The organism is Alcaligenes sp. SORT26 (assembly GCF_017377875.1).
Lineage (GTDB): Bacteria > Pseudomonadota > Gammaproteobacteria > Burkholderiales > Burkholderiaceae_B > Alcaligenes > Alcaligenes parafaecalis.
Genome location: NZ_CP070975.1, coordinates 3727130 through 3783906 on the forward strand (window position 1 = coordinate 3727130; position 56777 = coordinate 3783906).

Sequence of the window (56777 nt, forward strand, 5' to 3'; positions counted from 1 at the left end):
ACGCAGGCGTTCGATAGGAGGCAGATCGCCATCAACAATCTGCTGTAGCTGCACGTGCATGCTATGGAGTACCGAATGGCAAATCGCTTGCCCGATAGCCTGCTTGGAGTCGAAAAACCGATACAGATAGGCACTGGATACGCCTATGGCTTTGGCCAGGCTGGCAACCGAGGTTTTGCGATAGCCATACAGACGGAAGTGCGTATGGGCCTGTTCAATAATCTGTTCGCGGCGATGATGTTCGGTCGGGCCGCGCTGGCCCAAGGTGCTGGCTGGCATGGAAGTTGAATGTTGAAGTAACGATAATGCAATACATTAACTTCCTTGGGGCTTGGGAGCAAGAAAATTGAGTGTCTGAAGCCAGGGGCTGGCTATTTGCGGGAGGGAAGGGCTGGGGTGCCGCGTCCTGGTAAGCTGCAAGGCGGTTGTCGATTGGGGTGCAGGGCGGTGAAAAGCCTGCTAGATTCCAGAACTATCTGGCTTTTGTGCTTTTTTATTGGAATATATGGGAGAGCGGAAGTGAGAAATTTGACTCGAATCATCGCTGCACTGGTGACGGGCCTATTGGTGGCGAGCCCCGTACATGCTCAGTTTTTTGGAAACTGGGAGTCTGATGGTCGGGGAGGTTATAGAGGGGTAGGTCGTAGTAGTGGAGAGGGCTGGGAGTCGGACGGCCGAGGTGGTTTCCGGGGAACGGGTCGGAACTCAGGTTCTGGTTGGGATTCCGACGGCCGTGGTGGTTACCGGGGGACAGGGCGTAATTCCGGGTCCGGTTGGGACTCGAATGGCAGCGGTGGTTTTCGCGGAACTGGGCGCAATAGTGGTTCTAGTTGGGATTCTGACGGCCGAGGAGGTCTCAGGGGGTCGGGAGCCAACTCGGGTGCCAGGTTGGAGTCCGATGGTCGCGGTGGATTCCGAGGGACTGATAGTCATTCGACCGCTCGTTGGGAGTCGGATGGGCGTGGTGGATACAGAGGTTCAGGCGCAAGTTCTGGGTCTCGCTTGGAGTCCAATGGTCGTGGCGGCTTTCGAGGGACAGGGAAAGAATCCGGGGCAGGTTGGGAGTCCAATGGCCACGGCGGGTTTCGGGGCACTGGCCGTAACTCTGGTTCCGGTTGGGAAACGAATGGTCGTGGTGGCTACCGAGGGACGGGTCGTAATTCTGGATCGGGCTGGGATGCTGATGGTCGAGGCGGTTTTAGAGGGACTGGTCGCAACTCGGGTTCCCGCTGGGAGTCGGATGGGCGTGGTGGCTATAGAGGATCGGGGTCTTATAACGGGCCAGCCTTGCCATTTTGATGTGTGCCCGGCGTTCAAGTCAGATAGTTCTGAGAGGGCATGAAAAAAAGCCTGACAGATCGAAATCTATCAGGCTTTCTGGAATCTTTTGGCGGAGCGGACGGGACTCGAACCCGCGACCCCCGGCGTGACAGGCCGGTATTCTAACCAACTGAACTACCGCTCCGCAGCGGTTGCCAAGCAAAAGCTTTGGCGTCCCCTAGGGGATTCGAACCCCTGTACCCACCGTGAAAGGGTGGTGTCCTAGGCCTCTAGACGAAGGGGACAGGACTTACAACTAAATCGTCGTTTTGGTGGAGGTAAGCGGGATCGAACCGCTGACCTCTTGCATGCCATGCAAGCGCTCTCCCAGCTGAGCTATACCCCCAATTTTCTTTACTTCGTTTTTTAACTGCGTCAAAAAACCAAAGTATCGAAATAAGTGTCAGGCTTGACGAGGCTTGCCACTTCAAACTGCTAAACCAGTCTGGGACTGATTTTTTAAATCTTTTGGCGGAGCGGACGGGGCTCGAACCCGCGACCCCCGGCGTGACAGGCCGGTATTCTAACCAACTGAACTACCGCTCCGCAGCGGTTGCCAAGCAAAAGCTTTGGCGTCCCCTAGGGGATTCGAACCCCTGTACCCACCGTGAAAGGGTGGTGTCCTAGGCCTCTAGACGAAGGGGACAGGACTTTACAGCTAATCTTCGTTTTTTGGTGGAGGTAAGCGGGATCGAACCGCTGACCTCTTGCATGCCATGCAAGCGCTCTCCCAGCTGAGCTATACCCCCATTTCGGTGTTCTTTTTGTTGACCACCAACGAAGAATTGAGATTATGGGGGTGTTTTGAACTTTGTGCAAGTGTTTTGAGAGGAAAACTCAAAATAAAGTGAAAAAAACTTCCTGAGGGGGCTCAGAGGGGCAAAGACGCCAGGACAGCAAGGCGATGTTCCTGGCTGGCAGGCGCTGTGAAAAGGGATCAGGGTCATCCCGACGGCTGCTTGTATCTTTTTGTTTTATACGGAGTTTTGTATCTTCTTTGTGTCACAAGGTTTCATTTATGGCTCAATAGAAGGAAATACTTTCAAGTGTTACCGTCGTTTTTTTGTCCCTGTTGATGTTGTCTTATTCTCGCCTTAGGCGCATAAATGCAGGGTTTATACGAAATTTGCGCTGCTCTGTAATCTAATGATGGTATGCTTCGTTGGGTAACATTTCACCTGCAATAATTACGTTTTGTAGGCCATTCTCTTAGCCTGCATTTTTTTATTTAATGGCGCTATGTCAGCAAAGCAGTGCATATCATCACCTCTGCCTGTTCCAGTGGATGCACAAAGACGAATCAGTTTAAGTGCCTTGCTGATTTGGGTGCTTTTGGTCTGGCTGTTGTTGATCTCGGCAACGGTTACTGTCATTTACAAGCAAAATCAGGCGGAAACTCGCCTGCAGGCCAGTAGCGGCCTATTGCGTCAGCTCTCTGATATCAGCTATTCCGTGGCCCTGGCCGCACCCTCCAGCTCCACTCCTGCCCGTTTGCGTCATTTGGATCAGCAGTTCCAGGGCGTGGTGCAGCTACTGAGAGACGGTGGTGTGGTTGATGGCGTGATGCTGCTGCCTTTGGACAAGCCTTTATTAGGCCTGGTGTCGCAGCTTAGTAATGAATGGCAGCGGCGCCTGATGCGCCTGGACTTTCCGGTCAGCTCGGAGCAAGTCCTGTTGCCCGCCGCCAGCCTGAATGCGGAAGACTCCCTATTTCGTCATAACACCCAGCAATTGCTGGATGCGTTCGATGCCTCGCGTGAAAGCACTCGTGCCCAGCACCGCTGGACGGTGTTCTTTATGCTGAGCCTGGACTTGATCGCGCTGTGTTTGTCCTACTTCATGTTGCGTGCCTGGGCGGCCGATCCCTTGCGGCAGTTGGTTGCCCAGGGCAGAGCCTTTACCAGTGGTCATTACCGGGCAAAAAGCACCAGCTCCGGCACGAGCGAAACGCGTTATTTATCCCAGATTCTGAATTACTGCGGCTTGCAGATTCAGCAACTGGATGCCCAGCACGCTATTCAGCAACGCAATTTATCTCAGCTCAATGCCATATGCCGCAGTTTGAGTCATAACCCTTTATTGGGAGTTTATTTATCCCGAGATGGTCGCTTTGATTTTGTTAATAAAAAGCTGGCTGAAACATTGGGATATAGCCGTGCGCAATTGCGGCAGGAGTTCACGGTTGACCAGGTTTTTCTGGAGCCTCGATTTCCCTCTTTAACTCAAGTGGTGCCGGATTCGCGTTCTGGCGGGAATAGTCTGCGCTATGAAACGCGAGCACTGCGTTATGACGGCAAATCGATTGATGTCGAGGTTTGCGCAATTCCCATTCAGCTTGAAGGCCGTATGGCGATGGTGTCCGTGGTGCAGGACATCACCACGCGGGTACGTAATGAAGTAACCGGGCGTCTGGCTGCCGTGGTGTACGAGAACACTTGTGAAGCCATTGTGGTGACGGATCGGTTTGGTCATGTTGTGGATGCCAATCCCGCTTTCAGCCGTATTACGGGCTATGAGCTGGATGAAGTTCGGGGCCGCACGCTGTCCATTTTGAATTCAGGTCGTCAGGACCGTGAGTTCTACCGCAAGATGTGGCGTGAAATCTCGGAAACGGGACGCTGGCAGGGGGATATCTGGAATCGTCGTAAAAACGGCGAAGACTTTGCTGAACGTCTGACTATCAGCACAGCCTGGAATCCAGATGGCACGGTGTATCGCCATATCGGTTTGTTCACCGACATTACCAGCCATAAAAAGCGTGAAGCGCAGATGTGGAAGCAGGCGCACTACGATCATTTGACGGGTTTGCCCAATCGTCAGATGTTCCAGGATCGTTTGCAGCAAGCGCGTGAGCAGTCTCGCCGCACCGGTTTGCCCTTTGCGCTGATCTTCATGGATCTGGATTTCTTCAAGGATGTGAACGACTCCCTGGGGCATGAGAAAGGCGATGTGCTTTTACAGGAAGTGGCCCAGCGTTTGCAGCGTTGCGTGCGGGTAACGGATACCGTGGCTCGTATTGGTGGGGATGAGTTCACCGTGATTTTGTCGGACATCAGTGATACCTCGATTGTGGAGCGTACCTGCCGCTGTTTGCTGGACACCATTGAAGAGCCGTTTCAGTTGGGCAAGAACTCGGTGTCAGTCTCTGCCAGTGTGGGCATTACCTTGTTCCCTGAGGATGGCGACGACGCCGGTCAGCTATTGAAGAATGCGGATATGGCCATGTACGCCGCCAAGGCCTGTGGTCGCAATCAATACTGCCGTTTCCTGCCCGCCATGAGTGAAGCGGTGGAAGCGCGCCTGCGCTTCTCTCAGGACTTGCAAAAAGCCTTGAGCGAACATCAGTTTCAGTTGTATTACCAGCCCATTGTTGATTTGCGCACGGGGCGCGTAACCCGTGCTGAAGCCTTGATTCGCTGGGAGCACCCGCAATTGGGCCTGGTGCCGCCTTCGGAGTTCATTCCTTTCTCTGAAGACTCGGGCTTGATTGTCTTGATTGGCGAGTGGGTGTTTGAGACAGCCGCCCAGGCGGCAGTGATGTTGCGCCACGAACTGGACCCCAGTTTTAGAGTCAGCCTGAATGTGTCACCAGCGCAATTCAAATTGAACGGTTCCTGTGCACGGGAATGGGTGGAATACCTGCAACACCAAGGCATTCCGGGCGATGCGCTAGTCGTGGAGATTACGGAGCGTTTGCTCTTGGACGACCAGGGCCAAGCCTTGCAACAGTTACGCTCCTTGCGTGAATACGGCATGAGTGTGGCGCTGGATGATTTTGGTACTGGCTACTCGTCCCTCTCGCATTTGAAGCGCTTCTCTATCAATGTGCTCAAAATTGACCAGTGTTATATCCGTAATCTGGCCTTGAGCAGTGAGGATCTGGTGCTGACCCAGGCCATGATTGTGATGGCACAAAAGCTGGGTTTACGGGTGGTAGCAGAAGGGGTCACCAGCCACGAGCAACTGGATTTGCTGAACAACGCGGGTTGCGACTATATGCAGGGCTATTTGTGCTCTACACCCATTCCAGCCGGCGAGTTCGTGGACTGGTGCAAGACCTGGAATCGGGATCATGCGGGTGGGTTTGTAGAGCGTCTGCATCCCAATACGCCGCAGGTTTTGCAGTAAGGCTGCGTCAGGCAGCCTCTACTGCGGTGCTTCTGCGCCCAAGGCGCTGTCTTGAATACCGTGATGCTTAGTGCTGACGGCGGGATCGCCAAGCAAAAATAATCAGAATCAGACTGGCCCAGATCAGGAAGGGCAGGTTGCCGTACTTCACGTAGGGAGTCAGGCCGGTAGTGCCTTGCACTTCCACATCCAGCACGCCCGGAGTCAAGGGCGGCAATACGGCACGAATACGGCCACGCGGATCAATGGCTGCTGTCATGCCGGTATTGGTGGCACGCAGCATGGGGCGGCCTGTTTCCAAAGCACGCATCCGCGAGATCTGCAGGTGCTGGCTCAAGGCCCAGGAGTCCCCAAACCAGCCAAGGTTGCTGATGTTGAGCAGTAAGGTAGCGCCTTCCTGATCAGGCGTACCTTGCACGGCCTGGATGATTTCTTCACCAAATACGTCTTCGTAACAGATATTGGGAGCAACGCGGCCTTCCGCCATCTGGAAGGGGGCTTGTGGCAGCGCACCACGATGGAAATCCCCCAGGGGGATGTTCATCATGTCTACGAACCACTGAAAACCTGTGGGGATGAATTCGCCAAACGGCACCAGATGGTGCTTGTCGTAATAGCTGGCCGTGCTGTTCAAAATATCTTGTGGCTGTGTGTCCGGGCTGATCAGCAAAGCGCTATTGGTATAGCTGAGCTTGCCATTTTCTGTGCCACGGTCCATGGGTACACCCAGCACCAGATTGGCTTGATGACGTTGAGCCAGTTCTGTCCAGCGTAGCCAGAAGCTGGTTTCCAGGCGGTTCTGCAAAACCGGGATTACGGTTTCGGGCAGCACAATCAGGCGGGGAGTGTCTTCTGGTGTCTTGGCGGGCAAATTAGCCAGCTCGTAGTACCGCTCTATGCCTTCAGCCATATTGGGGCCGAATTTGGCGCTTTGGTCGATATTGCCTTGTACCAAACGGGCAATAAAGGGCGCGCCATGGGCTTGTACCCAGGCAATATGTGGCAGGCTGATACCGATCAGGCCAAATACCATGGCAATACCAATCCCAATCGCGCTGGACGGGCTTTGGTTCTTGTCTTTGGATGCGGCAAATTGGGCGATGACGGCGGCACTGAAGGCGGATAGCCAGGCCAGACCATAGACGCCGACAACGGGTGCCCAACCGGTAAACATGCCTTCGGCGTGGGCGTAGCCTATGTTCAGCCAGGGAAAACCGGTCAACAAATTACCGCGTAGCCATTCGCTCAGCGCCCAGCAACTTGCCCAGCCTGCCGATAATAACAATCGTGGTAGCCAGGAATCACTATCGTCTTTAGGGCGCAGCTTTTGCCAGACGGCAGAGGCCAGCGCCGGAAAGACGGCCAGGGCAGCCGCCAGCAGCAAGACACCCAGGGCGGCCATCCAGGAGGGCATGCCACCATACTGGTGCATGCTGATGTACAGCCAATAAATCCCTACGCCAAAGTGACCCAGACCAAAGAGATAGCTGCGGCCGAAGGCCTGCCGTACCGAGCGCGAGGCCATGATCTGCGAACAGGCAATGGCCAGCAAGGTGATTTGATAAAAGGGCAGAATCCAGGATGGCAGCGGGCCAATGGAGAAGGACAGGGCATGCAAGCCCCCCAGGCCCAGCAATAAAGCGACGCTAAGCGCCTGGGGTAAAGGTTTGGAATCAGGCTTGTTCAAGATTAGGCTCGGCGGGGGTGGCTCGCTGAACGTGTAACCAAAGGGCTCGCTTGGCATCGGCGCGGACGACCGTGATGCTGATGCCATTGAGCTGGGCCACATCGCCCCGGCGAGGGATATGTCCCAATTCGGAGGCCAGCCAACCACCTACCGTATCGAAGTCGTCGTTAGGCAGATTGGTCTGGAAGGCTTCGTTGAAATCGGGGATTTCAGTCAGCGCCATGACACGCCAGCTATCAGGGCCAGCCTGAAAGATGGTTTGTTCGGCGTCTTCATCGTATTCGTCCTCGATGTCACCCACAATTTGTTCCAGCACGTCTTCCATGGTGACCAAGCCTGCGGTGCCACCGTGCTCGTCAATAACGACGGCCAAGTGATTACGGCTGCCACGGAACTCGTGCAGCAGGACGTTCAGGCGTTTGGTCTCGGGGATAAAGACGGCAGGACGGATCAGTGGACGCAAATCCAGTGTGGGATTGGCAATCGAGAGCAGCAAATCCTTGGCCAGCAAAATACCGATGATGTTGTCGCGTTCCGTCTCGTAGATAGGGAAGCGGCTATGGCCCGTCTCAATAATGATGGGCAGCATCTCGGTCAAAGGCTTGGCGATGTCCAGCATATCGATCTTGGATCGCGGCACCATGATATCGGCCACGGTCTTGCTGGCCATATCCAGCGTTCCGGCGATCATGGACAGGGATTCGTCGTCGATAACGTTGCGGGCATGGGCCGCAACCAGGACAGACTTAAGGTCTTCTCGGTCTTCGGGTTCGTGACGCCGATTGAAAAAAGCACTTAAGCGAGAGATGGGATTGTTTGAGCTGGCCTTGGAAGGGCGAGGCTCAGGGTCGGGAGCAGAGTCTGACATTGTCCGAAGGACGAGTTAAGGGAGAAACAAGCATAACCGAAAAATGATGACAAGGTATGGACCTGTCATCATTCAAAATGGGCGAAGGGGATGGAGTCTTCCCCCGGTTTTGTGATGATTGGGGGGCAGGCCCTGGCAAAGGGCAGGTTTACCGTTCCTGATAGGGATCGGGAATACGCAGGCTGGCCAGAATGGCAGTTTCCAGCGCTTCCATGTCCTGTGCTTCGTCTTCTTCGATGTGGTCATACCCCAAAGAATGCAGGCAGCCGTGAACAATCAGATGCGCGGCATGATGCAAAAAAGGCTTGCCCTGTTCCTGGGCTTCACGCTCCAGCACAGGCAGGCACAGCACGATATCGCCCTGGACGACGCCGTCTTCATCCTGGCCATATTCAAAGGTCAGGACGTTTGTTGCGTAGTCGCGCTCCCGGTAACTGAGGTTCAGGCTTTGGCCTTCCTCGGCATCTACAATGCGCAAGGTCGCGGCCAAGGCAGTGAAGCGGTCTTCGGGGTGAATACGTTCCACGGCCATATCAATGCTTCGCTGCATCCAGCGGCGAATGCGTGAACGGCTCAGTTCGGGGCAGGGAACAGCGTATTGAACGCTCAAGGATAAATCAGGCATCACCCGCGGCCTCGTAAGCGTCCACAATCCGCGCGACCAAGGGGTGGCGCACCACATCGCGGCTGCTGAAACGCGAGCAGGAAATGCCCTGCACGTTTTCCAGCACCTTGACCGCATGCGTCAAACCACTGCGCTGGCCCTTGGGCAAGTCCACCTGGGTGGGGTCGCCGGTAATCACGGCCTTGCTGCCAAAACCGATGCGGGTCAGGAACATTTTCATTTGCTCTGGTGTGGTGTTCTGGGCTTCGTCCAGAATCACAAAAGCATGGTTTAGCGTGCGGCCACGCATATAGGCCAGAGGCGCGATTTCGATAATCTGTTTTTCAAACAGGCGCTGCACTTTTTCTACACCCATCAGATCGTAGAGAGCGTCGTATAGCGGGCGCAGATACGGGTCTACCTTCTGGGCCAGATCGCCGGGCAAAAAGCCCAGGCGCTCGCCCGCCTCTACAGCAGGCCGAGTCAGAACCAGACGGTGGACAGATTCGCGCTCTAGCGCATCAATTGCGCAGGCTACCGCCAACCAGGTCTTGCCGGTGCCGGCCGGGCCTATGCCAAAGTTGATGTCATTAGCCAGAATATTGCGCAGGTAATCGCGCTGGCCGGGCGTACGGGGACGCAGATCGCGCTTGGCGGTGCGCAGACTGATGTCTTCCTGGCCAACCGGAGGGGGCTCGGGCAGGGGTTCAGCTTTCTTGGCGGGTTCGTGGCTGCGGCTGGCACCCAGTTCCACCAGACCCAGTTGAATATCGTCGATATTCAAGGACCGGTGTACGGCACGTGAATGAAACCAGTCAATCGCCTTGGCGGCCTCGTCCGCGCGCTCGCCTTCAATCGAAACATGACTGCCACGCCGACGCAGGGTGACGTTGTACGCCATGGCAATCTGCTTGATGTTTTCGTCCAGGGGGCCACACAGATTGGCCAGATGGGTATTGTCCCCGTCCAGGCGCAAAGCAGTGGGCATGCGGCGGCGTTGGCTAGTCATAGATCAGGCTCCTGCAACCCGGTCATGGGTCACGATTTCTCCGCGCAGAGTGTTGGTCAGTACTTGAGTCACATGCACATCCACAATTTGTCCGATCAGGCGAGGGTCGCCGGGGAAGTTGATGATGCGGTTGTTTTCGGTACGGCCTTTCAGTTCCGAATCGTCCTTGCGCGAGGTGCCCTCAACCAGAATGCGTTGCACGCTGCCGATCATGGCCTGGCTGATCGCCTGGGCCTGCTCGTTGATCTGAGCTTGCAGACGGTGCAGGCGGTCCAGCTTCTCTTCTTTGGTGGAGTTATCTTCCAGGTCGGCGGCCGGCGTGCCGGGGCGACGCGAATACACAAAAGAGAAAGACTGATCGAAATTCACATCACGAATCAGCTTCAGTGTCTTCTGGAAATCTTCTTCCGTTTCACCGGGGAAGCCAACAATAAAGTCCGAGGACAAGACGATGTCGGGACGCGCTTCGCGCAAGCGGCGCACGATGGATTTGAACTCCAGCGCAGTGTAGCCGCGTTTCATTGCAGACAGAATACGGTCGCTGCCAGCCTGTACGGGCAGGTGCAGGAAGGGCACCAGCTTGGGCAGATTGCCGTGGGCGGCGATCAGGCGCGAGGTCATTTCCTTGGGGTGCGAGGTGGTGTAGCGAATGCGCTCGATGCCAGGAATCTCGTGTACGTATTCCAGCAGCATGGCAAAGTCGGCAATCTCGCCCACGACGTCGGTAGGGCCACGGTAGGCGTTCACGTTCTGGCCCAGCAGCGTCACTTCACGCACACCCTGGTCGGCCAAGTCAGCCACTTCCATCAGCACATCGTCAAAAGGACGGGAGACTTCAGGACCACGGGTGTAGGGCACCACACAGAAGCTACAGTATTTGCTGCAGCCTTCCATGATGGACACAAAGGCCGAATAGCCTTCCACGCGTGCGGGGGGCAGAGCGTCGAACTTTTCGATTTCCGGAAAGCTGATATCCACTTGCGAGCGGCCACTGTTGCGGCGCTTGACGATCAGCTCGGGCAGGCGGTGCAAGGTCTGGGGGCCGAACACCACATCCACATAGGGTGCGCGACGAATAATGGTGTCGCCTTCCTGACTGGCCACACAGCCGCCCACGCCAATCACCAGATCGGGATTGAGCGCTTTCAGGTGCTGAACCCGACCCAGATCCGAAAACACCTTTTCTTGCGCTTTCTCGCGCACCGAACAGGTATTGAACAGGATGATGTCTGCTTCTTCGGGGTTGGTGGTCAACTCCACGGGACGATCCTGATTCAGGATGTCGGCCATTTTTTCGGAGTCGTACTCGTTCATCTGGCAGCCAAAGGTGCGAATGAAGAGCTTGCGGGCAGGCTTGGAGGCAGCGTCCGCGCTGACGGGGGTAGAGATTGTGGTGTCGGTCATAGAAGGAGCCGTGACGGGTGTATATCCCGCGGGCCATTGAAAATGATGAATCGAGCATTATAACGCCCAGCCTCCCATGAGCCACAAGCAAGCAGGGCTCATGGGGGAGGACTTGTTGCAGACAGGCCGCCCTTTGGATGAAGAGGACTGGAAACAGTCTCGCCAGGGTATCGGGCTGGATCGGATCTTCAGACAGGTTCTGCTTGCGTCCTGTTTTTGTGGATTATATGATTCGTATATGGATCATATAAGGATTGAGAAATGGGTATCGTGAATATTGATGACGAGCTGCACGACCAGCTACGCAAGGCGAGCACGGTTTCGTGTCGTTCCATCAATGCGCAGGCGGCTTTCTGGATACGTATGGGGCTGCTGTGCGAACTGAATCCGACCTTGAGCTTTAACGAAATTGTCGCCCGTGAAATGAAGGCGGCCGGTTTGGGTGAGCCTGCTGTGCCTCTGGATCAGACGGAGCCAGCATGATCAAGACGGCAGATGAACTTGCCTTGATGGCCGAGTCGGGGCGTTTGCTGGCCCAAGTGTTTACGCGTCTGGACCAATTGAACCTGATTGGCATGAACACCATGCAGATCAACGATCTGGTCGAAAGCTATATCGTCCAGGATCTGCAAGCCCGGCCTGCTAGTAAAGGGCAGTATGGCTATGCCTATGTTCTGAACTCCTCGCCCAATCAAGTGGTGTGCCACGGCATGCCATCCACTGCGGATGTGCTGAAAGAGGGCGATATCGTGAATTTCGATATCACTCTGGAGAAGAAAGGCTTTATTGCAGACTCTAGCAAAACCTACACGGTAGGGCAGGTGACTGCTGCTGCGCAAAAACTGGTCGATGCCTGCTATATGGCGATGTGGAAGGGCATACAGGCAGTACGCCCTGGCGCGACACTAGGAGACGTAGGGTTCGCCATTTCGCAGTACGCACGCAAGAACGGCTACTCGGTTGTTCGAGATTACTGCGGACACGGCATCGGGCGGGAAATGCACGAAGCACCCGAGGTGCTGCACTGGGGGACGCCGCGTACGGGCTTGCGACTGAAAGAGGGCATGACTTTCACGATTGAACCCATGCTGAATCAAGGCGGCCATGCGGTGCAAACGGGGAAAGACGGCTGGACCGTACGTACATGTGATGGTTTGCTGTCGGCACAGTTTGAGCACACGGTGGCTGTGACAGAAAGTGGTGTGCGCGTATTGACGCTGCGGCCGGATGAAACCATCCCGCATTAATTGAGTAGTCTGCCGCTATTTCGTTCCCCCCACTGTCGGTGTGTAGTGTCTTATCTGATCCTTGCTGCTTGTGATCTGAACATGACTGCGGCAAGTTATATCAGCCCACGGAAATGAGCTTCGCTGTAGACATCGCCGCGGTCGCTACAGTATTGAGGTTCCGCCATATCGCCATCGCAGTATCGCCCGCTGTATAGCCGTCGTACCGAAGTACTCCTTCAGATAAATATAGGGTGGCAGCAGTAAACCTCTTTTTGTTTTATTGAGGGCCGGGGCAGGTCGGCGGGCGAGTCAGGTTGTTCGCCGCGGGCGGAGGGTGGATGCGGGGTGCAAGGGTCGTGCTGTTTGAGGAGCACGCTTGCGGTTTGTCCGGGGGACAAACCGCGCTCCGAGTTCACGACCCGCCCGCATCTGGCCTCTGACAAGGGGACCCGTGCGCAGCACGGGCGAATAACCCGCCAAGCCGACCTGCCCCGGCCCTCAATAAAACAAACGCCTGCCACCCTATTCCCCGCATTCCAGCAGCCTCAGAAACAAAAAAGCCCGACATCACAACAATGTCGGGCTTTTCTTGAATAGCGACTAAAGAAGCAACTTAACCTTCTACAACCTCGCCGCCTTCATCCTTCTTGACAGGCTTGACCAGATCTTCACGTTTCACGCCCAACCACATGGAAATAGCGGCCGCCACGAACACGGAAGAGTAGATACCAAACCAGATACCGATGGTCAGCGCCAGCGAGAAGTTATGCAGGGTTGGGCCACCGAAGAAGAAAATCGACAGCACCATCATCTGGGTAGAACCGTGAGTGATGATGGTACGCGAGATGTTCTGGGTGATGGACAGGTCAATGATCTCGGATACCGACATCTTGCGCTGCTTGCGGAAGTTCTCACGGATACGGTCCATGACCACAACCGATTCGTTCACCGAGTAGCCCAGTACCGCCAGAACACCGGCCAGCACCGACAGCGAGAACTCCCACTGGAAGAAGGCGAAAAAGCCCAGAATGATGACCACGTCGTGCAAGTTGGCAATGGCACACGCCAGCGCCAGCTTCCATTCAAAGCGGAAGCCCAGGTACAGCAAGATACCCGCGACCACAAAGGCCAGGGCCATCAGGCCGTTATGCAATAGCTCCTGCCCGACTTGAGGGCCAACAAACTCCACACGGCGCAGTTCCACGTCCGAGTGCTGCTGTTTCAAGGCCTGGATAACTTGCTCGCTTTGCTGAGTCGAGTCCTGACCGTCCAGCACGGGCAGACGGATCATGATGTCTTGAGAAGTACCGAAGTTCTGAACCTGAAAATCGCTATAGCCCAGCGATTGAATCGAACCGCGTACATCCTCGACTTGCACCGTTTGCTGATAGTGCACTTCCATGACCGTACCACCGGTAAATTCGATGGACAGATGAAAGCCGCGCAAGATAATGAAAACAACCGCTGCGATAAACGTCAGAAAACTGATCAGGTTCAGCACCAACGCATGGCGCATGAACGGGATAGTGCGGTGAATACGAAAAAATTCCATGATGCTTTATGCCTGTAGTTGGGCCTGGCCGGTTCGCACCGGCCTTGGCGCTTTACTTCTTGTCCTGTGGCTTCCAGACCTGGCCGATCGAAATTCCCTGCAGGCGACGACGGTTGCCATACCAGAGATTGACCAGGGCACGAACCCCAACCACCGAAGAGAACATGGAGGTCAGAATACCGATCACGTGTACCACCGCAAAACCACGGATGGGACCGGAACCGAAGGCCAGCAAAGCAACACCCACAATCAGACTGGTCAAGTTGGAGTCGAAAATGGTGGCCCAGGCGCGATCAAAACCCAGGTGAATGGCTTGCTGCGGTGAAGCACCATTGCGTAGCTCTTCACGGATACGCTCGTTGATCAGCACGTTGGCGTCAATGGCCATACCCAGGGTCAGCGCAATCGCCGCAATACCGGGCAAGGTCAAGGTTGCCTGCAGCATGGACAGTACGGCCAGCAGCAAGAGCACGTTGAAGGTCAGGCCAATGGTGGAGAACAGGCCAATCAGGTGGTAGTACAGCATGATGAAGATGGCGATCGCAATAAAGCCGTACAGCGTGGCGTTAAAGCCCTGGCGAATATTGTCGGCACCCAGGCTTGGGCCAATGGTGCGCTCTTCGATAATGCTCATGGGGGCGGCCAGCGAACCGGCACGCAACAGCAGGGAAATATCGGCGGCTTCCTGAGCATTCATGCTGCCGCTGATCTGTACCTGGCCGTTAGGAATTTCGCTGCGGATTACCGGAGCCGTCACCACTTCACCCACGCCGTTTTCAAACAGCACAATGGCCATGCGCTTGTTGATGTTGTTGCGGGTAATGTCGCGGAAAATGCGCGAGCCCTTGTTGTCCAGCGTCAGGTTGACGGTGGGCTGCTGGGTTTGCGAATCACGACCGGGCTGGGCATCTTGCAGGTTTTCACCCGTCAGGATGACCTGACGGCGCAGCAGCAAAGGAGCACCGCCACGTTCGGTGTAACGCTCCAGACCAAAGGGCACGGTGCCCGAGTTCAGAGCGGCAACAGCAGCAGGGGAGTCTTCCACCATGCGCAGTTCCAGCGTGGCGGTACGGCCCAGAATTTCCTTGGCCTTGGCCACATCCTGCACACCGGGCAACTGCACCACGATACGGTCTGACCCTTGCTGTTGAATCACAGGCTCGGCTACGCCCAGCTCGTTGATTCGGTTATGCAAGGTGGTGATGTTTTGTTTAAGCGCGTTGGACTGTACCTGAATGGTGGCTGCTTCCGTCAAACGAGCGCTCAAACCGTTGTCGCCGACAGGAGTGAAGGCCAGATCAGGCATGGCGCGGCGCATTTCGGATTGAGCGCTGTCGCGTTCGTCTGCCGACGCAAAGCTCATGCGCAGAGAGTGACCATCACGCTCGATGTTGCCAACGGGCACTTTGGCCTCGCGCAGCACGCTGCGGGCATCAGCCACCATGGAGTCGTAGCGGGCTTGAAGTGCGCCCTGCATGTCCACTTGCAGCAGGAAGTGCACGCCACCGCGCAAGTCCAGACCCAGGTGCATGGGGTGGGCGCCCAGTGCGGTCAGCCAGGCAGGCGACGCGGACACCAGGTTCAGCGCGACGGTGTAGTCGGGAGCGGCTGCGGTGGAGTCCTTGTTCAGTTCACGCTCGATCAGGTCTTTGGCCTTGAGCTGAACATCGGTGGACTCAAAACGAAAACGCGCGGTGGCGCTGGGTCCGTTTTGCTCAAAATATGAGCCCGTCGTAGGAATATTGTTTTTCTTGAGCAGCTCTTCAACATGGCTGATCAGGTTGGTTTCAAGCCGGACCGTGGATTTGGCGCTGGAAACCTGCACAGCAGGAGACTCACCAAACAGATTGGGCAAGGTATAGATCAGGCCGATCGCCAGCGCGACCAAGACGATGACATATTTCCAGAGGGGATAACGATTCATGGGATATCTACGACGGGTGCAGAAATGGCAACCCCGGACCGAGGTCCGGGGTCGGAGGCATTACAGCGACTTGATGGTGCCTTTAGGCAGAACAGTCGTAACGGCCACGCGTTGGACCAGAACTTCGACCGGCTTGTCGGTCAGGTTGGCCACTTCAACGGTCAGGTAGTTGTCGTGAACTTTGCTGACTTTGCCCAGCAGGCCGCCGGAAGTGATGATTTCGTCGCCTTTGGCCAGGTTGGACACCAGATTGCGGTGCTCTTTCTGACGCTTCATCTGAGGGCGAATCATCAGGAAGTACAGCACAACGAACATCAAGATGATGGGCAGCATGCCCATCAAGGCATTTTCGCCGCCAGCAGCCTGGGCGGGGATGAGAGTCAGAATGTCAACAGCGGACATGTGGGGCTCCTGAGGATTTTTTTGTGTGGGTTGTCAAAAACTAACGGTGTATTGTAGCGGCACTTTATTGCGGTATCACAAACCGCGTGTTATTCAATGCCACGCGCTCGGTCCTGGTGGAATTGTTCGCGCCAGGCGGAAAAACGCTTTTGCTCGATGGCATCACGCATCTCCTGCATGATCTGCAGATAAAAATGCAGGTTATGCAAGGTATTCAAACGCGAGCCGGTAATTTCATTGGAACGCTGCAAATGATGCAAGTAGCCACGCGAGAAATGCTGACAAGTATGGCAAGTGCAGCTTGGGTCCAGCGGGCGTGTGTCGTCACGGTAGCGGGCATTGCGAATCTTGATGTCGCCGTAGCGCGTAAACAGCCAGCCATTGCGGGCGTTGCGGGTGGGCATCACGCAGTCAAACATGTCCACGCCCTGGCTCACGCCTTCCACCAGATCTTCCGGTGTGCCTACCCCCATTAGATAGCGAGGGGCGTTGGTGGGCAGTTTGGGTGTGGTGTGCGCCAGAATGCGCATCATGTCTTCTTTGGGTTCGCCTACGGACAGGCCGCCAATGGCATAGCCTTCAAAGCCGATATCCGTCAGACCGGCCAGGGATTCGTCGCGCAGGTCTTCATACATGCCACCTTGCACAATGCCGAACAGGGCATTGGGGTTGGCCAGCTTTTTGAATTCCTCACGCGAGCGGCGGGCCCAGCGCAGAGACATGCGCATGGATTTGGCCGCTTCATCATGCGTGGCGGGGCGGTCGTCAATCAGGTAGGGCGTGCATTCGTCGAACACCATGGAAATGTCGGAGTTCAGGGAATACTGGATTTGCATGGACACTTCAGGGGTCAGGAACAGGCGCTCGCCGGTGATGGGGGAGGCAAATTTCACCCCTTCTTCGGTAATCTTGCGCATGCCTTTCAGGCTGAAGACCTGAAAACCGCCCGAGTCCGTCAGGATGGGTTTGTCCCACTGCATGAAGTTATGCAGGCCCTTGTACTTGTCCATGACCTCCGTGCCTGGGCGCAGCCACAGGTGGAAGGTATTGCCCAGAATGATCTGCGACCCAATATCTTTCAACTCGTGCGGCATCATGGCTTTGACGCTGCCATAGGTGCCTACCGGCATGAAGATGGGGGTTTGCACCACACCGTGGTTCAGGGTGATCTGGCCACGGCGAGCGGCGCCATCGGTGCTTAAAAGGTCAAACTTCAGTCCACTCATGGGTTAAGGGGCTCAATGAACATAGCATCGCCGTAACTAAAGAAGCGATACCGGGATTGGACGGCGTGCTGGTAGGCACGTTGTATGGGTTCGATCCCCGCCAAGGCCGATACCAGCATCAGCAAGGTGGACTGGGGCAGATGGAAATTGGTGATCAGCGCGTCAACAGACTGGTACTGGTAGCCGGGAGTAATGAACAGGCGCGTATCGCCTTCAATACTGCCATCGGCGCAGCGCTGGTTCATGCCGGGCTCTTTGCTGGCGGCTGATTCCAGCGAACGTACGCTGGTGGTGCCCACGGCAATGACGCGGCCACCGGCAGCGCGGGTGGCTTCGATCTTGGCCAGGGTGGCTGCGGGCACATGGTAGCGCTCGGCATGCATCACATGTTCGCTGATCGTATCGACACGTACGGGCTGGAAGGTGCCCGCACCGACGTGCAGGGTTACAAAAGCCTGGTCAACGCCTTGTTCGCGCAGGGTGGCCAGCATCTCATCGGTAAAGTGCAGGCCAGCCGTTGGGGCGGCCACGGCACCGGGATGACGGGCGTAGACAGTCTGGTAACGCGATTCGTCTTCTTCACCGGCGGTGTGGGTAATGTAGGGCGGCAGGGGCGTTGCGCCGTACTGCTCCAGCATGTCCAGCACGGGTTCGTGAAAGCGCAGCGCAAACAGGGCGTCTTCGCGTCCCGTGCAATCGGCTAGCACACGGCCTTCGGCCAGTTCCAGCAAGGTGCCCGGTTTGGGGGACTTGCTGGCACGAATATGGGCCAGGGCCGTATCGGGGCCGGTGACGCGCTCGATCAGCACTTCTACCTTGCCGCCGCTGCTTTTCTGGCCCTGCAGGCGGGCTTTGATGACACGCGTGTCGTTAAAGACCAGCAGGTCACCCTTGCGCAGCAGGCTGGGCAGGTCGGTGAACTGGCGATCATGTAATTGGCTGGTACCGTCCAGATGCAGCAAACGGCTGCCCTGGCGCTGGGCCGGGGGGCTTTGAGCGATCAGATCAGGGGGAAGCTCGTAGTCGAACTGGGCGATAGTTAAAGAGGGGTCGATGCTCATGGTTTGTCGTAAAGGGCCGCTGGCCAGAAGGCCGGGCCTGATGGGGTAACCGACTATTTTAACGCTTTGCCGCCAGATTGCTGAAACGGCCATATCCTCGGTGTTTTTCTTTCGGTATGCTTGGGTCTTTCCTGAATTGATCTGTTGGAGACGAGGGCATGGGCGTTTTAAAGGCAAAGCCTGTTTTGAGTCGTTGCAAGCATGTGGCCCTGGCCACCTTGCTCATGGTGCAAGGCGCATCACTAGCCCTGGCCCAGGCCTTGCCGCCCGAGTTGGCTTCGGTGTGGAATGCCAGCCGCCTGCCGCAATCGGCGCTGTCCATTGTGGTGGACGAGGCGGATGGCCCGCGCCTGATCGGTGTCAATCCCCAGGAGCCCCGCAATCCCGCATCGGTCATGAAGCTGGTCAGTACTTGGGCTGGTTTGTCCGCCCTGGGGCCAGAATATACCTGGCGCACCACCTTGATGGCCCAGGATGGCCTGCAGGTGGACGAACAAGGCACTTTGAAAGGGCCTTTATATATCAAGGCCGGGGGCGATCCGTTTCTGACTGTGCCGCAGTTGTGGGACATGTTGCGCGAGCTCCGCTTGCGTGGGGTGAAGAATCTGACCGAAGTTGTTGTGGATCGTTCCATCTTCGGTAATGTCACCATTAATCCAGGCGATTTTGATAACGCGGGTGACCGCCCCTACAACGCCAGCCCGGACGCCATGATGGTAGGTTTGGGCGCATCCCGTCTGGTGTTTCAGCCTGATACACAAGCGCGCAAATGGATTGCGATTATCGACCCGCCTTTGCCCGGCGTACGCGTTCAGGGTGAAGTGGAGTGGTCCACGGCTACATGCCCTGGCTCGCCCGTTGTAGGCACGCAGATTCAGCCTGAAGCCGGTGGCATGGTGGTGCGAGTCAGTGGCAAGGCGGCAGCGTCTTGTGGAGAGTTCAGTGTTTACCGCCTGGTGCATTCCCAAACCGAATTTTTCGACAAACTGTTCCGTGGCCTGTGGCGTGATCTGGGCGGCACTTTGGCGCGAGACATCAAGACAGGCCGCGTGCCTGCCCGTGCCCAGGCCATTACCTGGCACGATTCGCAATCCCTGTCTGATTTGATCCGCCTTATTAATAAGCAAAGCAATAACGTGATGGCACGGACCATCTTGCTGACGGTGGGGGCAGAAATGAATGGCCCCGGTGCCACGGTGGCCACGGGCGAACGTGCGGTGATGAATATTCTGGGCCGTCAGGGTGTGAATACCGCAGGCTGGACTGTGGATAACGGTTCGGGCCTGTCCCGCAATGCACGAGTTACTGCAGGCGGCATGGCCGACATGCTGAAAGTTGCCTGGCGCTCCAACTGGATGCCTGAGTACATTTCTTCCTTTGCAATCTCCGGCGTGGATGGCACCGTGCGTTCGCGCTTGCGTGACGACGAGGTGCAGGGCCGCGCCCACCTGAAAACCGGCACCCTGCGCGATAGTCGTGCACTGGCCGGTTACGTGCTGGGAGCCAGCGGAAAGCGGTATATTGTCGTCATGATGGTCAATGACGAACGTTCTGCCTCTGCCCGACCCTTTTTTGATGCTGTGGTGAAGTGGTTGGCAGTACGTTAACGATCACGATAGTGCGGGCCGCTTTGGGGTGGTCCTGTTTTTAGTTTGTCCCTAATTTGATGAAGCAATCATGCCCATACACGAAATACGCCACCCTTTGATCCGCCACAAACTGGGCTTGATGCGCAAGGCAGATCTCAGCACCAAGAATTTCCGCGAGATGTCCCAGGAAATTGCCTCTTTGCTGACCTACGAGGCGTGCAAGGATCTGCCCCTGGAACCCACCACCATTTCGGGCTGGTGTGGTGATGTGGAAGTGGAGAAGCTGGCTGGCAAGAAAGTGACGGTCGTTCCTATCTTGCGTGCTGGTATTGGCATGCTGGACGGTGTGTTGAGCCTGATCCCGGGTGCCAAGGTCAGCGTGATCGGTATCGCCCGTAACGAAGAAACCTTTGAGGCCCAGACCTATCTGGAGCGTCTGGTGGGTGAACTGGACCAGCGTCTGGCCCTGATTATCGACCCTATGCTGGCAACCGGTGGTTCCATGGTCGCCACAATTGATCTGCTGAAAAAAGCGGGCTGCAAAAATATTCGTGCTCTGGTGCTGGTGGCGGCTCCTGAAGGCATCGCCACTCTTGAAAAGCACCACCCTGATGTCCATATCTATACCGCGTCCATTGATCAGCACCTGGACGAACATGGTTATATCGTGCCTGGTCTGGGCGACGCCGGTGACCGTATTTTTGGTACACGCCAGAAAGTTCAGGACGGCGATATTTAAGCCCAGAACTTGTTGTGCTTTTTTACAATCCCTTGCCAGTACACCAGAGGGGATAGGCATAATAAAGAGTCAAACCTAAGTTTCACTGAAACCAGGATGTACATGAAACTGAATGCTTGGATGTTTGCACCGCTGTTTGTCATGATGGGCCTGAGCTCGGCTCAGGCCGGTTTGTGTGACGTGCCGTTTATGCGGGACGGCGGGCAAGTACAACTGACGGGCTCGGGTTTTCTGGCCATGGGCGCGGATCTGGCTTTCTCCGACGTGAAAAAGCAGGGCGGCGACCAATGTCAGGCTCGCGTGCAGGGCAAGGCTAGTGTGGCTCTGGCAGGTTTGCCTGCCAGCAAGCCCAATATCGATTACGTGATGACCGTGCGTGATGGTCGCACCCGTTTTCAGCGTGATGATGGCCGTGGTGGTCTGGAAGCCGTGCAAGGCTCTTTTGACCTGCGCCTGTTAGGTCTGTTTTCTTATGAGCATGGCGGATTGCAGGAAGGTCAGACCTTTCCTCGCCAGGATTTTCAGGTAAATCTGGACAAGCGGTCGGCATCCAATGTCTTGCGTATCCATACGGGTGCCAAGACGGTAGGAGCCCAGCAAACCGTGCAGACGGCCTTAGGCAACTATCAATGTTGGCCTATTCGCTATCAGCGCGAGATCGAGCCTACCCAGGCTAGTTTCAGCGGCATCAGCTTGCCGATTCCGGGCATTAATTCCCAGGTTACCGACTGGTACTGCCCGGATGTGCAGATGGTCATGAAACAGGAAAGTATTCAGAACGGTGTTCCATCCACGGTGGATGTGACGCAACTGAAGTAAACCAGTGATCAATTCACTTGGCGATACGTATTTGTCGCGTGTCCCTTTCAACTGCAAGGAGTTATATATGGCTACCAAGAAAAGTGTGGAAAACAGCGGAGACAAATTCATCGAAGAGGTGAAAGCAAGCCTGGATGAGGCCGAACAATTGATGCGTGAAGCAGCCGAAGCCACGGGCGACAAAGCCGGTGAGCTGCGTGAGAAAGCTTTGCGCTCATTGCGCCTGACCCGGGATTCCTTGCACGACGCCCAGGAAGCGGTGGTTGAACACAGCGTGCGTGCTGCCAAAGCCACCGATAACTATGTCCACGACAAACCCTGGCAAGCCATTGGTGTCGCCGGTGTTGTGGGCCTGATGTTCGGCATGCTGATCAGCCGTCGTTAATCTGTCTTTGCTCTGCGCTGCTGGCCCTGTCCGGGGCTGCAGCAGCAAAAAAAGTAGCTCTGCCGATCTGGGCCTCGTGTTTCAGGTCGGCAGCCTTTTAGACCTTAGGCACTTGTCCTTGCTGTTCATGACAGGATGCCGCAGAGCAGGGATACATCATGGCGCTTAGGCAAACGATCAGTCAGCTAGGTTCGACCTTGATAGGGGCTGTCAGTACGCGCCTGGAGCTGTTTGCTCTGGAAGCTGGTCAGCAAAAGGCGAGCCTGATTACCATCTTCAGCATGGTGTTCGGCGCACTGCTGTTCTCCACACTGGCCGTGCTGGTGTTCAGCTTGTTGCTGGCTTTGTACTTTTGGCCTACCGATTACCGTTATTGGGCTCTTGGGGTACTGGTTGTCCTGTACGCAGGTTTGGGAATAGGTTTGTTCCTGGCCGTACGTCGACGCCTGACCACCGGTCCGATTCCTTTTTCAGCCACCTTGTCCGAGCTGCGTCGCGATGTCGCGTTTATTGAGCGCTTGAGGGATTCCGAGGGAGACGGGAAATGAGCACTAAGCAAGAGAGCATGTCCGCCCAGGAGCGGGCCGTGCGTATCGAATTGCTGCGAGTCCGCGCCTCCCTGGAGAGGCAGACCATGTCGTCCCAGATTCATTCCCTGGGCGATGACTTGAGTCCTGGCAATTTGTGGAACAGCGTCAAACCCTCTGGCTTGAGCATGGGCGGTGTGGTGACCAGTGCCTTGTCCTTGTCGCGTCGTTATCCGTTTTTGCTGTCGGGTGCGTCGGCTGTGTTGAGCAGTTTTGGCGGTCGATGGATGCGAATCGGGGCCTTGGCCCTGGGGGCGTGGAAGCTGTTTGACTCGGCCAAGTCGTCTCGGGAAAAAGCGCGTAGTGTGCTGGTTCCGGTGCGGCGCAAGACCGATACGGAAGAGTAAGCCTGCATGTATTTTGAAAAACCGGCCCAGGCCGGTTTTTTTTATGCCCATCAAGCAGTCCGTATTCTGCCTGACTGGTTTTTGAGGTCGACAGGGCTTATGCTCCCGATAATAAATAATTCCAAATCAAAGCGACCATCATCAGGAGACATAGCCCGTCATGCAGGTGCCATTACTGAATGCCTTAAGAACCTTTACGGTGTCCGCACAAAGGTTGAACTTCACCAAGGCGGCAGAAGATCTGCTGGTCTCTCCTTCGGCGGTGAGTCACCAGGTCAAGGTTCTGGAAGAGTACCTGGGCTGCAAGCTGTTTTTGCGTAAAAACCGCTCTTTGGAGCTGACGGACAAGGGCCAGTTCCTGTTTGATCGCCTGCAACGCCCGTTTTATGAAATCAACCAGGCCTTGAGCGAATTGCGTATGCCGCATGGTAAAAGCCGTATCAATCTATCCCTGCGGCCTTTCGTATCCAGCATGTGGTTTACGGGGCAGTTGGGTGATTTCTGGTTGAAACACCCGGATATTGAAATTAATTTGCTGCACCGCCTGCAAGCACCGGATTTTTTCAGAGACAACATCAACTTTGCAATTGTCTGGGGCAAGCAGGATGATTGGCCGCAGTTACAGACCTTGCGCATTATTCCGGGCAATCTGACGCCCGTGTGTGCGCCGTCTTATTTGCAGGCTCATGGCAAGATCGAATCCGCTGCCGACTTGAACCAGCATGTGCTGATCCATGAAGAAAATCAGTTGTGCTGGGAGCAATGGTTGCGCAAGGCGGCGGGGCAGGATTTGACGGCCAGGAAGGGTTTTCATATTGATGACACGAATGTGCGCATGAACGCCGTTCTGAATGGGCAAGGCGTGATGCTGGGCTGTCCGGCGCTGTTGCGGCCCATGATCGAGAAGGGGGATATTGTTCAGCTCTTTGACGTGTATCTGGATGAATATGCCTATTTCCTGGCTTATCCCAAAGAAGCCAATATCAGCAGTCAGGAGCAGGAGTTCATTGACTGGGTGGCCTCTATCGCCATTCCTTGAGCTGCATCTGACTATGCTTCTTCGGTCGCAGCAGTAGCTGGCAGGAGCAGTAGCACTAGCAATCACAGTCACTATCGCCTTGAGAGCCTGCCCATCAGCAGGCTTTTTTGCGTCTGCTGCCAGCCAGCCTCAAAAAAAACTCATCGTTCCGTCAAATTTGCTCAATTTTCAAGCCTCGTTCCCTGTCGCATGATTGGCCTGACCTAATAACAAGCCATTCAGGGTGCTCTTGCAGACCCGAGGAGATATCGAGATGAATAAAGCCCTACGCTCACCGATCGCAATTGAGGAGTTCGATCGAAGCTACTTTCAGCAGGAAACGGATGAAGTCTATGCCTTGCCGCCCGAGTGCTTCAACTCGGAAGACTTCTTTGAGTTCGAGCTGAACGCGGTATGGAAGAAGCAATGGTTCTGTGTGGGCCGCGCCACTGATATTCCCAATGCAGGTGACTTCTTCACCTTTGATGTGGGTAATGACGCGCTATTTGCCATTCGCACCCGTGAAGGCGGCATTAATGTGCTGTCCAACGTGTGCCGCCACCGCAATATGCTTTTGCTGGAAGGCACGGGCAATGTGCGCCGCATTAGCTGTCCTTTGCACGCCTGGGTCTACAACATGGAAGGCGAGCTGGTGTCCGCCCCTGGCCTGACTGATACCGGTGCCAGCTTTGATCCGAAAAGTGTCTGTCTGCCCAAGATCCGTACCGAGGTCTGGGAAGGCTTCATTTTCATCAACTACGACGCTTTGGCTCCTGCCCTGCATACCCGCCTGGAAAACCTGGGCAAGCAGTTGGCAAATTACCGCATGTCAGAACTGAAGTCTTCCGAGCCCTTGAAGATGGAGAGTTTTGACTGGAACTGGAAGATCTTTAACGACGAGTGCTACCACTGCAGCTTTCTGCATGCTTCCTCCTGGGGCGGTATGTACGAAACCAATCCCGACCGCGTGGATGAAGGCGCAGTCTTTAACGATGTCTCTAATGGCATCGTGTCCTACAACCTGATCTCCACGCACATCGATGCGGCCCCTACCCATACCGGTTCGGTTCTGCAGCCGCCCATGGGCTCGTTGACCGATCAGGAGCGTACCCAACTGTCCTACGTGACGGTGGCGCCAAACCTGCTGCTGGTGGCCATGCCCGACAAGGTGAAGTACTTCATGTGGCTGCCCAAAAGCGCCAAGCAATCGACCTATGGCGTGTCCTGGATGTACCCGCAATCCACGCTGGAGCGCGAGGATCACAAAGAGAAATTCGACCAGGAACACGATGATCTGTACCCGGTCATGATCGAGGATCTGTTTGCATGGCGTCGTTCGCACATGGGCATGCAGTCCAATTTTGCCTCCCGTGGTCGTTTGACCAACGAGGAACTGGTCATCAAGCGTTTGCAGAACTGGCTGATTGATCTGTACCGCGCAGAAGACAGCCGGGCAGACGAGCAGAGCCGGGTCCTGCCGATCCGAGCGATTGCCTAAGGGAGCGGGAGCAGCATCATGCAGCAAACATTGCAAACACGCGTGCTGAAAAAGACCCGGCTATCAGAGCGGGTGGTGGGTTTGACGCTCGGTCTGCAAAACGGGGCAGAGTTTCCCGTCTGGGAGCCGGGCGCTCATATTGAGCTGGAACTGGCGGTCTCCAAGGATGAGCCGCTCTATCGACAGTATTCACTCTGCGGCCAACAGGCCAATACGCGTGAATGGCAAATTGCGGTTCTGAAAGAGGACGCGGGTCGGGGTGGCTCTGCCTATATCCATGAGGTGTTGCAGGAAGGTGATGTTGTAGCGGTCAGCAGCCCGAAGAATCACTTTCCCTTTGCTGCAGATAAGAAGTGCTTTTTTATCGCGGGCGGTATCGGCATTACGCCCATCGTGCCTATGGTCCAGGCGGCGGCTGCAGCCGGTCTGGACTGGCATTTGTTGTATCTGGCCAGAAACGCGGCAGATTTCATCTTTCTTCACGAGTTGCAGCAAGTGGATGGGACCCGCATTACGGCACATGCCTCCAATCAGGATGGCTTGTTTGATTTGCAGGGAGCCTTGCAGGCGCTGGACGAGAACACCGTCGTGTATTCCTGCGGCCCGCAAGTTTTGCTCAATGCCTTGGAAAGCTATCAACAGGAACAGACAGAAATTGGCTGGCAACTGGTGCTGGAGCGCTTCTCGGTGGAAGCCGACCCTGCTTTGTTGCAGGGCCAAAGCTTTACGGTGACTTTGCAGAAATCTGGAAAAAGCATCGTGGTCGCCAGTGATGAAAGCATCCTGGCCGCCCTGAAGCGTGAGGGGATACGGGTCAAGTGCTCGTGCCAGAACGGGACTTGCGGCACTTGCGAGACGGTGGTGATTTCGGGCCTGCCTGAACACCGGGATTTCGTCTTGTCCCCCGAGGAGCGGCAGCTTAATGAAACCATGATGATCTGCGTCTCGCGGGCCGTGTCGGCTGAATTGGTTTTGGATCTATAACAATAAACAGGAGAACACACCATGAAAAAAGTGGTGGTTACAGGCGGCTCGGGCCGTGTGGGGTCTTACGTGGTTCAGCAGCTTATGCAGACCATGGACGTGGTGGTGGCCGATTTGAAGCCCAGCCAGCATCAGGTTTCATTCATTCAAACTGACGTGATGGATCTGGAGGCCGTACGCGCTGCCACCAAAGATGCCGACGCGGTCATCCATCTGGCGGCGATCGACTTCGACTGGAAAGCGCCGGAAGAGCAATACATCAATGTCAATGTGCGGGGCACCTGGCATGTACTGCAAGCCTGTCGCGAAAACGGTGTCAAGAAAGTGGTGCTGTGTTCCAGCATTTCGGCCTGCGGTCTGTCTGAAATGCGCGCGGACTGGAAGCCCCAGTATCTGCCTGTGGATGAGGCCCACGAGAACAAGCCTTATCAGGCCTACAGCGTCAGCAAGATCATGATGGAGCAGATGGCAAAGAGCTTTAGCGATGCCACGGATATGGACGTGATCTGCTTGCGTCCGCTGGCGGTGGTCTTGCCGGAAACCATTGCCGAATACATCCAGTTTGTGGATAGCCCGGATCGTAATTGGCTGTTCTATTACATCTGGGCGGCTGATCTGGCGCGTGCCTTTGAAGCGGCCGTCAATGTGCAGGGCTTGCGCTATGGCGTGTTCTTCATCAGTGCGGACGACAGCTCTCATCCTGCGGCAACGACCGAGTGGTATCAGCAGATTATTGGCTCTGTCCCGCCCATCAAGAACCCGCGTTGGTATCAGAACAATCCACGCGCTTCCATTTTCAGCAGCAGTGCTGCCAAGGACATCCTGGGCTGGCAGCCCAGCACGGATTTCACGCAGTTACGCGAAGAATATGCAGTGGCAAAAGAACAGGCTTGAGAGCAGCCAGATCAAGCCCATGACTAAAAACATAAGTACGGAGACTGAGCATGAACGGTATTAAAACAGGCACCTTGGACTGGACGGGCGACAACCCTTTTATCTACTTGAAAACCGATCCTGATCAGGACTGGTCTTCCTTGTCCTTGTATTTCCGTATCGCCAGTTCGGAATACGGCAGTGGTCAGGCCATTCTGGTGCTGGACAAGCCTTACGAGGAAGGAGAGGAGAGTGACGCGCGCTGGCTGATTACCGATAACGAGGCCCTGGCGGAGTATCTGGTGCGTGATTTTGTGCGTCATTTTGGCCTGTTTCGCAAAGCGGTCGCCCTGGATAAATTGAAGGTGTTGGGTGATGGCGTGTTTCAGACCGTCAACCGCTTTCCTGAGCTGGTCACAGAATCGGTCAGCTCGGCCAGTGCGGGTCTGGAGATAGCGCTGCAATGGCATCAAATGACCCAGCCTGCGATTTGTGTGGATTTGCCGCAAAGCCAGACTCAAACCCAGAAGCACGAAATGATGTGTGTGTTTCATCCCGCTCAGCAGGCCAGGGTGTTGATTAATGGCACCGCTTTGCCCGGTAGCACCATAGAGCGGGACTTCAATGGCACGCGGGCGCAATCGGCCAGCCTGGCCAATAGTGAAACCTGGGTGCGCGTGGCGTAAGGAGGGCATATGGCTCAGCATGTAGACAAGCAAGCCGCCGCCGTCCTGCCGTTCTGGACTGGGGTCAAGCCACTGCAAGCAATTCTGCCGTCACAGGCCCGCCTGGTTTTACATGCCGGGCCTCCTTTTCGCGATGCGGCAGAGTTACCGCCAGCCATCCGTAATTCGGTGCTGGTGGGAATCCTGTATGAAGGCTGGGCAAGCAGCAAGACAGAAGCACAAGCCTTGCTGGATGAGGGCGGAGTGCAGCTTGCGCCTGCCCAGGATTACGATGTGGTCGTTCCCTTGGCTGGCGTGGTGACACCTTCCATGTATGTGCTGGAGGTGAGCGACAGCAATCGGCCTGAGAACAAAAAGTACTCTGTGCTGAATGAAGGGATGCAGTGGTGCACCCGCCTGGGTATTTTTGCCGATGAAATGGTGCCGCATCTGCGCTGGCTGCATCAGGATCTGGGTTCAAGGCTGGCCTCTCACTTTGGTGGTCCAGTCAATCTGGCTCCGATTGTGCAGGCTTCCCTGCTCAATGGTGATGATGGTCATGCCCGCACGATGCATGCCTCCGGCTTGCTGGCCGACATTATTGTCTCCTGGGGCATTAATGATGAGCAAAGCACAAGCTTTCTCTACGGTGCGATGGCATGGGCCTTGAACTACTGGATGGCTGCCAGCGCCCTGATTCTGGCGACGCAGGCACGCGCTGAAGGAGCAGATGCCATTGTCAAAGTAGGTGGCAATGGCTTGCGCTTTGGTCTGCAACTGGCGGGTTCAAGCAACTGGTTGGTGGTAGATGCCCCTCTTATTGCCGGTCAGAAAGAAGCGGCTAAAGAGCAGGCCCAGGCTCTGGGCGCTTTGGGCGATAGTGCGGTGGTGGATTTTCTGGGTCTGGGTGGGCAGTGTCTGGATCTGGCTGGCTTAAGTGCGAAGAACTTGCAGGCCTTTTTGCCCGCAGATTATCTGAGTCGGCAAAGCCGGTTTTTGATGACGCGTTTGCCTTTTCTGGCCGGGCGTCTGGGTGTGAGCGATATGGCTGCAATCAAAACCAGTGATACAGGGCCCCTGGTCTTGCTGGGCATGATTGATGTCGCTGGGGAGCAGGGTCGAATCGGGGGCGGAGTGGCAACCGTGGATGCCCAGTTGTTGCATCGTCTGAAGGAGTGGCAGCATGAAACGACAGTGGTTTAAGTTGCCCTTGCACCAGTTGCTGCATTCCCTGCATACAGGGGAGGTCACCTTGCCGGAGATCATGGCGTCTTTTTACGAACGTATTGCCGTTCGTGAAGAAAAGGTGGGTGCCTGGCAGTATCTGATTGACCAGGAAGACTATCTGGCCGAATACGAAAGCCGCAGCGAGTTCTACAAGGCCTCGCCCTTGATGGGGCTGCCCTTCGCGGTCAAGGATGTGATTGATACGGCTGATATCCCCACCACCATGGGCTCGGCGATTCATCAGGATCGTATCCCGGACATGGATGCGTCTTGTGTGACGGCCATGAAAGCGGCAGGCGGTATTTTGATGGGCAAAACCGTCACTACCGAATTTGCCTATTTTCAGGCGGGAAAAACGAGTAACCCCCATGATCCACAGCGCACGCCAGGTGGTTCGTCCAGTGGTTCCGCTGCGGCTGTGGCGGACTACATGGTGCCGATTGCCTTTGGGACTCAAACAGCGGCTTCGGTGATTCGGCCTACCTCGTTTTGTGGCTGCATTGGCTACGTAGGCAGCAAGAATGAGTTCTCCTTGCGCAATATCCAGCCCCTGGCTCAATCACTGGATTCGCTGGGTATCATCAGCAACGATGTGCTCGATACCCTGTTGGTACGTAATATCCTGCTGCATAAATCCTTGAACCTGGCAGCACCGGGCACCCCTCAGTCTTATGTGTTTGCCACCTTCTCGGGGGAGGCTTTGGGTGATATTCAGGCTCCCATGCTGGAGACCTTGACGGCGTGCCAGCAAGCCTTGCAAGAGCAGGGGCATCAAGCCATCGACTTTCCCTTTGTGGATGCCATCACAGAGTTGACGGCCTTGCATGCCCAGATCATGGCTTATGAAGTGGCCCGTAATCTGCTCTACGAGCAACAGCAGCCTGAAGCCTTGAGTACGCACATGCAGGGCTTGATGAGCAGCGGTCTGGCTTTGCCTTACAAGGAGTACATCATCGCCTTGCAGCGAGCCGATGAGCTTAAGCGCAGCTTGCTGCAGTGGTTTGAACGCGAGCAAGTGGACTTCATACTGGCACCCGCTGCGGCAGGGGTGGCCCCGTCTAAAACGGAAGGGACGGGGGCGCCTTTCATGAGCCGGGCCTGGCAGCTTGTCGGCCTTCCTGTTGTTTCCTTGCCTTTGGGCTATCACCAGAAAATGCCTCTGGGTTTGCAGTTGATTGGCAAGCCGCATCAAGATGATCTCTTGCTGTCGCAAGCCTTGCAATTGCAGCAACGGTTTCTAGGGGCAGTGGCCGCAGTGCTGGTGTAATAGTCTGCCTGCTTGCTGAAACTAAAACGTCCTGTTTTTACAGGACGTTTTTTTATGGGCCGCGGTTCTTACAGCTTGGGCAGAAGGTATTTTTCAAATGCCCATTTCAGGCCATACAGCGCCGCCGCAATGATCGCAGCAATCATCAGGAAGTCGGCGCTGAACACGCTTTGCTGTTGATGCGGCAGTTCCATATAGACATGCTCATTGGCTGGGCGGGCGTAGGTCATGGGAGTGCTGGCCCTGGGTAAATCAGCTTGCAGGACGATGTAGCTGCCGTCGTTGGCAGCCTGCAGCAAGAGCTTGTCCACCTGGGTGTTTTGCAGGCCTGGCTCGTTCTGGTTTGTGCACAGACGCTGGGTGCCCTGGCTCCAGTTGTCCTGAGCATCAGGGCAGTAGGCATGAATCGTGTGCCCATTGCTGAATTCCACAGTCAGCCATCCTTCAGCGCGCGAGCTGTCATCGCTGCGTACCGTTACGTCTGTCAGGCTTATGGTGGTCATATCGGGTTTCCCTTTGGCAGCGCGCGCTCGTTCTTGGGTCTGCAGGAGGCAGGGAGTGAGTCTACTGTGGCTGTGTTCTATAGATAGAAGGCTATTCTATCGAAGCAGCTAAGGGAATATGCTTTTTGTATACGCTGAATTTCGTTTTTGTGAATAAGGTTTACCGTAAATCAATTCTTTTTCGGCATAAAAAAAAAGCCCTGTAAAACAGGGCTGTTTGATATCGACAATATGTCCAGATTTTAGCGTTTAGCCTGCATTGGCTTTACCCAAACTGCTGGCCGCTTTGCCATCGGGCACAGGTTCGGTGTGATAGCGGCGCAAGGGCTTGTTGGCCGTCTCGGGCATTAATACTGTGACCCAGAAAAAGCACAGCACAGCGACCACTGTCACGTAGAAAGCAGGAGCCAGATAGCTGCCGGTTTGTGTGGTCAGCCAGATAGCCAGGTACGGTGCAGTGCCACCGAAAATCGCGAAGGTGATGTTGTAGCACATGCTCGATGCGGTATAGCGCATGTCAGTGGGGAACATCTCGGACAGCAGGGTGACGGCCACGACACTGGCGGCGACCTGACCAATCCCGATAATCAGCATCCCGATAATGGCGGCTTGCAAGGAGGCCCCATTGCTGACGATCATGTAGGCGGGAATGGTAAACAGCGCATGCCATACCGCAGCAAACTGCATCATTTTGCGACGGCCCACCTTGTCGGAAATAATCCCGGCAATCGGAGTCAGGGCAGTAACGAACAGCAAGGCAACCATATTGGCGGTCAGGGACTGGACCGACGACAAACCAATGACGGTACGCAGGAAGGTGTTCATGTAGGTGGAGAAGATGTAGAAGGACAGGGCGTACAGCACGATAAAGCCGCCCAGCTTCACAATATTGGAACCTTCCGCCTTGAATACCTGCGAGGCGCTGTAGCTGATCTGGCCCTTTTTCTCTGCCCGCATTTGTTGGAACTCGGGCGATTCGGCCAGGTGGTCACGAATGAAGAAAGCCACAATCCCCATAGGAATAGCCAGCAGGAAAATGGTGCGCCAGCCCCAGTCGCCCATCGCCTCGGTGCCGACAATTGCGGCCAGACCCGCGCTGATCCCGGCGGCCAGCGCAAAGGCAAAGTAGGTTGCGCCGGACATGGCCCAGGCGTAGGAATTGCGCTTGTTCATGGGGCTGTGTTCAACGGTGTAGATGGTGGCGCCGGTGTATTCGCCACCCGCCGACAGCCCCTGAATACAGCGGATGATGATCAGCAGAATCGGTGCCCAGATACCAATGCTGTGGTAGGTGGGAATCAGGCCAATAGCGGCGGTAGAGCCAGACATCAGCAGAACCGTCAGGGCCAGAATCTTCTTGCGGCCAATCCGGTCACCCAGCCTGCCAAAGTAAATGCCCCCCAAGGGCCGCACAATGAACGAGACCAGGAACACCGCAAAGGTGGCCAGCAAGCCTGCCATCTTGTCTTCGGTCGGGAAGAAGTTCTGTGCAATATAGACGGCCATATAGCCGAATAAAGCAAAATCAAACCACTCAACAATGGTGCCCGCCGCCGAACCCATCATTACTTTTTTAATATGGCCGGTATCGGTATGCTCCGATTCGGCCACGGTGTTTGCCCTTTGCATACTTATGTCTCCTCAAGTATTGGGACTATCTGTTTTTTCTGAAATCAAACCCTGTGGGGCTGTCTGTTTTTATTATTGATACCTTGGTATTCGTTTTATTAATGGTGATTCAAACGTCGAATAAAGAATCGACGGGAACGAGGTCATGGTCTCCTTTGTGTCTGGGTCTGCATCAGCTCGGAACACTGGCGTAAACAGGCCGACTGACGCGTGATTGATAAGCTAAACCTCTGCAAATTGCTTGTCCATTCACTATTCGCGCACTATTATTGATCGAGATGTTATTAATCAAAAAAAACGAGCTGAGCCATGATCCCTGGACGTCTTGATTTGCATCACCTGCGTGCCTTTAAAACGGTGGCTGAACAATTGCATTTCAAGAAGGCGGCCGAGCTGCTGCACATCACACAGCCGGGGCTGACGCGCATTATCAAAAAGCTGGAAGAGGACTTGCAGGTAGATCTGTTTGAGCGCAGCACGCGCCAGGTCAGGCTGACAGCGGCAGGGTTCCTGTTATTACAAGAAATAGAGCAGGTTTTTGTGCATCTGGAGCGCGGGATTGAATTGGCCCAGAAAGCCAAGTTTGGCGATATTGGTCACCTGATCATTGCCTATAACGACTACGCCGTGCAGGACGTGCTGCCCCGAACGCTGGAGCACTTCAAGCAGCAGTACTCGAACATCACAACCGATTTGTTATATATGCCCACCCAGCAGCAGATTCAGGGTTTGCAGCAGGGCAGCCTGGACCTGGGTTTTGGTTTTGCCTTCTCGGACGACCCCGAGGAACTGGGTGTGCAGTGGAAGCCGGTATGCCGGGATGATCCTATCGTTCTTCTGCAAAGTGATCACCCGCTGGCAAAGGAAAAGTCGATTCCTTTGGTGGAGCTGGCCAATGAGCGCTTTGTGGTGGGTAGCAAGACGCATTGGCAGGTCTGGCGGCGTTATTTTTATTCCTTGTGCCGACATGCCGGTTTTCATCCTAATTCCGTGCAGGAAGCCAGCACCATTACCGGCATCATGAGCATGGTGGCGGCCAATATCGGCATTGCCGTGTTGTCTCAGTCTTTGCGCAAATACGTGCATCGTGATCTGGTGGCCATTGATCTGGACTTGTCGGGCCAGCATCCACAGTCCTTTATCAACATCATGTGGCAGGAAAGTAATGCCAATCCCTGTGTGCCCTTGTTTATTCAGACCATCTCTTCAGAGCTGATGAAGTCGGGCTAGGCCGCTTTGAGTATTTCTCATGGGTCTTTGACGAGCGGTCATGATTGAAGTGGGGCGGTTTTGCTACATTGCCATTTTCAAATACCGGCCCTGCTCATGAGTACCACTGAAATTCAATTTGGCTTTGACCACGCCATGCTGCGCGTTCTGGATCTGGAGCGATCTCTGGCGTTCTACCGGGATACGCTGGGCATGAAAGTTGTACGACACACAGACTATGAGTCCGGTCGATTCAGCAATGTGTTTCTCAGCTTTGATGAAGCCACGCAATCCAGTCTGGAGCTGACCTGGAACTGGGATCAGAACGAGCCTTATGAAAAGGGCGGCGCATTTGGTCATCTGGCCCTGATGGTCAAGGACGTGCATCAGGCGGTGCGCTATCTGGAAGAGCGTGGGGTCAGGATCAAGACAGCTCCCAAGCAGATGAATCATGGCAAACGCACGATTGCGTTTGTGTTCGATCCGGACGAGTACCTGATTGAGCTGGTGGAGCCGCTGACTTTGCCGGGCTAGGCTCGGTCTCGGATGCCATGTTGGAGAGCCCGGTTTGCTGGCCTGAGTAAAACAAAGACCATGCACCGTTGCGGTGATGGTCTTTGTTTGTTTTTGAATGCGCCGGATGAAGACACGTTCTGATTTACAGCCCCAGCGAACCCCACATATCGTCCACTTTCTTCTTGGTGGACTCATCCATCTTGATAGGTGTGCCCCATTCGCGCTGGGTCTCTCCCGGCCATTTGTTGGTGGCATCCATACCCATCTTGCCGCCCAGTCCCGAGACCGGCGAGGCAAAGTCCAGATAGTCGATGGGTGTGTTCTCGACCAGCACGGTATCGCGCACCGGGTCCATACGAGTAGTCATGGCCCAGATCACTTCCTTCCAGTCGCGCGTGTTCACATCCTCGTCCACCACCACGATGAACTTGGTGTACATGAACTGGCGCAAGATGCTCCAGACGCCGAACATCACGCGCTTGGCATGGCCTGCGTACTGCTTGCGAATCGACACGACGGCCAGTCGGTAGCTGCAGCCTTCGGGTGGCAGGTAGAAGTCCACAATTTCAGGCAATTGCTTGCGCAGCAAAGGCACAAAAACTTCGTTCAGCGCAACGCCCAGAACAGCAGGCTCATCGGGCGGTTTACCGGTGTAGGTGCTGTGATAAATCGGGTTGCGGCGCATGGTGATGCGCTCGACGGTAAAGACCGGGAACCAGTCTTGCTCGTTGTAGTAGCCGGTGTGATCGCCATAAGGGCCTTCCAGTGCCATCTCGTAGCTGCTGTCGGCAGGCGGCTTCATGCCTTCGGGGACTTCGGGAGCCAGAGCATCCGGGTGATCACTGGGCAGGATATGACCTTCCAGCACAATTTCAGCCCAGGCGGGCACGGACAAGTCGCTACCCAGGGCTTTGGCCACTTCGGTGCGCGAGCCGCGCAGCAGACCGGCAAACTGGTATTCGGACAGGCTGTCAGGAACGGGTGTCACGGCACCCAGAATCGTGGCCGGGTCAGTACCCAGGGCGACTGCAATCGGGAAGGGTTTGCCGGGGTTGCTCAGCGCATGATCGCGGAAATCCAGGGCACCGCCACGGTGGGACAACCAGCGCATGATCAGCTTGTTGCGGCCAATCAACTGCTGGCGGTAAATGCCCAGGTTCTGGCGTTTGGCGTGGGGGCCTTTGGTAATCACCAAACCCCAGGTCAGCAAGGGGGCCACGTCGCCGGGCCAGCACAGTTGCAAGGGGATCTGGTTCAGATCCACATCCTTGCCTTCCAGCACCACTTCCTGACACGCGGGAGAGCGGACATTCTTGGGGCTCATATCCCACAGGGCGGACTTGAGCATGGACACTTTGGACAGCGCATCACGCATCCCGGTGGGGGCTTGTGGCTCTTTCAGATTGGCCAGCAGCTCGCCAGTGTCGCGTAATGCCGACACATCTTGCGCACCCATACCCCAGGCGACGCGTTGGGGCGTGCCGAACAAGTTGGCCAGGACGGGCATGGCCGCTTTGGAGCCTTGATGCTGGGCGTTTTCAAACAGAAGCGCCGGTCCACCGGCACGCAACACCCGGTCACTGATTTCAGTCATTTCCAGCGAGGTGGAAACCGGCTGCGTAATCCGTTTCAGATCGCCCTTGGCTTCAAGCTGGGCAATAAAGTCTCTCAAGTCACGGTATTTCACAGAAGAACGGGGCTCCGCTTACAGATAGTTAGGTGGTAAAGAACCTGCCCAAGATCTTTTTATGTCTTGCGGGAACCATGCAAAGACCTTGACCGGGTTCTAAGGTTAACATCGGGCAGTTAGCAATACTAAGGATGATCCCATGGGCTTCCAAGATATGGACTATGTACTTAGTCGCTCGGCCCGCACCCTGACGTATCGCATCGGCGAGTTTGTGCACGTGTGTGCCATGTACCTGGGCATTGCCGTACTGGTGACGATTGCAGCCTGTGTGGTTGTGCCATCGATGCGCGCTCAGTTTAACCAGCTTTATACCGGTCTCGTGCAAACCCTGCGTCCCGAGGCGGTGAAATACGATGCGTACAGCCAGTCGGTCTGGCCTGCGGATAAAACCCAGCCCGCTTTGTCGGAAGAGGGCGAGGACTTGAGCCAGACGGAACAGCAGCAAGCGGTTTCTACGTATCAAGGCTTTATGAAGAACTTGCGTGCGTCGGTCACCGGGCAGCCCATTGCGGGCGTCACTGCGGCCCAGCAGCAGGCCTTGCGCAGCTATCTGGCGCGCAAGTACAAGATTGCCTATTCCGTGGCAGGAGCCTTGATCCACACGGCGTTTATTGTGGGCAAGGAAAAGAACCTGGACCCGCAACTGATTCTGGCTGTGATCGCCATTGAGTCACGCTACAACCCCTATGCGGAAAGTCATGTGGGTGCACAAGGCTTGATGCAGGTGATGACCAAAGTCCATAAAGAGAAGTTCGATATCTATATGGAAGGGACGCTGGCGGTGCTGAGTCCGGAGGCGAATATTCGCGTGGGTGGGCAGATTCTGTCGGACTGTATTCGTCGCCGTGGTTCGATTGAAGGTGGCTTGGCCTGTTATGTCGGGGCGACTGGGCCTAGCGATGGTGGCTACGGTGCAAAAGTGCTGGCAGAACGCCGCCGCATTGCCTTGGCCTCGGGCATCCCGATTCGCGCACGCTAAGCGGTCTGAGCAGAAAAAGAAATCGGGCCTTGCGGCCCGAAATGCTGTCATGGTGTCGGGCTTCATTGCCCGCGAGACTGAAAAAACGCTGGGCTTAGCGACCCAGAAATTGCCCCAGACGGCTGATTGCTTCTTGCAGGCGATCCATACCCGTCGCGTAGGATAATCGTAGGGTGTGAGGAGCGTGAAAGGTGCCGAAGTCCCGGCCTGGCACAGCAGCTACACCCGCTTCATGCAAAAGCTGCTGCGAGAAAGCATCGCTGTCCTGACTGTACTCACGAATATCCGTATAGATATAGAAGGCGCCATCCGGGCGGACGGGCACGCGCAGGCCCAGACGCTCCAGCTCGGGCAGCAAGTAGTCACGACGCTGCTTGAAGGCCAGACGGCGTTCTTCGTAAATGGCCATGGTTTCAGGCTCGAAGCAGGCCAGGGCAGCATGTTGAGCCAAAGAGGGCGCGCAGATCGCCAGACTGGCCGCCATGCGCTCGCAGGCTTCCGTCATCCAGGTAGGCAGGATCAACCAGCCCAGACGCCAGCCCGTCATGTGGAAGTACTTGGAAAAGCTATTGATAACAATAATGTCCTGATCCAGGGTCAAGGCGCTGAGTGGTGCCTCTTCATAAAACAGCCCCAGATAAATTTCGTCCATGATGATGAAGCCATCACGGGCGCGCACTTCCTTGATCAGCTCTTGCAGGGCGGGACGGGAAATCGTCGCACCAGTAGGATTGTTGGGCGAAGCAATCAGAACACCACGGGTCTTGGGACCCCAATGCTCGCGAATGTGCTGGGCGCTTAGCTGAAAGCGTTCGTCAGCCGAGGCCGGGATCAGTCGTGCTGTGCCACCCGCCGCCATGATGAAGTTCTGGTTGGCCGGGTAGGACGGATCAGGCATCAACACTTCGTCGCCGGGATTGATCAGGGCCAGCGTAGCCAGAGACAAGGCACCCGAGGCGCCCGCCGTCACCACGATACGGGAAGGGTCGACACGGGCCTGGAACTGCTGCTCGTAATACAGGGCGATGCGTTCACGCAAGGCCGTCAGACCGGCAGGGGCGGTGTATTGGCTTAAGCCTTGGTTGCTGGCCTGATGCAGTGCATCGACCACGGCTTGAGGGGCGGTGAAGTCCGGCTCGCCTATGCCCAGGCTGATAATGTCGCGGCCGGTGGCCTTCAGGGCATTGGCCTGTTTGAAGAGTTCAACTGCATGAAAAGGAAGAACGTGTTCGGTACGACTGGCGAGGCGGGACATACGGCAAATCTCGGGTAAAAAGTGTATTGTAGGACCTTGCTCAAAAGGGCGTCAGGTGGCTGTGGCATGTGCGTGTGCTCGATGGGGGCGCAAACCGGCGGGCCAGTGAGACTCAAGTTTAGGTTTGTTGCAGGAAAAGTCTATGGTTTCTTCGTCGCGGCGTGCATTTTTGATGGGGCGTCGTCCTCCCCAGACGGCTTGGCAGACATTTTGTTCGCGCCTGAAAGCCCGAGTTCAGGGCGAGTGGTCCGAACTCAACGCTGAACCGCATCATGAACAGGCTCGTCTGGAGCCTGCTTCCAGTGCGGACGTCCATATGGTGTTGACGCTGGCCGCCGAGTACGGTGTGACGGTGTGTCTGGAAGGTGTGCCGCAGGCTAGTGAAACCGATGGCCCCGTGATTGTTCTGGCCCCAGGCCGACAAATGGCTCGTTGTGACCGTCTGGAACCGAATTCCAATCGCTGGTTTGTTCAGCCCGGCTGCTTGCTGGGCGAGATGGAAGCCAAAGGTTTTCAAGGTCTGGCCAATGCTCCGGCTGGAATGACTGTCGCTGCCTGGTTGGCCGACCGGCGTCAGCATGACTGGCCTACAGGTCGTACGGCTTTGTCCGGTGTCTTGCATTGCTCGGTGATTCTGGCCGACAACACGCAAGCTGCCCTGGGTCCTTTTGGGCAGGAAAATCGCAATCCGCTTGATAGCTTGCGAATGCAGCAATTGATTCCTGCTCTGTTCCAACTGATGGGCGACTCTGAAACCCAGACCCTGCGGCAAGAGCAGTGGCCCTGCCGTTACCGTCTGGATGCGCTGGAGCCGGTGGAGGGCGAGGGGATCAATCTGGCTCATTTGATGTTGGGCCACGGCGGTGATTTGGCCTGGGTGGAATGGCTGGTGCTGGATGATGCCGTGTTAAGCGGCTCGGACCCGCAAGACTGGTCCTGGCCGAATCAGGAGCAGTCCTGGCAGGCTCAGGATGTGGATAGCCGCATCAAAGCCCTGTTTGATCCTGCGGACCGATTCTCCTATCCAGGCCAGACGCTATAAGTTTGTCCAGGCCTGCGCTTGACCCATGTTGTAACTCAAGGGCTAGAATGGTCCTTGCTTTGGCCCTGGAGGCCGAGCAAGGCGACTGGAGCACAGGAGACAAGAACGGCATTCAGCGACAGGAAGTTTGGGCAAGCCAGGAGCTTGTTTGAATTGGCGCTGACAGGCGACGGTGACTTTCTGGCGATTCCGGTCCGTTTTAAATGGATTTTTGGGTAGGAATACAGCATGGACGCCAATTTTCGGAAAGCAGCCCTGGAATATCACGAACAGGGCAGGCCCGGAAAACTCTCGGTCACGCCGACCAAGCAACTGTCAAACCAGCGAGATCTGGCGCTGGCGTATTCGCCTGGAGTTGCGGCGGCCTGCGAGGAAATCGTCAATGATCCGCAAAATGCGTTCCGTTATACCGGTCGGGGCAATCTGGTTGGAGTGATCTCCAACGGTACCGCCGTGTTGGGCCTGGGCAATATTGGCCCTCTGGCTGCCAAGCCGGTCATGGAAGGCAAGGCCGTGCTGTTCAAGAGCTTTGCAGGTCTGGATGTCTTTGATATCGAGATCAATGAAACCGACCCCGACAAGCTGGTCGATATTATTGCTGGCCTGGAGCCGACCTTTGGCGGCATCAATCTGGAAGACATCAAAGCGCCCGAGTGCTTTGAGGTAGAGCGCAAGCTGCGCCAGCGCATGAGCATTCCTGTTTTTCACGACGACCAGCATGGCACGGCCATTTGCGTGACCGCGGCCTTTCTGAATGGCCTGAGCGTGGTGGAAAAAGACATCAAGCAGGTCAAGGTGGTGACGTCCGGGGCCGGTGCTGCCGCGCTGGCTTGCCTGGACCTGATGATTGATATGGGCCTGCCGCTGGAAAATATCTGGGTGACGGATATTGATGGCGTGTTGTACGAAGGCCGTCCCGGTAATCCGGTGCCCGAGCTGGCTCGTTTTGCCAAACAGACCGACGCCCGTACCTTGAGTGACGTAATTGATGGGGCTGATGTGTTTCTGGGCTTGTCCGCCGGTGGCGTGCTCAAGTCCGAAATGCTGAAGAACATGGCTCCCCGGCCCTTGATTCTGGCCTTGGCCAATCCGAATCCCGAGATCCTGCCTGAAGACGCTCACGCCGTGCGTGACGATGTGGTCATGGCAACGGGCCGTTCGGACTACCCGAATCAGGTCAATAACGTGCTGTGCTTCCCGTACATTTTCCGTGGTGCGCTGGATGTAGGCGCCACCACGATTACGCGTGGTATGGAAAAAGCCGCTGTGCTGGCGATTTGCCAACTGGCTCGCGAAGAGCAGGACGAAGGCGTGGCCGCTGCTTATGGTTTGGAGGAAGTCTCTTTCGGCCCTTCTTTCTTTATTCCCCGCCCCTTTGACTCGCGCCTGATCGTGCGTATTGCACCGGCTGTGGCCAAGGCGGCCATGGAAGAGGGCGTGGCCACCAGGCCGATTGCGGACCTGAAGAGCTATATCTATCAGCTACGCCAGTTCGTTTACAAGTCCGGCTCCTTCATGAAGCCGATTTACTCCTTGGCCCGTGGACTGGTGCAGGACGGGGCTAAATCGCGCGTGGTCTTTAGCGAAGGCGAGGACGAGCGTGTATTGCGCGCCGTGCAGATTATTGTGGACGAAGGTCTGGCGACCCCCATTCTGGTGGGCCGTCCTGCCGTTTTGCAACAGCGTATTGAGCGCTATGGCTTGCGGCTGCGTCTGGGTATTGATGTGGAAGTGACCAACCCCGAGCAGGATGATCGCTTTCACCGCTACTGGACCAGTTACTGGGAAATCATGTCGCGTCGCGGTATCAGTAAAGAGATGGCGCGTGTAGAAATGCGCCGTCGCCCGACCTTGATCGGCGCCATGATGCTGCATCTGGGCGATGCCGATGGCATGATCTGTGGCACCGTGGGCCGTTACGAGAACCACCTGGAACTGGTGGATCAGGTAATCGGTAAAGCACCGGGTGTGCAGACCTATGCCGCCATGAATATTTTGCTGCTCAGCGAACGTACCGTGGCCTTGACGGATACGCACATCAACCACGATCCCAATTCGGATCAGGTGGCAGAAATTACCTTGGCGGCGGCACGCAAGATGCGCCAGTTCAATATCGAGCCCAAGGTGGCTTTGCTGTCCAGCTCCAACTTTGGCACAAACGATTCGCCAGCCGCTGTCACCATGCGCGGTGCGCTGGAGCGTGTGCGCAAGCTGGACCCCAGTCTGGAAGTGGATGGGGAAATGCATGGCGACTGCGCGCTGGATGAAAAAGCCCGCCATCAAATCCTGCCGACTTCGGCCTTGAGCGGCGAGGCCAATTTGCTGGTCTGCCCGAACGTGGAAGCAGGCAATATTGCCTACAACCTGCTCAAGACGGCAGCGGGCGGTAACGTGGCCATCGGTCCCTTCTTGTTGGGCGCACGGGCACCGGTACACATCATGACGTCCACCTCCTCGGTGCGCCGTATCGTCAATATGACGGCGGTGACGGTGGTGGATGCCAACGTCGCTACTGAAGGCTGATACTTATCATGATCCAGCGCTCTCCCGCTCCTGTGGCATTAATTTTGAATGGGGGCGGTGCGCGCGGTGCGTATCAGGCCGGGGTGTTGGCCGGTTTGTTGGAGCTGCTGGACGCTGATCGCAACCCTCAGTTTCGCAATCCCTTCGATATTATTTGTGGCTCTTCGGCAGGCTCCATCAATGCTGCCGGATTAGCTTGCCGCGCTGACAAGCCTCACGAGGCTGTCGACCATATACAACAGCTATGGGGCTCGTTGCGCACCAACGATATTTTTCATGCTGACCCTTTGCAGTTGCTGGCGACCAGTGTGCACTGGGTGGCCACGCTGGCCTTGGGCTGGCTGGCCCCGCGTCTGCGTGACCATGTGCCGCACTCCATGCTGGACAATTCACCGTTGCGCGACCTGCTGGAAGAGAGCCTGGACTTCGATCGTTTGCAGCGCAATCTGGCCCAGCAGCATGTGGGAGCGCTGGCGATTACGGCAGCGGCTTACACCACGGGCGAGCACCTGACTTTCTATCAGTCCGACGAGCGTATCCGGCCCTGGTCCCGCAATCTGCGCCGTGCCATCCCTGGTGTGATCGGGGTGGATCACCTGATGGCCTCCAGTGCGATTCCCTTCATGTTTCCGGCCCAGTCCCTGCAAGTGGGCAAGCAAACCCAGTGGTGCGGGGACGGGACGATGCGTCAGTTGGCCCCCATCAGCCCGGCCATTCATCTGGGGGCGCACAAGGTGCTGATTGTGGGCACCGGATACGCGGACAACACTTATCACGAGCAGGAATGCAAAGATCCGCCATACCCCTCTTTGGCGCAGATCAGTGGCTATGCTTTATCCAACATATTCCTCGATAGTGTGTCAACGGATATTGAGCGTATGGAACGCATCAATACATTGCTTGCCTATATGCCTGCAAATGTATTACAAAGCCAATCGCTGCGTCCTGTCAGCACGTTTGCCATCACTCCCAGCCGCTCGCTGGATGAAATTGCCACCCGGCATATTCATCAGATGCCAACTGCTGCACGTACCCTATTTCGAGTACTTGGTGTATCTTCAAAGTCCGGTCCGACCACAGGCGGCGCATTAATTTCATACTTGTTATTCGAGTCCGGCTACACCCAAGAGCTGATCGAGTTAGGAAAGACCGATACCATGAGTCGTCGTGAAGAAGTGTTAGCGTTTTTTAAGGAAGCGTCCTGATGAGCCAATCCCTGACTTTGCAAGAAGCTTTGCAACAAGGCGGTGTGCTCGACGCAACGGGCCTGACGGCTGCTGATTTTCTGGAGCAGGCACAGGACCAGGGGCTTACCGCCCTGGAAGTAAGTTGCGATCGTGCGCGCAATCGTTCCGCTGTGCTGCGAGCAGTCGCCAAGGCTGTCGATTACCCTGAATTTTTTGGTGGCAATCTGGATGCGCTCTACGATTGCCTGTGTGACACCGTGCTGGATCAGAAAGCAGGCCTGGCCCTGTGGCTGGACAATCTGCACAGTGGTGATCCTGCATTGGAAAAAGACGCCCAGGCTATTTTGGGTGTGTGTGAAGATGTGCAAGCCTGGGCCTCGAATAACGAGCGCCTGTTTGTATGTGCCGTTCTGCACGCTGGCAAGCATCCTGACCCTGAACCGGGTGAGACCCCTGCTTCCTACTCCAGCCAGGACGAGGAATAAGCCTTATTCCCAGCCTTGCAAGGCGCTGATCGCTGCTGTCAGCGCCAAGGCGGCGGTTTCGGTTCGCAGCACGCGGTGCCCGAAACGAATCGCCTGAGCCTGGGCACGTAGTGCCAGCTCTTGTTCTTCGGGCGACCAACCGCCCTCGGGGCCAATCAATATCGTCATGGCCTGATCTTGCGGCCCAATGGCTTGCGCCAACTGTTTGGGCGCATCGGGATCACAAAATAGATGCAGGCCGGATTCGGCCTCGCGAAAATACTCGGCCAAAGTCAGCGGCGCGGCCAGCTCCATGAGACGGTTGCGGCCACATTGCTCGCTGGCCGACTCAATGACTCGTTGCCAATGGCTCATGCGCTTGGCCTGCCGTTCGGCATTAAGTTGAAGCACGCTGCGCTGCGCCCGAATCGGGACGAAACGACTGACGCCCATTTCCACCGCTTTTTCGATAATCCAGTCCATCTTGTCGCTGGAGGCAATGCCTTGCAGCACGGTGATGCGGCCAGCCAGTTCACGCTCTGGGGTCTGGGCCGCACCCAGATCGGCATAGCCTTTCTTGCCGTCGATGCGCAAGGTGGCCGGATATTCCGTTCCCTGTCCATCAAACAGCACGATGTCCTGGCCGTCCTTCAATCGCAGGACCCGAATGGCGTGATGCGCCAGTGCTTCGGGCAGGGCGACCTCAGTGTCGGCCGTCAGGGCACAGGGGGAGTAGAAACGGGGAGTGGCCATATCAAGACACCATCAAGCATAAAAAACCGCACAAGCATACCGTACCCGAGCTTGGGGACGAAAGCGCAAGGCCCTAGGTCTAGTGGGGCCGATTTGGCGCCAGCGATGCTAAAATAGCGCGTTTTATAAACTAATCAGGGCCGTGAGCCGTCCGCTAGCCGGAATTGTCGCGCCGCCGCCCCAATGAGCTTCTAATGGATATTGCGTCAGCCTCTGATAAAACCCTTGCCAATGCCATCCGTGCCTTGTCTATGGATGCCGTGCAACAAGCTAATTCGGGCCACCCCGGTGCGCCTATGGGCATGGCCGATATCGCCCAGGTTCTCTGGTCCCGACATCTGAAACACAACCCTGCCGACCCTGCCTGGTTTGATCGCGACCGTTTTGTGTTGTCAAACGGCCACGGTTCCATGCTGATCTACGCTTTGTTGCACCTTAGCGGCTACGACCTGCCCATGGACGAGCTGCGCAACTTCCGTCAGATGCATTCGCGCACGCCGGGCCACCCTGAAGTGGGTATTACCTCGGGTGTGGAAACCACCACGGGTCCTTTGGGCCAGGGTCTGGGCAATGCCGTTGGTTTTGCACTGGCTGAAGCCTTGCTGGCCCGCGAGTTCAACCGCGAAGGCCACGATGTGGTCGATCACCTGACCTGGGTTTTTGCTGGCGACGGCTGTCTGATGGAAGGTATCTCGCACGAGGCTTGCTCTCTGGCCGGTACCTGGAAGCTGTCCAAACTGGTCGTGATGTACGACGACAACGGCATCTCCATCGACGGTAAGGTCGAGAACTGGTTTGGTGACGACACTCCCGCTCGTTTTGAAAGCTACGGCTGGAATGTGATCCGCGCCGTTGACGGCCACGATGCCGCTTCGATCCACAACGCGATTGAACAGGCTCGCCGCAACGCGAAAGAGGGCACGGGTCCTACCCTGATTTGCTGCCGTACCGTGATCGGTAAGGGCGCTCCTAACGCTGCTGGTTCCGAGAAAGTCCACGGTGCTCCTCTGGGTGCTGATGAAATCGCCGCCACCCGTGCCGCGCTGGACTGGAACCACGGTCCGTTTGAAATTCCTCAGGAAGTCTACCAAGGCTGGGATTGCCGCGAAAAAGGCGGTGCTCAGCAAGCGGAATGGCAAGAGCGCTTTGACGCCTACAGCCAGGCTTACCCTGAATTGGCCGCCGAACTGGCCCGTCGTTTGAAAGGCGAACTACCTGCCGACTACAGCGCCAAAGTACAGGCCTTTATTGAAGAAACTGCTCAGAAGGCCGAAACCATTGCATCGCGTAAAGCTTCGCAATTGGCAATCAGTGCCTTGGTCAATGTGCTGCCAGAAATGCTGGGTGGCTCGGCGGACCTGACCGGCTCGAACTTCACCGACTGGAAGGGTGCCGAAGCCGTTCGCGCCCACGCCGACGGTGTGCATTTTGGTCGCCACATCAACTACGGTGTGCGTGAGTTCGGTATGGCCGCCATCATGAATGGTCTGGCTCTGCACGGTGGTTACCTGCCTTTTGGCGGCACCTTCCTGACTTTCTCCGACTACTCGCGCAACGCCATCCGTATGGCTGCCCTGATGAAGCAGCGTGTTGTGCACGTATTCACCCACGACTCCATCGGTCTGGGCGAAGACGGTCCTACGCACCAGTCCATCGAGCACGCCAACAGCCTGCGCCTGATCCCCAACCTGCACGTCTGGCGTCCTTGCGACACCACGGAAACTGCCGTGGCCTGGGCCTGCTCGGTCGAGCGTCCTACCAGCATTGGCATGGACGTACAGAACGGTGGTCCTAGCGCCTTGCTCTTGTCGCGCCAGAACCTGCCATTCGTCGAGCGCGATGCGCAAACCATTCAGAACATCCGTCGTGGTGGCTACGTGCTGCGTGACGCGCAAGATGCGCGCGCCATCATCATGGCAACCGGCTCGGAAATCGGTTTGGCTCTGCAAGCTCAGGAACAACTGGCTCAGCAAGGTATTGCGACACGTGTGGTGTCCATGCCTTGTACCAACCTGTTCGACGCCCAGGACAAACAGTGGCGTGATCAAGTTTTGACCCCCGGTATCCCGCGTGTTGCGGTTGAAGCCGGTACGACAGGTCTGTGGTTCAAGTACGTGGGCCTGGAAGGCGCCGTGGTGGGTATTGATACATACGGTGAATCTGCTCCAGCTGGCGTCCTGTTCAAGCATTTTGGTCTGACAGCAGAGAAGGTCGCTGCGGCCGTTCAAGAAATTTTGTAATTGGAGTCTGATATGACGATTCGCGTCGCAATCAATGGTTATGGTCGTATCGGCCGCATGATCTTGCGTGCCCACTACGAGTACGGCAAAAAACACGATATCGAGATCGTGGCCATCAACGCCTCGGGCGGTGCCGAGATCAACGAACACCTGACTCGCTATGACTCCGTGCATGGCCGTTTCAACGCCGATGTGTCGCTGGATGGCGACTACCTGGTGGTCAACGGCGACCGTATCCGCCTGCTGAGCCAGCGCGATGCGCTGACCCTGCCTTGGGCTGAACTGGGTGTGGATGTGGTGCTGGAATGTACCGGCGCTTTCACCACCAAGGAAAAAGCTGGTGAGCACATTCAAGCCGGTGCCAAGAAAGTCATCATCTCGGCCCCCGGTGGCAAAGATGTGGACGCCACCATCGTGTACGGTGTGAACCACGACATTCTGAAGAGTACCGACACCGTTATCTCTAACGCATCGTGCACCACCAACTGCCTGGCTCCCCTGGTTGCTCCTTTGCACAAGGAACTGGGCGTGGTCAGCGGTCTGATGACCACCATTCACGCGTACACGAACGACCAGGTTCTGACTGACGTGCGTCACAAGGACATGCGCCGTGCCCGTTCGGCTACCAGCAGCATGATCCCAACCAAGACCGGTGCCGCTGCTGCCGTGGGTCTGGTGCTGCCAGAACTGAATGGCAAGCTGGACGGTTACGCCGTGCGCGTTCCTACTATCAACGTGTCCATGGTTGACCTGACCTTCGTGGCCAGCCGCAACACCAGCGTTGAAGAAGTGAATGGCATCCTGAAGGCGGCTTCGGAAGGCGCCATGAAGGGCATTCTGGACTACTGCACCGAACCTCTGGTGTCCATCGACTTCAACCACACCACCGCTTCCAGCACGGTTGATTCCCTGCTGACCAAAGTTACCGGCGGCAATATGGTTAAAGTGGCTGCCTGGTACGACAACGAATGGGCCTTCTCCATTCGTATGCTCGACAGCACCATCGCACTGATGTCGGCCAAGTAAGATCTGAATAGCAGGGGCGGGATTTCCCGCCCCTGTCACGTTAATTCCCAGAACAAAAAATCATGTCTACAAGCATCAAGACCTTGTCTGCGCTGGCCGAAACGGACGCGCTGCGAGGCAAGCGGGTGTTTATCCGCTCTGATCTGAATGTCCCCCTGCAAGACGGACGTATTACCGAAGACACGCGTGTGCGTGCCTCGGTGCCTGCCATTCGCATGGCGCTGGATGCCGGTGCTGCAGTAATGGTCACGTCTCACCTGGGTCGCCCCAAAGAAGGCGAGTGCCAGCCTGTGGATTCGCTGGAACCTGTGGTGCAGCGTTTGTCCGAATTGTTGGGCATGCCAGTTGAGCTGCGTCGCAATTGGCTGGATGGCGTGCAAGTGTCGCCCGGTCAGGTGGTCTTGCTGGAGAACTGCCGCTGCAATGTGGGCGAGAAGAAGAACGAACCCGAATTGGCTCGCAAAATGGCGGCCTTGTGTGACGTTTACGTAAACGACGCCTTCGGTACGGCTCACCGTGCTGAAGCGACCACCGAAGGTATCGCCCGCTTTGCTCCTGTAGCGTGCGCCGGTCCATTGCTGGAAGCCGAGTTGAAGGCTCTGGGCCGTGCCCTGAACCAGCCTGCCCGTCCTCTGGTGGCGATTGTGGGCGGTGCCAAGGTGTCGACCAAACTGTCCATCCTGCGCGCTTTGGCTGAAAAAGTTGACCAGCTAGTGGTCGGTGGCGGCATTGCCAACACCTTCATGATGGCTAGCGGCTTGTCTGTGGGCAAATCCCTGGTGGAAGAAAGCCAGTTGGAAGAGGCTCGCGAAGTTATCCGCATCATGAAAGAGCGTGGTGCTGAAGTACCTATTCCAGTGGATGTGGTGTGCGCCAAGTCCTTTGCGGCAGATGCAGTTGCTGAAACCAAATCAGCAGATCAGGTGCAAGAGGATGATTTGATTCTGGATGTGGGCCCGCAAACGGCTCAGCAGATCGCAGACATCATTGCCAAGGCTGGCACCGTGGTCTGGAACGGCCCGCTGGGCGTGTTCGAGTTCCCGGCCTTTGCACAAGGCACCGAAACCCTGTCGCGCGCGATTGCAGGCTCCAAGGCATTCTCGATTGCTGGCGGTGGCGACACCCTGGCTGCGATTGCCCAGTTCAATATTGGTGACGATGTAGACTACATCTCCACTGGCGGCGGCGCATTCCTGGAATTCCTGGAAGGCAAGCGCTTGCCTGCTGTAGCTGCATTGGAAGACAAGGCTTAAGTTAGTCTTTGCTGCATAAGGAAAAAAGCCAGTCAACAGAGGTTGACTGGCTTTTTTCTTGGTTACCGCCTGGCTGTATTAAGTAGTTAATAAATGCAGGCGGGTCCGAGTCACTCCGGTGGCATCAAACTACGAGACCCAAAGCGGCAGACTTTGTTCACGCCCCATCTTTAATCAACTGCGCATACCCTTGCAGAGCATCCGGCCAGTCCAGTTGAAACCCGCTATCCAGCAGTCGCTGGTTGCTCAAGCGCTTGCCACCCTCGTTGGATTGTCTCCGTTCGGGGTGAGCCACTTCCAGCAGATCCGCCAAGCCGTCATACAGTTCAGTAATCCGGTAAGGGCGACTGTCCGTGCCTATATAGCAGGGGAAGGGGGCCGGAGTACGCAGCAGATGCCAGCAGGCACGCGCGGCATCTTCTATATGCAGGCGGTTGGCCCAGTGTTCCGGGTTGTCTGGCACGGTCGCACGGCCTTCACGCAGGCGATCCAGCAATTGGGTACGTCCTGGCCCGTACAGGCCGCTAGGGCGGATGACGACGGCCTGGGCAGGGATGCGGTGGTGCAGCAGTTGCTCGGCCTCCAGCAGCACTTGTCCATTGAATTGCGTCGGCTCGGTTGGTGAGTTCTCGTCCACCCACTCGTTGGAGGGGCCATAGACCGCGCTGGATGAAACAAACACAAAGCGTTTCAGGGCTTTCAGGTCCAGCTCGTTGAGCAGATTTTCCAAACCTTGCAGAAATACGCGCTCGTAAGCGGCCTGACTACGCTGGTCGGGAGAGACGGCGTAGAGTACGTGGGTAATCTTGCGATGTTTCAGACGCAGGGACGTGGGCTCGCTCAGATCTGCTTCCACCCATTCAATCCCGCTATTGTCTTCCAGGGGGATATGACGGCGCAGCCCAATAACCGGCCATTCGTGATGGCGGGCCAGCTTACCGGTGCGGGTGCCCAGATCGCCAGCGCCAGCTAAAAGCAAAGTACGGTGTCGAGAGTCCAAAGCAGCAGGTCCTTGAGTAGAATGATCTCGAGCAAAGCTCGATTGGCTGAAGATAACAATAGCATTGGAGGCGGTCATGGAGTGTCGCAATTGGATTGACGGACAGCAACTTGGCGCGGAGGGCGGTGGTTTGCTACCGGTTATCGACCCCTCCACTGGCGAAACCTTCGCCCGCTTGGCGCAATCGTCCGAGGTGGATATTGATTGGGCCGTTCAGGCCGCCCGGCGTGCTAGCCAGGGGCCGTGGAGCCGCCTCAGTGCGGCGCAGCGCAGCCAGTTGCTGCTGCGTTGTGCCCGAACCCTGTCTGATGCGCGCGAGGAGCTGGCGCGGCTGGAGTCGCGTGATACCGGCAAGCCTTTGCGTCAGGCCCAGTCCGATGCTGCCGCTATTGTCCGCTATTTTGAGTTTTATGCCGGGGCGGTGGACAAGCTGCATGGTCAAACCATCCCGCTGGGCTGGGAGATGACGGCCTTTACCCTGCGCGAGCCCTTGGGTGTGACGGCGCATATCATTCCCTGGAATTACCCTTTGCAGATCTTTGGCCGCAGCGTGGCAGCCTCCTTGGCGGCCGGTAATACCTGCGTAGTCAAACCGGCAGAAGACGCCAGCCTGTCCTTGCTGCGCGTCGCAGAGCTCTTGCACGAGGCTGGCTTGCCTTCCGGCGTACTGAATATTTGTACTGGCCTGGGTAGTGAGGCGGGCCAGGCCCTGGCGGCACATACCGGCATCAACCATATTTCTTTTACCGGCTCTCCCGGCACAGGCCGTCAGGTGGCCTTGCAAGCCGCGCAGAACTTTGTGCCGGTCACCTTGGAACTGGGCGGCAAGTCTCCTCAAATCGTGTTCTCGGATGCGGATCTGGACGCTGCTCTGCCTGTGGTCGTCAATGCGATTGTGCAAAATGCCGGGCAAACCTGCTCGGCGGGCAGCCGGGTGCTGATTCAGCGCGCGATTTATGGGGACTTTACCGAGCGCCTCGCCCAAGCCTTCAAGGCCTTGTTGACCGGGGCGGCCAGCGACAATCTGGATTGCGGCCCCTTGATCAGCGCACAGCAACACGCGCGGGTCAGTGCTTACCTGGAAAATCTGGATCAGGACGGTATTGTGGTGCTGGCCAAGGGCAAGCTGGATTCCAAGGCCCCGGCGGGCGGCTTCTATCAAGTGCCCGTCCTGCTGGATCATGTTCCAGCGAACCATCGTCTGGCGCAGGAAGAAATCTTTGGTCCTGTGCTGGTGGCTCAGCCGTTTGGCACGGAGCAAGAAGCAATCGACCTGGCCAATGGCACGCCTTACAGTCTGGTGGCTGGAGTCTGGACCCGTGATGGCGCCCGTCAGGTACGCATGGCTCGGCAGTTGCGGGCCGGTCAGGTCTTTGTGAATAACTACGGCGCAGCAGGCGGGGTGGAGTTGCCTTTCGGTGGCACCGGGCAGTCCGGCATCGGGCGTGAAAAAGGCTTTGAGGCCTTGTATGCCCTGACCAGTCTGAAAACAGTTGCTCTACGTCATGCAGCCAACTAATCACAGGAGTCTTTAGGGTAAGCGCGGCTGTGGTGCCGGGCGTTTTCTGGCAGCATGGCTGCTGAACGCTAAACCGTATTTCTACATGGCGGCGCAAAGCCGCCATTTCTATATAAAAAAGCAGAAGGAGACAAACATGCGATTGCAAGACAAAGTGGCTATCGTGACGGGCGGTGCCTCGGGTTTTGGTCTGGGCATTGCACAGCGCTTTGCACGCGAAGGAGCGCGTGTACTGATTGCTGACCTGAATGCAGAGCAAGGGCAGGCAGCCGCCGCCCAGATTCAGGCACAAGGCGGTCAGGCCATTTTTGCCGCTTGCGACGTCTCGCAAGGGGACGAAGTTCATGCCCTGTTGGATATTGCCCTGCGCGAATGCGGCGGGCTGCACATTGTGGTGAACAATGCAGGCACCACACACCGCAACAAACCTTTGCTGGAGGTGAGCGAAAGCGAGTTTGATCTGGTCTATGCCGTCAACGTGAAAAGCATTTACTGGAGCGCCAAACACTTTGTGCCGTACTTGCGGGCTCAAGGTTCGGGTTCGTTCATCAATATCGCCTCGACTGCCGCTTTGCGGCCTCGTCCCGGTCTGGTCTGGTACAACGGCACCAAAGGTGCCGTGGTGACGATCAGCAAGGGGATGGCAGCCGAATTGGGCCCGGACAATATTCGGGTCAACTGCATCAACCCGGTGATTGGTGACACGGCATTGCTGGAACAATTCATGGGTATGCCCGATACCCCCGAAAACCGCAGCCGCTTTTTGGCGGGAATTCCGCTGGGCCGTTTTTGCACACCCAAGGATGTTGCTGCTGCTGCGCTGTATCTGGCTTCCGATGAGGCCGAGTTTGTGACCGGCACCTGCATCGAGGTAGATGGCGGCCGTTGTATTTAAGCCCCACTGCGATTCGTTACAATCGTGCTATTGGCAGGCCCGTTCAGGGCCTGTAGTTTATTTCGCTTCCAAGGAAAAGCATGACATTCAATCGACAGTCTTCTCGCGAACATCCGGATCAATTGCGCATAGGCTTGGTGTCGGTTTCGGATCGCGCCTCCAGTGGACAGTACCAGGATCAAGGTATACCGGCGCTGCGCCGCTGGCTGGATTCCGCCTTGACGGTCGCGCCAGCCTATCTGGAGCGCCTGATTCCTGATGAGCGAGCCCAGATTACCGGCACCCTGATCGAGTTGGTCGAGGCCGGTTGCGACCTGATTCTGACCACCGGCGGCACGGGCCCGGCCCGTCGCGATGTGACGCCAGAGGCCACTCTGGACGCGGGAACGCGCGAAATGCCCGGATTCGGTGAACAGATGCGCCAAATCAGTTTAAAATTCGTACCAACAGCGATTTTGTCGCGGCAAGTTGCGGTCATCCGAGAAATTCAGGACCACGCTGCTCTGATTATCAATCTGCCTGGGCAGCCCAAAGCCATTCAGGAAACACTGGAAGGATTACGGGATACAGAAACCGGACAGGTATTGGTTCCCGGTATTTTTGCAGCCGTTCCTTATTGCATCGACCTGATCGGCGGGCCCTACGCACAAACTCACGAGCATGTGGTGCAAGCGTTCCGCCCCAAGTCGGCGCGTCGGACCGCCAGTTAACACGCTCAACAAACAATCGGCTGGACACGAACCGTGCCCAGCCAAGTTTTTCAATTATTTTAGTCTTCAGGAGGTCTTCTCATGGCCCTAGTTTCCATGCGCCAGCTGCTCGATCATGCGGCCGAGCACGGTTATGGTATTCCAGCGTTCAACGTCAATAACCTGGAGCAGGTCCAGGCCATTATGGAAGCCGCCTCGGAGACGGACAGTCCCGTCATCATGCAGGCTTCGGCTGGTGCTCGTAAGTACGCGGGTGGCGATTTTCTGCGTCACCTGATCGAAGCCGCTGTTGAGTCCTACCCCAACATCCCTGTGGTGATGCACCAGGATCACGGCCAGTCCCCCGAAATCTGCAAAGGCGCCATCGACCTGGGTTTCTCCAGCGTAATGATGGACGGCTCCTTGCTGCCAGACGGCAAAACCATTGCCGACTTTGAATACAACGTGGAAGTGACCCGCAAAGTGGTCGACATGGCTCACAAGCTGGGCGTGACCGTTGAAGGCGAGCTGGGTTGCCTGGGTTCCCTGGAAACCATGCAGGGCGACAAGGAAGACGGCCACGGTGCGGACGGCGTTTTGACCCTGGATCAGTTGTTGACCGACCCTGAGCAAGCGGCTGAGTTCGTGACCCGCACTCAACTGGACGCGCTGGCTATCGCCATCGGCACCAGCCACGGTGCTTACAAGTTCACCCGCAAGCCTACTGGCGACATCCTGTCCATCGAGCGTGTGAAAGAAATTCACCGTCGTTTGCCCAACACCCACTTGGTCATGCACGGCAGCTCCAGTGTGCCTCAGGAACTGCTGGCTGAAATCCGCCAGTTCGGTGGCGACATGAAAGAAACCTACGGCGTGCCTGTGGAAGAAATTCAGGAAGCCATCAAGTACGGTGTGCGCAAGGTCAATATCGACACCGATATCCGTTTGGCCATGACTGCTGCCATCCGTCGCTTCATGTTTGAAAACCCAGAGAAATTCGACCCGCGCGAATACCTGAAACCTGCTCGCGAAGCCGCCAAGAAAGTGTGCGTGGCCCGCTACCAGGAATTCGGCGCTGCTGGTCAGGCTTCCAAGATCAAGGCCATTCCTTTGCAGGAAATCGCCCGCCAGTACAGCACCGGCGAGCTGTCCCAGATCGTTCAGTAAATTTGTCAGGCGGAGCAGGAGTGGGCAGCACGACTGCCCGCCCCGGTTCCGCGTCTTTGCCCGGTGCCGCAGGCGCCGGGATTGTCGTCCCGCCTGCATCCATAGTCAGCGGGATGTTTTCGTTTTAAGGATGAAATCGTGCAAGAGCCCTTACATCAATCCAGCCTGAGCTCCTTGCCGCTACTCGCGCGCGGCAAAGTTCGGGACATGTATGCGGTGGGTGAGGATAAGTTGTTGATCGTGGCCAGTGATCGCATTTCGGCATTTGACGTGATTCTGGACGACCCCATTCCCGGCAAGGGCGCTGTCTTGACGCAGATGACCGAATTCTGGCTGAACAAGCTGGCACACATCATCCCTAATCACACGACGGGCGTGAACCCGGTTGATGTGGTGGCGCCTGAAGAGCGTGCTCAAGTCGAAGGCCGCTCCATGGTGGTCAAGCGCTTGAAGCCCATCATGGTGGAAGCGGTGGCCCGTGGTTACCTGATTGGTTCGGGCTGGAAAGACTACCAGGCGACAGGTGCTGTTTGTGGTATCACCTTGCCTGCTGGCTTGAAGCAAGCCGCCAAGCTGCCTCACGTGCTGTTTACACCGGCTGCCAAAGCAGAAATGGGCTCGCACGACGAGAACGTGGATTTTGCTCACGTGGTCAAGGAAGTGGGCCAGGAGCTGGCCGAGCAGATCCGTGATGTGACCTTGCGTCTGTACACCGAAGCCGCTGACTACGCGGCCAGCCGTGGCATCCTGATCGCCGACACCAAATTTGAGTTCGGTCTGGATGATCAAGGCCAATTGCATTTGATGGACGAAGTGCTGACCCCAGATTCCTCGCGCTTCTGGCCAGCCGACAGCTATGCCGAAGGCATCAGCCCACCGTCCTACGACAAGCAATTTGTGCGTGATTGGCTGGAAACCCAGGTTTGGGACAAGACGCCACCTGCACCTCGCTTGCCTGCTGAAGTGGCCGAGCGCACCGCTGACAAATATCGCGAAGCGCTGGAGCGCCTGACAGCGTGAACGGGCAGTAGCTCGGATTTTCTATTTACCAAGGCGCCTGGCAGCATGGCGCCTTCTTCCTTTTAGGGCGTATCTCTGATGAGCGTACAAACTCCTGCGACCCCCACCGTCGGCATTGTGATGGGTTCCTCCAGCGACTGGGATGTCATGAGCCAGGCCGTGGCCATTCTGGATGAATTTGGCGTGTCTTACGAGTGCCGTGTGGTCTCTGCCCACCGCATGCCGATTGACATGGTGGATTACGGTGCCCAGGCGCCAGCCCGTGGCCTGAAAGCCATTATTGCGGGAGCAGGCGGGGCGGCTCATTTGCCCGGCATGCTGGCTGCCCTGACACACTTGCCTGTGTTTGGCGTACCCGTGCCTTCGCGTTACCTGCGCGGTGAGGACTCCCTGCTGTCGATTGTGCAAATGCCCAAGGGCGTGCCGGTTGCTACCTTCGCCATTGGTGAAGCGGGTGCCGCTAATGCCGCGCTGCATGTTATTGCCAATCTGGCCGTCAACGATACGGTCCTGACTGAAAAACTGATTGCGTACCGTGCCCGCCAGACTGAGGCCGCCCGAGCTATGCGCGTTCCTCCTGCCACTGCCTGATTTGATTTTGTGATGATGACCCCCATGACTGATGCTGTCCTACTGGTCCCTGGCTCCTGGCTGGGCATGATTGGAGGCGGCCAACTGGGCCGCATGTTCTGCCATAGTGCTCAAAGCCTGGGCTACAAAGTGGCGGTGCTGGACCCCGACACTCACAGCCCGGCTGGTGCCGTGGCGGATCTGCATATCTGTGCTGCCTACGATGATGCACAAGCATTGGTTCAACTGGGGGAGCTGTGCCAAGCCGTCAGTACCGAGTTCGAGAACGTACCAGCACAGTCCCTGCTGACCCTGGCCCAGCACACTCGTGTCACGCCTTCGGGTGATGCCGTGGGTATCGTGCAGGATCGTATCCGTGAAAAAGCCTTTATCGCACAAGCCGGTGTGCCAGTGGCACCCTATGCGGCCATTGAAAGCCTGGAAGACGTGCAAGCCGCCGATAGCGCCTTGTTCCCCGGCATTCTGAAGACGGCGCGCTTTGGTTATGACGGCAAAGGGCAGGCCCGTGTGGCGGACCGTGAACAGGCGCTGGCTGCCTTCAAGGAATTCGGTTCCCAAGCCTGTGTGCTGGAAGCCTTGCAGCCTTTGAAGTCCGAAATTTCGGTTGTCCTGGCCCGTGGTCTGGACGATCAGGTCAAAACCTTTCCATGTGCTCGTAACGAGCACCGTGATGGCATTTTGGCTGTGTCCACGATTAGCGCCCAGTTCCAGGACGATGTCTTGTCCGAGCAGGCCCGTCAGGCGGCGGCTGCCATTGCCCGCACCCTGGATTACGTAGGTGTGCTTTGCGTGGAATTCTTCATTCTGGAAGATGGCCGTTTGCTGGCGAATGAGGTGGCTCCTCGTCCACACAATAGTGGTCACTACACCATGAACGCCTGCGTCACCAGCCAGTTTGAACAACAGGCCCGAGTGATGGCCGCTTTGCCTTTGGGTGACACCCAGGCGCTGTGCCCATCCATGATGCTGAATATCCTGGGCGATATCTGGTTTGATGCTCAAGGCCAGATGCGTGAACCGGATTGGGCGGCTTTGCTGGCCGTACCGGGTGTGTCCTTGCATCTGTACGGTAAAACCGAGGCCCGCATAGGTCGCAAGATGGGTCACGTCAATATTGTGGGCGAGTCCGACCAGCAGGTGCGTGATCGTACGGCTCGTGCCGCGGCTGCCTTGCTCATTGCTTTTGACCATGACTGATACTCCCCACACCCCCTC

At 56.4% G+C, this 56777-nt stretch carries 51 protein-coding genes and 6 tRNA genes (2 of these 57 running past the window's edge); 34 read left to right on the forward strand and 23 right to left on the reverse strand.

Translation table 11 applies throughout. From position 1 onward, the window contains the following. The 7 genes from JYG33_RS17015 to JYG33_RS17045 all read right to left on the reverse strand — a co-directional run. Positions 1-279 carry the 5' end (the start) of a TetR/AcrR family transcriptional regulator gene (locus JYG33_RS17015; protein ID WP_207873329.1) on the reverse strand. 333 nt of this gene lie to the left of the window's left edge, so 279 of the gene's 612 nt are visible here — the first part of the coding sequence; it begins with the start codon at positions 277-279; the stop codon falls past the left edge of the window. A gap of 1109 nt (positions 280-1388) precedes the next feature. Next, positions 1389-1465 (reverse strand) — tRNA-Asp (locus JYG33_RS17020). 24 nt (positions 1466-1489) lie between these two features. Next, positions 1490-1565: transfer RNA gene (locus JYG33_RS17025), tRNA-Glu, on the reverse strand. Between the two features lie 25 nt (positions 1566-1590). Then, a tRNA-Ala gene (locus JYG33_RS17030) sits at positions 1591-1666 on the reverse strand. 123 nt (positions 1667-1789) lie between these two features. Next, positions 1790-1866, reverse strand: a tRNA-Asp gene (locus JYG33_RS17035). 24 nt (positions 1867-1890) lie between these two features. Beyond that, positions 1891-1966: transfer RNA gene (locus JYG33_RS17040), tRNA-Glu, on the reverse strand. 27 nt (positions 1967-1993) lie between these two features. Next, a tRNA-Ala gene (locus tag JYG33_RS17045) sits at positions 1994-2069 on the reverse strand. 577 nt (positions 2070-2646) lie between these two features. On the opposite strand from JYG33_RS17045, the gene JYG33_RS17050 reads away from it, so the two are divergent. Continuing rightward, entirely contained in the window at positions 2647-5448 is a 2802-nt protein-coding gene (locus tag JYG33_RS17050; protein WP_243430216.1) for an EAL domain-containing protein, read from the forward strand. A gap of 67 nt (positions 5449-5515) precedes the next feature. On the opposite strand, the gene lnt is transcribed toward JYG33_RS17050, so the two are convergent. From lnt to miaB, 5 genes are all read right to left on the reverse strand, one after another. Further along, on the reverse strand, positions 5516-7135 hold the full coding sequence (gene lnt / locus JYG33_RS17055) for an apolipoprotein N-acyltransferase (protein ID WP_207873330.1): 1620 nt from the start codon (positions 7133-7135) through the stop codon (positions 5516-5518). Next, complete coding sequence (locus JYG33_RS17060) at positions 7122-8003, reverse strand: transporter associated domain-containing protein (protein WP_207873331.1); 882 nt, start codon at positions 8001-8003, stop codon at positions 7122-7124. Before JYG33_RS17060 ends, lnt begins: the two co-directional genes overlap by 14 nt. 148 nt (positions 8004-8151) lie before the next feature. Continuing rightward, entirely contained in the window at positions 8152-8628 is a 477-nt protein-coding gene (ybeY, locus tag JYG33_RS17065; protein ID WP_207873332.1) for an rRNA maturation RNase YbeY, read from the reverse strand. Then, the gene (locus tag JYG33_RS17070) at positions 8621-9616 is read right to left on the reverse strand and encodes a PhoH family protein (protein WP_207873333.1); all 996 of its coding nucleotides are present in this window, start codon (positions 9614-9616) and stop codon (positions 8621-8623) included. Before JYG33_RS17070 ends, ybeY begins: the two co-directional genes overlap by 8 nt. Positions 9617-9619: 3 nt before the next feature. Further along, a complete protein-coding gene (gene miaB, locus JYG33_RS17075; RefSeq protein ID WP_207873334.1) occupies positions 9620-11020 on the reverse strand; it encodes a tRNA (N6-isopentenyl adenosine(37)-C2)-methylthiotransferase MiaB in 1401 nt (466 codons plus the stop codon). A 261-nt stretch (positions 11021-11281) separates the two neighbouring features. On the opposite strand from miaB, the gene JYG33_RS17080 reads away from it, so the two are divergent. Both JYG33_RS17080 and map read left to right on the forward strand, forming a co-directional pair. Beyond that, a complete protein-coding gene (locus JYG33_RS17080; RefSeq protein ID WP_153229165.1) occupies positions 11282-11503 on the forward strand; it encodes a ParD-like family protein in 222 nt (73 codons plus the stop codon). Then, on the forward strand, positions 11500-12267 hold the full coding sequence (gene map, locus JYG33_RS17085) for a type I methionyl aminopeptidase (protein WP_207873335.1): 768 nt from the start codon (positions 11500-11502) through the stop codon (positions 12265-12267). The genes JYG33_RS17080 and map overlap by 4 nt, the downstream gene beginning before the upstream one ends. A gap of 595 nt (positions 12268-12862) precedes the next feature. On the opposite strand, the gene secF is transcribed toward map, so the two are convergent. The 5 genes from secF to queA all read right to left on the reverse strand — a co-directional run bounded on the left by secF (position 12863) and on the right by queA (position 18414). Next, entirely contained in the window at positions 12863-13801 is a 939-nt protein-coding gene (gene secF, locus JYG33_RS17090; RefSeq protein ID WP_207873336.1) for a protein translocase subunit SecF, read from the reverse strand. A 52-nt stretch (positions 13802-13853) separates the two neighbouring features. Continuing rightward, positions 13854-15725, reverse strand: a complete 1872-nt coding sequence (secD, locus tag JYG33_RS17095; protein WP_207873337.1) for a protein translocase subunit SecD — start codon at positions 15723-15725, stop codon at positions 13854-13856. Positions 15726-15785: 60 nt separating this feature from the next. Further along, positions 15786-16127, reverse strand: coding sequence for a preprotein translocase subunit YajC (yajC, locus tag JYG33_RS17100; RefSeq protein WP_207873338.1), 342 nt, complete (start codon positions 16125-16127; stop codon positions 15786-15788). 89 nt (positions 16128-16216) lie between these two features. Beyond that, complete coding sequence (gene tgt, locus JYG33_RS17105; protein WP_207873339.1) at positions 16217-17353, reverse strand: tRNA guanosine(34) transglycosylase Tgt; 1137 nt, start codon at positions 17351-17353, stop codon at positions 16217-16219. Continuing rightward, positions 17350-18414 carry a tRNA preQ1(34) S-adenosylmethionine ribosyltransferase-isomerase QueA gene (queA, locus tag JYG33_RS17110; protein ID WP_207873340.1) on the reverse strand — a complete coding sequence of 355 codons (1065 nt, stop codon included), beginning with the start codon at positions 18412-18414 and terminating at the stop codon, positions 17350-17352. The genes tgt and queA overlap by 4 nt, the downstream gene beginning before the upstream one ends. 158 nt (positions 18415-18572) lie before the next feature. Between queA and dacB the strand changes: the two genes are divergently transcribed. From dacB to JYG33_RS17175, 13 genes are all read left to right on the forward strand, one after another. After that, positions 18573-20021, forward strand: a complete 1449-nt coding sequence (gene dacB, locus JYG33_RS17115; protein WP_207873341.1) for a D-alanyl-D-alanine carboxypeptidase/D-alanyl-D-alanine-endopeptidase — start codon at positions 18573-18575, stop codon at positions 20019-20021. Positions 20022-20091: 70 nt separating this feature from the next. After that, the gene (upp, locus tag JYG33_RS17120; RefSeq protein ID WP_207873342.1) at positions 20092-20742 is read left to right on the forward strand and encodes a uracil phosphoribosyltransferase; all 651 of its coding nucleotides are present in this window, start codon (positions 20092-20094) and stop codon (positions 20740-20742) included. A 102-nt stretch (positions 20743-20844) separates the two neighbouring features. Beyond that, a complete protein-coding gene (locus JYG33_RS17125) occupies positions 20845-21561 on the forward strand; it encodes a hypothetical protein (protein ID WP_207873343.1) in 717 nt (238 codons plus the stop codon). Positions 21562-21628: 67 nt separating this feature from the next. After that, on the forward strand, positions 21629-21946 hold the full coding sequence (locus JYG33_RS17130) for a DUF883 family protein (protein WP_207873344.1): 318 nt from the start codon (positions 21629-21631) through the stop codon (positions 21944-21946). A gap of 158 nt (positions 21947-22104) precedes the next feature. Next, positions 22105-22494 (forward strand): phage holin family protein, encoded by a 390-nt coding sequence (locus tag JYG33_RS17135; protein WP_207873345.1) that lies wholly within the window; start codon positions 22105-22107, stop codon positions 22492-22494. Next, positions 22491-22880 carry a hypothetical protein gene (locus tag JYG33_RS17140; protein ID WP_207873346.1) on the forward strand — a complete coding sequence of 130 codons (390 nt, stop codon included), beginning with the start codon at positions 22491-22493 and terminating at the stop codon, positions 22878-22880. The genes JYG33_RS17135 and JYG33_RS17140 overlap by 4 nt, the downstream gene beginning before the upstream one ends. A gap of 160 nt (positions 22881-23040) precedes the next feature. Further along, a complete protein-coding gene (locus JYG33_RS17145; protein WP_207873347.1) occupies positions 23041-23919 on the forward strand; it encodes a LysR substrate-binding domain-containing protein in 879 nt (292 codons plus the stop codon). Between the two features lie 253 nt (positions 23920-24172). Beyond that, positions 24173-25396, forward strand: coding sequence for an aromatic ring-hydroxylating dioxygenase subunit alpha (locus JYG33_RS17150; protein WP_207873348.1), 1224 nt, complete (start codon positions 24173-24175; stop codon positions 25394-25396). Between the two features lie 18 nt (positions 25397-25414). Next, entirely contained in the window at positions 25415-26380 is a 966-nt protein-coding gene (locus tag JYG33_RS17155; protein ID WP_207873349.1) for a PDR/VanB family oxidoreductase, read from the forward strand. Between the two features lie 21 nt (positions 26381-26401). Next, a complete protein-coding gene (locus JYG33_RS17160) occupies positions 26402-27274 on the forward strand; it encodes an NAD(P)-dependent oxidoreductase (protein WP_207873350.1) in 873 nt (290 codons plus the stop codon). 50 nt (positions 27275-27324) lie between these two features. After that, positions 27325-27939: an NAD-dependent dehydratase gene (locus JYG33_RS17165; protein ID WP_207873351.1), complete on the forward strand. Its 615-nt coding sequence runs from the start codon at positions 27325-27327 to the stop codon at positions 27937-27939. A gap of 9 nt (positions 27940-27948) precedes the next feature. After that, positions 27949-29121 (forward strand): DUF1116 domain-containing protein, encoded by a 1173-nt coding sequence (locus tag JYG33_RS17170; protein ID WP_207873352.1) that lies wholly within the window; start codon positions 27949-27951, stop codon positions 29119-29121. Next, complete coding sequence (locus JYG33_RS17175; RefSeq protein ID WP_207873353.1) at positions 29102-30412, forward strand: amidase; 1311 nt, start codon at positions 29102-29104, stop codon at positions 30410-30412. The genes JYG33_RS17170 and JYG33_RS17175 overlap by 20 nt, the downstream gene beginning before the upstream one ends. Positions 30413-30480: 68 nt before the next feature. Here the strand turns inward: JYG33_RS17175 and JYG33_RS17180 are convergent, their stop codons facing one another. Further along, positions 30481-30915, reverse strand: coding sequence for a hypothetical protein (locus JYG33_RS17180; RefSeq protein ID WP_207873354.1), 435 nt, complete (start codon positions 30913-30915; stop codon positions 30481-30483). A 249-nt stretch (positions 30916-31164) separates the two neighbouring features. Continuing rightward, entirely contained in the window at positions 31165-32544 is a 1380-nt protein-coding gene (locus JYG33_RS17185; RefSeq protein WP_207873355.1) for an MFS transporter, read from the reverse strand. Between the two features lie 309 nt (positions 32545-32853). Here JYG33_RS17185 and JYG33_RS17190 point away from each other — a divergent pair, with 309 nt between their 5' ends. After that, complete coding sequence (locus JYG33_RS17190) at positions 32854-33774, forward strand: LysR family transcriptional regulator (RefSeq protein WP_207873356.1); 921 nt, start codon at positions 32854-32856, stop codon at positions 33772-33774. A 96-nt stretch (positions 33775-33870) separates the two neighbouring features. Continuing rightward, the gene (gene gloA, locus JYG33_RS17195) at positions 33871-34287 is read left to right on the forward strand and encodes a lactoylglutathione lyase (RefSeq protein WP_207873357.1); all 417 of its coding nucleotides are present in this window, start codon (positions 33871-33873) and stop codon (positions 34285-34287) included. 124 nt (positions 34288-34411) lie between these two features. Here the strand turns inward: gloA and JYG33_RS17200 are convergent, their stop codons facing one another. Continuing rightward, a complete protein-coding gene (locus JYG33_RS17200; protein WP_207873358.1) occupies positions 34412-35956 on the reverse strand; it encodes a UbiD family decarboxylase in 1545 nt (514 codons plus the stop codon). 142 nt (positions 35957-36098) lie between these two features. Here JYG33_RS17200 and JYG33_RS17205 point away from each other — a divergent pair, with 142 nt between their 5' ends. After that, a complete protein-coding gene (locus JYG33_RS17205; RefSeq protein WP_207873359.1) occupies positions 36099-36938 on the forward strand; it encodes a lytic transglycosylase domain-containing protein in 840 nt (279 codons plus the stop codon). Positions 36939-37032: 94 nt separating this feature from the next. On the opposite strand, the gene JYG33_RS17210 is transcribed toward JYG33_RS17205, so the two are convergent. Beyond that, on the reverse strand, positions 37033-38193 hold the full coding sequence (locus JYG33_RS17210; RefSeq protein ID WP_207873360.1) for a pyridoxal phosphate-dependent aminotransferase: 1161 nt from the start codon (positions 38191-38193) through the stop codon (positions 37033-37035). A 142-nt stretch (positions 38194-38335) separates the two neighbouring features. Between JYG33_RS17210 and JYG33_RS17215 the strand changes: the two genes are divergently transcribed. The 4 genes from JYG33_RS17215 to JYG33_RS17230 all read left to right on the forward strand — a co-directional run bounded on the left by JYG33_RS17215 (position 38336) and on the right by JYG33_RS17230 (position 43430). After that, positions 38336-39235: a hypothetical protein gene (locus JYG33_RS17215; protein WP_207873361.1), complete on the forward strand. Its 900-nt coding sequence runs from the start codon at positions 38336-38338 to the stop codon at positions 39233-39235. Between the two features lie 228 nt (positions 39236-39463). Next, positions 39464-41758, forward strand: a complete 2295-nt coding sequence (locus tag JYG33_RS17220) for an NADP-dependent malic enzyme (RefSeq protein WP_207873362.1) — start codon at positions 39464-39466, stop codon at positions 41756-41758. Positions 41759-41766: 8 nt separating this feature from the next. Beyond that, a complete protein-coding gene (locus tag JYG33_RS17225; RefSeq protein WP_207873363.1) occupies positions 41767-42963 on the forward strand; it encodes a patatin-like phospholipase family protein in 1197 nt (398 codons plus the stop codon). Next, complete coding sequence (locus JYG33_RS17230) at positions 42963-43430, forward strand: barstar family protein (protein WP_207873364.1); 468 nt, start codon at positions 42963-42965, stop codon at positions 43428-43430. The genes JYG33_RS17225 and JYG33_RS17230 overlap by 1 nt, the downstream gene beginning before the upstream one ends. A gap of 3 nt (positions 43431-43433) precedes the next feature. Here JYG33_RS17230 and JYG33_RS17235 read toward each other — a convergent pair whose 3' ends face one another. Further along, a complete protein-coding gene (locus tag JYG33_RS17235) occupies positions 43434-44162 on the reverse strand; it encodes a 16S rRNA (uracil(1498)-N(3))-methyltransferase (protein ID WP_207873365.1) in 729 nt (242 codons plus the stop codon). A 194-nt stretch (positions 44163-44356) separates the two neighbouring features. Between JYG33_RS17235 and tkt the strand changes: the two genes are divergently transcribed. From tkt to JYG33_RS17250, 3 genes are all read left to right on the forward strand, one after another. Then, the gene (tkt, locus tag JYG33_RS17240) at positions 44357-46402 is read left to right on the forward strand and encodes a transketolase (RefSeq protein WP_207873366.1); all 2046 of its coding nucleotides are present in this window, start codon (positions 44357-44359) and stop codon (positions 46400-46402) included. 12 nt (positions 46403-46414) lie between these two features. Then, positions 46415-47428: a type I glyceraldehyde-3-phosphate dehydrogenase gene (gene gap, locus JYG33_RS17245; protein ID WP_153229192.1), complete on the forward strand. Its 1014-nt coding sequence runs from the start codon at positions 46415-46417 to the stop codon at positions 47426-47428. A 62-nt stretch (positions 47429-47490) separates the two neighbouring features. After that, positions 47491-48681, forward strand: a complete 1191-nt coding sequence (locus tag JYG33_RS17250) for a phosphoglycerate kinase (RefSeq protein ID WP_279382244.1) — start codon at positions 47491-47493, stop codon at positions 48679-48681. 157 nt (positions 48682-48838) lie between these two features. On the opposite strand, the gene JYG33_RS17255 is transcribed toward JYG33_RS17250, so the two are convergent. Then, on the reverse strand, positions 48839-49681 hold the full coding sequence (locus JYG33_RS17255) for an NAD-dependent epimerase/dehydratase family protein (protein WP_243430356.1): 843 nt from the start codon (positions 49679-49681) through the stop codon (positions 48839-48841). 76 nt (positions 49682-49757) lie between these two features. Here JYG33_RS17255 and JYG33_RS17260 point away from each other — a divergent pair, with 76 nt between their 5' ends. The 8 genes from JYG33_RS17260 to JYG33_RS17295 form a co-directional block, all read left to right on the forward strand. After that, positions 49758-51200: an aldehyde dehydrogenase family protein gene (locus tag JYG33_RS17260; RefSeq protein WP_207873368.1), complete on the forward strand. Its 1443-nt coding sequence runs from the start codon at positions 49758-49760 to the stop codon at positions 51198-51200. A 136-nt stretch (positions 51201-51336) separates the two neighbouring features. Continuing rightward, entirely contained in the window at positions 51337-52095 is a 759-nt protein-coding gene (locus JYG33_RS17265; RefSeq protein ID WP_207873369.1) for an SDR family oxidoreductase, read from the forward strand. A gap of 80 nt (positions 52096-52175) precedes the next feature. Then, positions 52176-52805: a molybdopterin adenylyltransferase gene (gene mog / locus JYG33_RS17270; RefSeq protein WP_207873370.1), complete on the forward strand. Its 630-nt coding sequence runs from the start codon at positions 52176-52178 to the stop codon at positions 52803-52805. Positions 52806-52886: 81 nt separating this feature from the next. Further along, positions 52887-53951 (forward strand): class II fructose-bisphosphate aldolase, encoded by a 1065-nt coding sequence (gene fba, locus JYG33_RS17275; RefSeq protein ID WP_207873371.1) that lies wholly within the window; start codon positions 52887-52889, stop codon positions 53949-53951. Between the two features lie 138 nt (positions 53952-54089). After that, complete coding sequence (locus tag JYG33_RS17280) at positions 54090-54971, forward strand: phosphoribosylaminoimidazolesuccinocarboxamide synthase (RefSeq protein ID WP_009455127.1); 882 nt, start codon at positions 54090-54092, stop codon at positions 54969-54971. A gap of 78 nt (positions 54972-55049) precedes the next feature. Continuing rightward, complete coding sequence (gene purE / locus JYG33_RS17285; RefSeq protein ID WP_207873372.1) at positions 55050-55562, forward strand: 5-(carboxyamino)imidazole ribonucleotide mutase; 513 nt, start codon at positions 55050-55052, stop codon at positions 55560-55562. Positions 55563-55586: 24 nt separating this feature from the next. Continuing rightward, positions 55587-56759: a 5-(carboxyamino)imidazole ribonucleotide synthase gene (locus JYG33_RS17290; RefSeq protein ID WP_243430217.1), complete on the forward strand. Its 1173-nt coding sequence runs from the start codon at positions 55587-55589 to the stop codon at positions 56757-56759. Continuing rightward, positions 56752-56777, forward strand: partial view of an L-threonylcarbamoyladenylate synthase gene (locus tag JYG33_RS17295; RefSeq protein ID WP_207873373.1) — the start only. Its footprint extends 1000 nt past the window's final position; only the first 26 of its 1026 coding nucleotides appear in the window; it begins with the start codon at positions 56752-56754; the stop codon falls past the right edge of the window. Before JYG33_RS17290 ends, JYG33_RS17295 begins: the two co-directional genes overlap by 8 nt.

Excerpts from the sequence above, each read along its gene's own strand:
- JYG33_RS17060 (WP_207873331.1), bottom strand. The coding sequence starts at position 8,003 with ATGTCAGACTCTGCTCCCGACCCTGAGCCTCGCCCTTCCAAGGCCAGC.
- ybeY (WP_207873332.1), bottom strand. The coding sequence starts at position 8,628 with ATGCCTGATTTATCCTTGAGCGTTCAATACGCTGTTCCCTGCCCCGAA.
- JYG33_RS17070 (WP_207873333.1), bottom strand. The coding sequence starts at position 9,616 with ATGACTAGCCAACGCCGCCGCATGCCCACTGCTTTGCGCCTGGACGGG.
- miaB (WP_207873334.1), bottom strand. The coding sequence starts at position 11,020 with ATGACCGACACCACAATCTCTACCCCCGTCAGCGCGGACGCTGCCTCC.
- JYG33_RS17080 (WP_153229165.1), top strand. The coding sequence starts at position 11,282 with ATGGGTATCGTGAATATTGATGACGAGCTGCACGACCAGCTACGCAAG.
- map (WP_207873335.1), top strand. The coding sequence starts at position 11,500 with ATGATCAAGACGGCAGATGAACTTGCCTTGATGGCCGAGTCGGGGCGT.
- secF (WP_207873336.1), bottom strand. The coding sequence starts at position 13,801 with ATGGAATTTTTTCGTATTCACCGCACTATCCCGTTCATGCGCCATGCG.
- secD (WP_207873337.1), bottom strand. The coding sequence starts at position 15,725 with ATGAATCGTTATCCCCTCTGGAAATATGTCATCGTCTTGGTCGCGCTG.
- yajC (WP_207873338.1), bottom strand. The coding sequence starts at position 16,127 with ATGTCCGCTGTTGACATTCTGACTCTCATCCCCGCCCAGGCTGCTGGC.
- tgt (WP_207873339.1), bottom strand. The coding sequence starts at position 17,353 with ATGAGTGGACTGAAGTTTGACCTTTTAAGCACCGATGGCGCCGCTCGC.
- queA (WP_207873340.1), bottom strand. The coding sequence starts at position 18,414 with ATGAGCATCGACCCCTCTTTAACTATCGCCCAGTTCGACTACGAGCTT.
- dacB (WP_207873341.1), top strand. The coding sequence starts at position 18,573 with ATGGGCGTTTTAAAGGCAAAGCCTGTTTTGAGTCGTTGCAAGCATGTG.
- upp (WP_207873342.1), top strand. The coding sequence starts at position 20,092 with ATGCCCATACACGAAATACGCCACCCTTTGATCCGCCACAAACTGGGC.
- JYG33_RS17125 (WP_207873343.1), top strand. The coding sequence starts at position 20,845 with ATGAAACTGAATGCTTGGATGTTTGCACCGCTGTTTGTCATGATGGGC.
- JYG33_RS17130 (WP_207873344.1), top strand. The coding sequence starts at position 21,629 with ATGGCTACCAAGAAAAGTGTGGAAAACAGCGGAGACAAATTCATCGAA.
- JYG33_RS17135 (WP_207873345.1), top strand. The coding sequence starts at position 22,105 with ATGGCGCTTAGGCAAACGATCAGTCAGCTAGGTTCGACCTTGATAGGG.
- JYG33_RS17140 (WP_207873346.1), top strand. The coding sequence starts at position 22,491 with ATGAGCACTAAGCAAGAGAGCATGTCCGCCCAGGAGCGGGCCGTGCGT.
- JYG33_RS17145 (WP_207873347.1), top strand. The coding sequence starts at position 23,041 with ATGCAGGTGCCATTACTGAATGCCTTAAGAACCTTTACGGTGTCCGCA.
- JYG33_RS17150 (WP_207873348.1), top strand. The coding sequence starts at position 24,173 with ATGAATAAAGCCCTACGCTCACCGATCGCAATTGAGGAGTTCGATCGA.
- JYG33_RS17155 (WP_207873349.1), top strand. The coding sequence starts at position 25,415 with ATGCAGCAAACATTGCAAACACGCGTGCTGAAAAAGACCCGGCTATCA.
- JYG33_RS17160 (WP_207873350.1), top strand. The coding sequence starts at position 26,402 with ATGAAAAAAGTGGTGGTTACAGGCGGCTCGGGCCGTGTGGGGTCTTAC.
- JYG33_RS17165 (WP_207873351.1), top strand. The coding sequence starts at position 27,325 with ATGAACGGTATTAAAACAGGCACCTTGGACTGGACGGGCGACAACCCT.
- JYG33_RS17170 (WP_207873352.1), top strand. The coding sequence starts at position 27,949 with ATGGCTCAGCATGTAGACAAGCAAGCCGCCGCCGTCCTGCCGTTCTGG.
- JYG33_RS17175 (WP_207873353.1), top strand. The coding sequence starts at position 29,102 with ATGAAACGACAGTGGTTTAAGTTGCCCTTGCACCAGTTGCTGCATTCC.
- JYG33_RS17180 (WP_207873354.1), bottom strand. The coding sequence starts at position 30,915 with ATGACCACCATAAGCCTGACAGACGTAACGGTACGCAGCGATGACAGC.
- JYG33_RS17185 (WP_207873355.1), bottom strand. The coding sequence starts at position 32,544 with ATGCAAAGGGCAAACACCGTGGCCGAATCGGAGCATACCGATACCGGC.
- JYG33_RS17190 (WP_207873356.1), top strand. The coding sequence starts at position 32,854 with ATGATCCCTGGACGTCTTGATTTGCATCACCTGCGTGCCTTTAAAACG.
- gloA (WP_207873357.1), top strand. The coding sequence starts at position 33,871 with ATGAGTACCACTGAAATTCAATTTGGCTTTGACCACGCCATGCTGCGC.
- JYG33_RS17205 (WP_207873359.1), top strand. The coding sequence starts at position 36,099 with ATGGGCTTCCAAGATATGGACTATGTACTTAGTCGCTCGGCCCGCACC.
- JYG33_RS17210 (WP_207873360.1), bottom strand. The coding sequence starts at position 38,193 with ATGTCCCGCCTCGCCAGTCGTACCGAACACGTTCTTCCTTTTCATGCA.
- JYG33_RS17215 (WP_207873361.1), top strand. The coding sequence starts at position 38,336 with ATGGTTTCTTCGTCGCGGCGTGCATTTTTGATGGGGCGTCGTCCTCCC.
- JYG33_RS17220 (WP_207873362.1), top strand. The coding sequence starts at position 39,464 with ATGGACGCCAATTTTCGGAAAGCAGCCCTGGAATATCACGAACAGGGC.
- JYG33_RS17225 (WP_207873363.1), top strand. The coding sequence starts at position 41,767 with ATGATCCAGCGCTCTCCCGCTCCTGTGGCATTAATTTTGAATGGGGGC.
- JYG33_RS17230 (WP_207873364.1), top strand. The coding sequence starts at position 42,963 with ATGAGCCAATCCCTGACTTTGCAAGAAGCTTTGCAACAAGGCGGTGTG.
- JYG33_RS17235 (WP_207873365.1), bottom strand. The coding sequence starts at position 44,162 with ATGGCCACTCCCCGTTTCTACTCCCCCTGTGCCCTGACGGCCGACACT.
- tkt (WP_207873366.1), top strand. The coding sequence starts at position 44,357 with ATGGATATTGCGTCAGCCTCTGATAAAACCCTTGCCAATGCCATCCGT.
- gap (WP_153229192.1), top strand. The coding sequence starts at position 46,415 with ATGACGATTCGCGTCGCAATCAATGGTTATGGTCGTATCGGCCGCATG.
- JYG33_RS17250 (WP_279382244.1), top strand. The coding sequence starts at position 47,491 with ATGTCTACAAGCATCAAGACCTTGTCTGCGCTGGCCGAAACGGACGCG.
- JYG33_RS17260 (WP_207873368.1), top strand. The coding sequence starts at position 49,758 with ATGGAGTGTCGCAATTGGATTGACGGACAGCAACTTGGCGCGGAGGGC.
- JYG33_RS17265 (WP_207873369.1), top strand. The coding sequence starts at position 51,337 with ATGCGATTGCAAGACAAAGTGGCTATCGTGACGGGCGGTGCCTCGGGT.
- mog (WP_207873370.1), top strand. The coding sequence starts at position 52,176 with ATGACATTCAATCGACAGTCTTCTCGCGAACATCCGGATCAATTGCGC.
- fba (WP_207873371.1), top strand. The coding sequence starts at position 52,887 with ATGGCCCTAGTTTCCATGCGCCAGCTGCTCGATCATGCGGCCGAGCAC.
- purE (WP_207873372.1), top strand. The coding sequence starts at position 55,050 with ATGAGCGTACAAACTCCTGCGACCCCCACCGTCGGCATTGTGATGGGT.
- JYG33_RS17290 (WP_243430217.1), top strand. The coding sequence starts at position 55,587 with ATGACTGATGCTGTCCTACTGGTCCCTGGCTCCTGGCTGGGCATGATT.